Source organism: Streptomyces sp. NPDC002602 (genome assembly GCF_042889445.1).
Lineage (GTDB): Bacteria > Actinomycetota > Actinomycetes > Streptomycetales > Streptomycetaceae > Streptomyces.
Genome location: NZ_JBIAQX010000001.1, coordinates 859,027 through 914,717, shown reverse-complemented (window position 1 = coordinate 914,717; position 55,691 = coordinate 859,027). Strand labels below are relative to the sequence as shown.

The 55,691-nt window shown below is 71.9% G+C and carries 50 protein-coding genes and 1 pseudogene (2 of these 51 only partly in view); 21 read left to right on the top strand and 30 right to left on the bottom strand.

From position 1 onward, the window contains the following. Both ACFYW3_RS03680 and ACFYW3_RS03675 read left to right on the top strand, forming a co-directional pair. Positions 1 to 790, top strand: the 3' portion of a protein-coding gene (locus ACFYW3_RS03680) for an amidase (RefSeq protein WP_389385407.1). It extends 653 nt beyond the left edge of the window; only the last 790 of its 1,443 coding nucleotides appear in the window; its start codon lies beyond the left edge, outside the window; its stop codon occupies positions 788 to 790. Then, a complete protein-coding gene (locus ACFYW3_RS03675; protein WP_389385406.1) occupies positions 787 to 1,263 on the top strand; it encodes a type II toxin-antitoxin system PemK/MazF family toxin in 477 nt (158 codons plus the stop codon). The genes ACFYW3_RS03680 and ACFYW3_RS03675 overlap by 4 nt, the downstream gene beginning before the upstream one ends. Before the next feature lie 67 nt (positions 1,264 to 1,330). Here ACFYW3_RS03675 and ACFYW3_RS03670 read toward each other — a convergent pair whose 3' ends face one another. Next, entirely contained in the window at positions 1,331 to 2,191 is an 861-nt protein-coding gene (locus ACFYW3_RS03670) for a TIGR02452 family protein (RefSeq protein WP_389385405.1), read from the bottom strand. Between the two features lie 123 nt (positions 2,192 to 2,314). Between ACFYW3_RS03670 and egtA the strand changes: the two genes are divergently transcribed. From egtA to egtD, 4 genes are read left to right on the top strand one after another with little or no spacing between them, the layout of a single operon-like run. Then, positions 2,315 to 3,619: an ergothioneine biosynthesis glutamate--cysteine ligase EgtA gene (egtA, locus tag ACFYW3_RS03665; RefSeq protein WP_389385404.1), complete on the top strand. Its 1,305-nt coding sequence runs from the start codon at positions 2,315 to 2,317 to the stop codon at positions 3,617 to 3,619. Continuing rightward, positions 3,616 to 4,929, top strand: a complete 1,314-nt coding sequence (egtB, locus tag ACFYW3_RS03660) for an ergothioneine biosynthesis protein EgtB (RefSeq protein WP_389385403.1) — start codon at positions 3,616 to 3,618, stop codon at positions 4,927 to 4,929. Before egtA ends, egtB begins: the two co-directional genes overlap by 4 nt. Then, positions 4,929 to 5,687, top strand: a complete 759-nt coding sequence (gene egtC, locus ACFYW3_RS03655) for an ergothioneine biosynthesis protein EgtC (protein ID WP_351752271.1) — start codon at positions 4,929 to 4,931, stop codon at positions 5,685 to 5,687. Before egtB ends, egtC begins: the two co-directional genes overlap by 1 nt. After that, positions 5,684 to 6,658 carry an L-histidine N(alpha)-methyltransferase gene (gene egtD / locus ACFYW3_RS03650; RefSeq protein ID WP_351752273.1) on the top strand — a complete coding sequence of 325 codons (975 nt, stop codon included), beginning with the start codon at positions 5,684 to 5,686 and terminating at the stop codon, positions 6,656 to 6,658. Before egtC ends, egtD begins: the two co-directional genes overlap by 4 nt. Here the strand turns inward: egtD and ACFYW3_RS03645 are convergent. The 3 genes from ACFYW3_RS03645 to ACFYW3_RS03635 form a co-directional block, all read right to left on the bottom strand. Continuing rightward, positions 6,541 to 7,563: a lysophospholipid acyltransferase family protein gene (locus ACFYW3_RS03645; RefSeq protein ID WP_389385402.1), complete on the bottom strand. Its 1,023-nt coding sequence runs from the start codon at positions 7,561 to 7,563 to the stop codon at positions 6,541 to 6,543. The genes egtD and ACFYW3_RS03645 overlap by 118 nt on opposite strands. After that, positions 7,560 to 8,396: a GNAT family N-acetyltransferase gene (locus tag ACFYW3_RS03640; protein ID WP_389385401.1), complete on the bottom strand. Its 837-nt coding sequence runs from the start codon at positions 8,394 to 8,396 to the stop codon at positions 7,560 to 7,562. Before ACFYW3_RS03640 ends, ACFYW3_RS03645 begins: the two co-directional genes overlap by 4 nt. A 176-nt stretch (positions 8,397 to 8,572) precedes the next feature. Next, positions 8,573 to 9,835, bottom strand: coding sequence for an extracellular solute-binding protein (locus tag ACFYW3_RS03635; protein WP_389385400.1), 1,263 nt, complete (start codon positions 9,833 to 9,835; stop codon positions 8,573 to 8,575). Positions 9,836 to 9,997: 162 nt separating this feature from the next. Here ACFYW3_RS03635 and ACFYW3_RS03630 point away from each other — a divergent pair, with 162 nt between their 5' ends. After that, on the top strand, positions 9,998 to 10,213 hold the full coding sequence (locus ACFYW3_RS03630) for a dodecin (protein WP_351752279.1): 216 nt from the start codon (positions 9,998 to 10,000) through the stop codon (positions 10,211 to 10,213). Positions 10,214 to 10,286: 73 nt separating this feature from the next. Here the strand turns inward: ACFYW3_RS03630 and ACFYW3_RS03625 are convergent, their stop codons facing one another. Further along, entirely contained in the window at positions 10,287 to 10,784 is a 498-nt protein-coding gene (locus tag ACFYW3_RS03625) for a hypothetical protein (protein ID WP_389385399.1), read from the bottom strand. 151 nt (positions 10,785 to 10,935) lie between these two features. Here ACFYW3_RS03625 and ACFYW3_RS03620 point away from each other — a divergent pair, with 151 nt between their 5' ends. Then, positions 10,936 to 11,925 carry an LLM class flavin-dependent oxidoreductase gene (locus tag ACFYW3_RS03620; RefSeq protein ID WP_389385398.1) on the top strand — a complete coding sequence of 330 codons (990 nt, stop codon included), beginning with the start codon at positions 10,936 to 10,938 and terminating at the stop codon, positions 11,923 to 11,925. Between the two features lie 74 nt (positions 11,926 to 11,999). Further along, a complete protein-coding gene (locus tag ACFYW3_RS03615; RefSeq protein WP_351752283.1) occupies positions 12,000 to 14,426 on the top strand; it encodes an excinuclease ABC subunit UvrA in 2,427 nt (808 codons plus the stop codon). A 31-nt stretch (positions 14,427 to 14,457) separates the two neighbouring features. Here the strand turns inward: ACFYW3_RS03615 and ACFYW3_RS03610 are convergent, their stop codons facing one another. From ACFYW3_RS03610 to ACFYW3_RS03595, 4 genes are all read right to left on the bottom strand, one after another. After that, a complete protein-coding gene (locus tag ACFYW3_RS03610) occupies positions 14,458 to 15,105 on the bottom strand; it encodes a histidine phosphatase family protein (RefSeq protein ID WP_351752284.1) in 648 nt (215 codons plus the stop codon). Positions 15,106 to 15,276: 171 nt separating this feature from the next. Continuing rightward, positions 15,277 to 16,017: a succinate dehydrogenase/fumarate reductase iron-sulfur subunit gene (locus ACFYW3_RS03605; RefSeq protein ID WP_351752286.1), complete on the bottom strand. Its 741-nt coding sequence runs from the start codon at positions 16,015 to 16,017 to the stop codon at positions 15,277 to 15,279. After that, positions 16,014 to 17,981: a fumarate reductase/succinate dehydrogenase flavoprotein subunit gene (locus tag ACFYW3_RS03600; RefSeq protein WP_389385397.1), complete on the bottom strand. Its 1,968-nt coding sequence runs from the start codon at positions 17,979 to 17,981 to the stop codon at positions 16,014 to 16,016. Before ACFYW3_RS03600 ends, ACFYW3_RS03605 begins: the two co-directional genes overlap by 4 nt. A gap of 2 nt (positions 17,982 to 17,983) precedes the next feature. Continuing rightward, positions 17,984 to 18,688 (bottom strand): succinate dehydrogenase, encoded by a 705-nt coding sequence (locus ACFYW3_RS03595; RefSeq protein WP_351752289.1) that lies wholly within the window; start codon positions 18,686 to 18,688, stop codon positions 17,984 to 17,986. Between the two features lie 94 nt (positions 18,689 to 18,782). Here ACFYW3_RS03595 and ACFYW3_RS03590 point away from each other — a divergent pair, with 94 nt between their 5' ends. Next, complete coding sequence (locus tag ACFYW3_RS03590) at positions 18,783 to 19,664, top strand: LysR family transcriptional regulator (protein WP_351752291.1); 882 nt, start codon at positions 18,783 to 18,785, stop codon at positions 19,662 to 19,664. Between the two features lie 138 nt (positions 19,665 to 19,802). On the opposite strand, the gene ACFYW3_RS03585 is transcribed toward ACFYW3_RS03590, so the two are convergent. Next, positions 19,803 to 20,444 (bottom strand): TetR/AcrR family transcriptional regulator, encoded by a 642-nt coding sequence (locus ACFYW3_RS03585; RefSeq protein ID WP_389385396.1) that lies wholly within the window; start codon positions 20,442 to 20,444, stop codon positions 19,803 to 19,805. Between the two features lie 116 nt (positions 20,445 to 20,560). Here ACFYW3_RS03585 and ACFYW3_RS03580 point away from each other — a divergent pair, with 116 nt between their 5' ends. Further along, complete coding sequence (locus ACFYW3_RS03580) at positions 20,561 to 21,637, top strand: FAD-dependent monooxygenase (RefSeq protein ID WP_389385395.1); 1,077 nt, start codon at positions 20,561 to 20,563, stop codon at positions 21,635 to 21,637. A gap of 244 nt (positions 21,638 to 21,881) precedes the next feature. On the opposite strand, the gene ACFYW3_RS03575 is transcribed toward ACFYW3_RS03580, so the two are convergent. Both ACFYW3_RS03575 and ACFYW3_RS03570 read right to left on the bottom strand, forming a co-directional pair. Further along, positions 21,882 to 24,032, bottom strand: coding sequence for an EAL domain-containing protein (locus ACFYW3_RS03575; protein WP_351752327.1), 2,151 nt, complete (start codon positions 24,030 to 24,032; stop codon positions 21,882 to 21,884). Positions 24,033 to 24,166: 134 nt separating this feature from the next. Continuing rightward, positions 24,167 to 24,997 (bottom strand): SAM-dependent methyltransferase, encoded by an 831-nt coding sequence (locus ACFYW3_RS03570; RefSeq protein WP_351752329.1) that lies wholly within the window; start codon positions 24,995 to 24,997, stop codon positions 24,167 to 24,169. 847 nt (positions 24,998 to 25,844) lie between these two features. On the opposite strand from ACFYW3_RS03570, the gene ACFYW3_RS03565 reads away from it, so the two are divergent. From ACFYW3_RS03565 to ACFYW3_RS03555, 3 genes are all read left to right on the top strand, one after another. Continuing rightward, positions 25,845 to 26,099 (top strand): hypothetical protein, encoded by a 255-nt coding sequence (locus ACFYW3_RS03565; protein ID WP_351752296.1) that lies wholly within the window; start codon positions 25,845 to 25,847, stop codon positions 26,097 to 26,099. Between the two features lie 42 nt (positions 26,100 to 26,141). Further along, positions 26,142 to 26,912 carry a hypothetical protein gene (locus tag ACFYW3_RS03560; protein ID WP_351752298.1) on the top strand — a complete coding sequence of 257 codons (771 nt, stop codon included), beginning with the start codon at positions 26,142 to 26,144 and terminating at the stop codon, positions 26,910 to 26,912. Positions 26,913 to 27,112: 200 nt separating this feature from the next. Further along, positions 27,113 to 27,787 carry a hypothetical protein gene (locus ACFYW3_RS03555; protein ID WP_389385394.1) on the top strand — a complete coding sequence of 225 codons (675 nt, stop codon included), beginning with the start codon at positions 27,113 to 27,115 and terminating at the stop codon, positions 27,785 to 27,787. Between the two features lie 226 nt (positions 27,788 to 28,013). Here the strand turns inward: ACFYW3_RS03555 and ACFYW3_RS03550 are convergent, their stop codons facing one another. After that, complete coding sequence (locus tag ACFYW3_RS03550; protein WP_351752301.1) at positions 28,014 to 28,526, bottom strand: hypothetical protein; 513 nt, start codon at positions 28,524 to 28,526, stop codon at positions 28,014 to 28,016. 352 nt (positions 28,527 to 28,878) lie between these two features. Here ACFYW3_RS03550 and ACFYW3_RS03545 point away from each other — a divergent pair, with 352 nt between their 5' ends. Then, the gene (locus ACFYW3_RS03545) at positions 28,879 to 29,544 is read left to right on the top strand and encodes a class F sortase (RefSeq protein ID WP_351752303.1); all 666 of its coding nucleotides are present in this window, start codon (positions 28,879 to 28,881) and stop codon (positions 29,542 to 29,544) included. Positions 29,545 to 29,593: 49 nt separating this feature from the next. On the opposite strand, the gene ACFYW3_RS03540 is transcribed toward ACFYW3_RS03545, so the two are convergent. Both ACFYW3_RS03540 and lysX read right to left on the bottom strand, forming a co-directional pair. Beyond that, entirely contained in the window at positions 29,594 to 30,481 is an 888-nt protein-coding gene (locus tag ACFYW3_RS03540; RefSeq protein WP_389385393.1) for a polysaccharide deacetylase family protein, read from the bottom strand. 126 nt (positions 30,482 to 30,607) lie between these two features. Beyond that, positions 30,608 to 33,910 (bottom strand): bifunctional lysylphosphatidylglycerol synthetase/lysine--tRNA ligase LysX, encoded by a 3,303-nt coding sequence (gene lysX / locus ACFYW3_RS03535; protein WP_351752305.1) that lies wholly within the window; start codon positions 33,908 to 33,910, stop codon positions 30,608 to 30,610. Between the two features lie 60 nt (positions 33,911 to 33,970). On the opposite strand from lysX, the gene ACFYW3_RS03530 reads away from it, so the two are divergent. Continuing rightward, complete coding sequence (locus ACFYW3_RS03530; RefSeq protein ID WP_351752306.1) at positions 33,971 to 34,432, top strand: universal stress protein; 462 nt, start codon at positions 33,971 to 33,973, stop codon at positions 34,430 to 34,432. 130 nt (positions 34,433 to 34,562) lie between these two features. Here the strand turns inward: ACFYW3_RS03530 and ACFYW3_RS03525 are convergent, their stop codons facing one another. Beyond that, entirely contained in the window at positions 34,563 to 35,792 is a 1,230-nt protein-coding gene (locus tag ACFYW3_RS03525; RefSeq protein WP_351752307.1) for a CapA family protein, read from the bottom strand. A 288-nt stretch (positions 35,793 to 36,080) separates the two neighbouring features. Here ACFYW3_RS03525 and ACFYW3_RS03520 point away from each other — a divergent pair, with 288 nt between their 5' ends. After that, a complete protein-coding gene (locus ACFYW3_RS03520) occupies positions 36,081 to 36,614 on the top strand; it encodes a sigma-70 family RNA polymerase sigma factor (protein WP_351752309.1) in 534 nt (177 codons plus the stop codon). Between the two features lie 244 nt (positions 36,615 to 36,858). Continuing rightward, entirely contained in the window at positions 36,859 to 37,323 is a 465-nt protein-coding gene (locus ACFYW3_RS03515; protein WP_351752331.1) for a hypothetical protein, read from the top strand. Between the two features lie 29 nt (positions 37,324 to 37,352). Here the strand turns inward: ACFYW3_RS03515 and ACFYW3_RS03510 are convergent, their stop codons facing one another. The 4 genes from ACFYW3_RS03510 to ACFYW3_RS03495 form a co-directional block, all read right to left on the bottom strand. Continuing rightward, positions 37,353 to 37,748 (bottom strand): hypothetical protein, encoded by a 396-nt coding sequence (locus tag ACFYW3_RS03510; protein WP_389385392.1) that lies wholly within the window; start codon positions 37,746 to 37,748, stop codon positions 37,353 to 37,355. A 39-nt stretch (positions 37,749 to 37,787) separates the two neighbouring features. Beyond that, the gene (locus tag ACFYW3_RS03505) at positions 37,788 to 38,648 is read right to left on the bottom strand and encodes a DNA-formamidopyrimidine glycosylase family protein (RefSeq protein ID WP_351752313.1); all 861 of its coding nucleotides are present in this window, start codon (positions 38,646 to 38,648) and stop codon (positions 37,788 to 37,790) included. Between the two features lie 86 nt (positions 38,649 to 38,734). Then, complete coding sequence (locus tag ACFYW3_RS03500) at positions 38,735 to 40,798, bottom strand: SpoIIE family protein phosphatase (protein ID WP_351752315.1); 2,064 nt, start codon at positions 40,796 to 40,798, stop codon at positions 38,735 to 38,737. Between the two features lie 7 nt (positions 40,799 to 40,805). Then, positions 40,806 to 42,050: a DUF6777 domain-containing protein gene (locus ACFYW3_RS03495; RefSeq protein WP_389385391.1), complete on the bottom strand. Its 1,245-nt coding sequence runs from the start codon at positions 42,048 to 42,050 to the stop codon at positions 40,806 to 40,808. A gap of 174 nt (positions 42,051 to 42,224) precedes the next feature. Here ACFYW3_RS03495 and ACFYW3_RS03490 point away from each other — a divergent pair, with 174 nt between their 5' ends. After that, on the top strand, positions 42,225 to 43,664 hold the full coding sequence (locus ACFYW3_RS03490; RefSeq protein WP_389385390.1) for a lipase maturation factor family protein: 1,440 nt from the start codon (positions 42,225 to 42,227) through the stop codon (positions 43,662 to 43,664). Here the strand turns inward: ACFYW3_RS03490 and ACFYW3_RS03485 are convergent. From ACFYW3_RS03485 to ACFYW3_RS03475, 3 genes are all read right to left on the bottom strand, one after another. Further along, positions 43,650 to 44,633, bottom strand: coding sequence for an NAD-dependent epimerase/dehydratase family protein (locus ACFYW3_RS03485; RefSeq protein ID WP_389385389.1), 984 nt, complete (start codon positions 44,631 to 44,633; stop codon positions 43,650 to 43,652). The two genes, ACFYW3_RS03490 and ACFYW3_RS03485, sit on opposite strands and share 15 nt — an antisense overlap. 212 nt (positions 44,634 to 44,845) lie before the next feature. Continuing rightward, positions 44,846 to 45,022, bottom strand: coding sequence for a hypothetical protein (locus tag ACFYW3_RS03480; RefSeq protein ID WP_159041562.1), 177 nt, complete (start codon positions 45,020 to 45,022; stop codon positions 44,846 to 44,848). A gap of 718 nt (positions 45,023 to 45,740) precedes the next feature. Next, positions 45,741 to 47,204 (bottom strand): SDR family NAD(P)-dependent oxidoreductase, encoded by a 1,464-nt coding sequence (locus tag ACFYW3_RS03475; RefSeq protein ID WP_351761867.1) that lies wholly within the window; start codon positions 47,202 to 47,204, stop codon positions 45,741 to 45,743. Between ACFYW3_RS03475 and ACFYW3_RS03470 the strand changes: the two are divergent. Further along, a pseudogene (locus ACFYW3_RS03470) lies at positions 47,177 to 48,226 on the top strand (DMT family transporter); the annotation flags it as partial. The gene ACFYW3_RS03475 and the pseudogene ACFYW3_RS03470 sit on opposite strands and share 28 nt — an antisense overlap. A gap of 102 nt (positions 48,227 to 48,328) precedes the next feature. Here the strand turns inward: ACFYW3_RS03470 and ACFYW3_RS03465 are convergent. Next, entirely contained in the window at positions 48,329 to 49,630 is a 1,302-nt protein-coding gene (locus ACFYW3_RS03465; protein WP_351761869.1) for a transglycosylase family protein, read from the bottom strand. A gap of 183 nt (positions 49,631 to 49,813) precedes the next feature. On the opposite strand from ACFYW3_RS03465, the gene gndA reads away from it, so the two are divergent. Continuing rightward, entirely contained in the window at positions 49,814 to 51,259 is a 1,446-nt protein-coding gene (gene gndA / locus ACFYW3_RS03460; protein ID WP_351761871.1) for an NADP-dependent phosphogluconate dehydrogenase, read from the top strand. Between the two features lie 208 nt (positions 51,260 to 51,467). Here gndA and ACFYW3_RS03455 read toward each other — a convergent pair whose 3' ends face one another. The 6 genes from ACFYW3_RS03455 to ACFYW3_RS03430 all read right to left on the bottom strand — a co-directional run. Then, the gene (locus ACFYW3_RS03455) at positions 51,468 to 52,412 is read right to left on the bottom strand and encodes a hypothetical protein (protein WP_389385388.1); all 945 of its coding nucleotides are present in this window, start codon (positions 52,410 to 52,412) and stop codon (positions 51,468 to 51,470) included. Between the two features lie 37 nt (positions 52,413 to 52,449). Next, positions 52,450 to 52,734 carry a GNAT family N-acetyltransferase gene (locus ACFYW3_RS03450; RefSeq protein ID WP_389385387.1) on the bottom strand — a complete coding sequence of 95 codons (285 nt, stop codon included), beginning with the start codon at positions 52,732 to 52,734 and terminating at the stop codon, positions 52,450 to 52,452. A 21-nt stretch (positions 52,735 to 52,755) separates the two neighbouring features. Continuing rightward, complete coding sequence (gene panD, locus ACFYW3_RS03445) at positions 52,756 to 53,175, bottom strand: aspartate 1-decarboxylase (RefSeq protein WP_351761875.1); 420 nt, start codon at positions 53,173 to 53,175, stop codon at positions 52,756 to 52,758. A gap of 131 nt (positions 53,176 to 53,306) precedes the next feature. Further along, a complete protein-coding gene (locus tag ACFYW3_RS03440) occupies positions 53,307 to 53,630 on the bottom strand; it encodes a DUF6193 family natural product biosynthesis protein (protein WP_389385622.1) in 324 nt (107 codons plus the stop codon). Between the two features lie 74 nt (positions 53,631 to 53,704). Next, positions 53,705 to 54,622 (bottom strand): Dyp-type peroxidase, encoded by a 918-nt coding sequence (locus tag ACFYW3_RS03435; RefSeq protein ID WP_389385386.1) that lies wholly within the window; start codon positions 54,620 to 54,622, stop codon positions 53,705 to 53,707. Between the two features lie 229 nt (positions 54,623 to 54,851). Further along, a protein-coding gene (locus ACFYW3_RS03430) for an RHS repeat-associated core domain-containing protein (RefSeq protein ID WP_389385385.1) crosses the window boundary here: on the bottom strand, positions 54,852 to 55,691 show its end. The gene runs 7,419 nt beyond the window's last position; 840 of the gene's 8,259 nt are visible here — the last part of the coding sequence; its start codon lies beyond the right edge, outside the window; its stop codon occupies positions 54,852 to 54,854.

Here is a 55,691-nt window from a genome sequence, read left to right as displayed (position 1 = left end):
GCTGACGGTCAACGGCGTGTTGGCCCGTACCGTCGGCGACGCGGCGCTGCTGCTCGACGCGGCGAGCGGGCAGCACGCCGGGGACCTGCACAGTCCGGCGCCCATCTCGGCCGTCGAGGCCACGCGGCGTGCACCGCGCCGGCTGCGGATCGCCCTGTCGTTCGCCATGGCGTTCACCGCCACGGCGAAGTCCCTCGATCCCGTGGTGCGTTCGGCGGTGGAACGGCTGGCCGCACGGCTGGAGTCGCTGGGGCACGAGGTGGTCGAGGAGGATCCCCGCTACGGACCGATCGGCCTGACCTTCGCGCCCCGTGCGACCAGCGGGGTACGGGATCTGGCGGCCCGCGTACCGGACTCCTCGCTGCTGGACCCGCGCACTCACGAGGCCGTCCGTACGGGGCGCGTCCTGGGCGGTGTGCCCCTGCGCGTCTCCCGCCGGGCGGAAGCCGTGCTGCAACGCCGGGTCGGGGAGATCTTCCACCGCTTCGACGTCGTGCTCACCCCGACCACGGCCACCCCGCCGCTGCGGATCGGCGCCCTCGCGGGTCTGGGGGCGCTGGCGACGGACCGGGCGATGATCGCGGCGTGCCCGTACGCCTGGACGTGGAACGTCCTCGGTTGGCCGGGTGTCAACATCCCGGCCGGGTTCACCCCGGACGGTCTCCCCCTGGGCGCCCAACTGCTGGGTCCCGCCCACGCGGAGCCCCTGCTGCTCTCCCTGGCGGCCCAGGTCGAGGCGGCCGAGGACTGGGCCTCGAAGTGGCCGGAACCAGTAACCTCACCGGAATGACGGCACTTTCCCACCAGAACAACGACCACGGCAACGGTCACGTCGAGCAGCCCGGGCGTGACGGCGACACCGCGACCCGTGAGGCGGATCCGCGCGCCATCGGCCCGGTGCGCACCGAGTACGCGCCGGACAAGGACGGGGATCCGGATCCCGGCGAGATCGTGTGGACCTGGGTTCCGTACGAGGAGAACGACGGGCGGGGCAAGGACCGGCCGGTGTTGGTGGTCGCCCGGGAGGCTGGCGGGAGCACGCTGCTGGCCGTGCAGTTGTCCAGCAAGCGGCACGATCACGACCGGGAGTGGGTGCCGATCGGGACCGGGCCGTGGGACGGCGCGGGGCGGGAGTCCTGGGTGGCGGTGGACCGGGTGCTGAGGGTGCACGAGTCGGGGATGCGGCGCGAGGCGTGCGCGTTGGACCGTGTCCGCTTCCAGTTGGTGGTGGAGCGGCTGCGCGAGCGGTACGGCTGGCAGTAGCCGGGCGCCTGCGGGCCCCCGCCCCCGCGCCGTGGAGGCACCGGGCCCGGAGCGGGGGCCGGCCGGATCAGCGCCCGGGGTCCGGGCTTCCCGGCTCGGCGCACAGCCCGGCGAACGCGCGTTCGAATGCCTGGCGGGGTTCGGGCGTACGGTCCAGCACTCCGAAGACGACCCGTTCGAAGACGCCGTCGAAGCGGCCGGTGAGCAGTTCCCGGAAGGCCTCGGCCACGGCCGCGGGCTCGTTGCGGAAGACCCCGCACCCCCAGGCCCCCAGCACCAGTCGCCGGTGGCCGTGGAGCGCCGCCACCTCCAGGACCAGCTCGGCCCTTCGCGCCAGGGCGCCCGGGATCTCGTGGGCGCGCTCCGGTTCCTGGCGGCGGATGGTGCCCGCGTTGGGGGCCGGGGAGGTGAGGAAGGCGACCTGGAAGGGGGTCTCCAGGAGCAGGCCCCGGTCGTCGCGGAAAACGGGGACGGCGGGCGAGTGAATCACCCGGTCGGTGTAGAAGGTGCTCTTTCCCGCGCGGTGGACCTCGTAGTACTCGGGAGCCTGCAACAGGGTCTCGTACAGGGCCGAGGCGCGGCACAGGGCTTCCTCCTGGGCCTTGGCGCCGCGGACGTATCCACCCCCGGGATTGCGGGCCGAGGCGAAGTTCAGGACGGCGACCCGGACCCCCGGCGGAGCGTCTGTCGCGAGCCGGCGGGCGGCGACGGTACTGCTCTCGCCCGTGACCTCGAAGACGGTCTCCCCCTCCCTTTCGAGGGGGTCTTCATCTGGAATGAGACGGTTTGGTCCATATATTCTGGTTCCTGCCTTGGCTTCCGCCAGGGCGGCGGCCAGGGAGATCTGCCGTCCCGTCCGTGTCCGGTACGCCCCGGCCGCAAGGATCGTCGCGTTCTCCCGCGCGATTTCACGCAGTCTGCTGCTCACCCCGCAATCCTCAGGTCGAGCCCCTCGAACGGCAATGGAATTTGTGGCCCGCAGACGGGTAGGCACGGGTGACATCACGGCCGACGACAGCGCCGGCCGACGACAGGAGACGAGGATCCGGTCATGCGCCAGGACTCACCTGCTCCGCCTGTGCACCACCCCCCGCCCGAGCCCCTCACCGAGGCCTCGGCCGAGGTGCTCCTCCACGGCATCTGTTTCAAGACGGGTCCACCTCGTGTGCTCGGCGCCGAACTCGAATGGCTCGTGCTGGACGCCGAGCGGCCCGATCTCGCACTGTCCGCCGACCGGCTCGCCGCCGCGCACGAAGCGGCCGGCGCACTGCCCCTGAACTCCGGGTTCACCGTCGAACCCGGCGGCCAGTTGGAGCTCAGTTCGGCTCCGGCCGATTCCCTGACGGACTGCGTGGACGGCCTCCAGGCCGACCTCACGGCCGTCCGGGGCGTCCTGCACCGGCAGGGCCTGGTGCTGCGGGGCCTCGGGCAGGACGCCCGGCGCCCCCTGCGCCGGATGCTGGACAGCCCGCGCTATCAGGCGATGGAGACGTACTTCGACCGCACGGGTCCCGCCGGGCGGGCCATGATGCGCTCCTCCGCGTCCGTACAGGTCTGCGTGGACGCGGGCCACGAGGAGCCCGGCCCGCTCGGGTACGGACGGCGTTGGCGGCTCGCACACCTGCTGGGCGCGGTCCTGGTGGCGGCGTTCGCCAACTCCCCCGGCGTGGACGGCCCGTACGCCGGCTGGCGGTGCGCCCGCCAGGGCATCTGGAACGACATCGACTCGCGGCGCGCCCTGGCCCCGCCGCTGGACGAGGAGCCCCGCGACGCGTGGACCCGGCACGCCCTGGACACCGAGGTGATGTGCGTCCGGTCCGTCGGGGACGGGGCGCCCTGGGTGATCCCGCGCGGCCTGACCTTCCGGGACTGGCTGACGTCCGCCGCGGGCCCGCGGCCCCCCACCGCCGAGGACCTGGAGTACCACCTGACCACGCTGTTCCCGCCGATCCGACCGCGCGGCCACCTGGAACTGCGGATGATCGACGCGCAGCCCGGCGAGCACGGCTGGGTCGTGCCGGTGGCCGTGGTGCACGCGCTGTTCGACGACCCGGAGGCCGCGGAGACCGCGTACCGGGTGTCGAAGGCGCTGTCGGACGCGTACGGGACCGAGAGCGCGCCCCGCAACCCCCTGTGGCGGTCCGCCGCCCGCGCGGGGCTCGCCGATCCGGAGCTGCGGTCGGCCGCCGTCGCCTGTTTCCTGGCGGCGGGCGAGGCGCTCCCCCGGCTCGGGGCGAGCACACACGTCCGGGACGAGGTGGGCGCCTTCACCGAGCGTTACGTACTGCGCGGCCGCTGCCCCGCGGACGACGAAGAGGAACAGCGGCAGCCCGCCGGGAAGGACGCACGCCCGTGACCACCGACATACACCCCGAGATACTCCGCGAGCGAGCCGTGGCGGCCCTGACCGCCGCCCGCGCCCGTACCGCCGGGCTGACCGAGACCGTGAGCGACCGGGACCTGACCGCGCAGCACTCCCCCCTGATGTCCCCGCTGGTCTGGGACCTGGCGCACATCGGGAACATGGAGGAGCTCTGGCTGCTGCGCAACGTCGCCGGCCGCGAGTCGATGCGTCCCGAGATCGACCCGCTCTACGACGCGTTCGAGCATCCTCGGTCCGAGCGGCCGAAGTTGCCGCTCCTGGGGCCCGATGAGGCCCGCCGGTACGCGGCGGAGGTGCGCGGACGGGTCTTCGACCTGCTGGAGCGCACCCCGCTGGAGGGTACGGACCTGCTGTCCGGCGGCTATGTCTTCGGGATGATCGCCCAGCACGAACAGCAGCACGACGAGACGATGTTGATCACGCATCAGCTGAGACGGGGAGCCGCGGTGTTGACCGCCCCGGACCCGGATCCGCCGCAGGGCCCGCCTCTGTCCGCGAGAGAAGTGCTGGTGCCCGGCGGGCCGTTCACGATGGGAACCTCCGCCGAGCCCTGGTCGCTGGACAACGAGCGGCCCGCACACACCCGGGACACCGCGCCGTACTGGATCGACACGGCTCCGGTGACCAATGCCGACTACCAGGCGTTCATGGCGGACGGCGGCTACCGCGAGTCCCGCTGGTGGGCCGCCGAGGGCTGGGAACAGATCCGGGCGCACGGGATCGAGGCCCCGTTGTTCTGGCACCGGGAGGGCGAGACGTGGTCGCGCCGTCGCTTCGGCGTCACCGAGGCGGTGCCGGGCGACGAGCCCGTGCTGCACGTCAGTTGGTACGAGGCGGACGCGTACGCCCGCTGGGCCGGGCGCAGGCTGCCCACCGAGACCGAGTGGGAGAAGGCCGCCCGCCACGACCCGGGCACGGGCCGCTCCACCCGGTACCCGTGGGGCGACGCCGACCCGACCCCGGCGCACGCGAACCTGGGGCAGCGCCACCTGCGCCCGGCCCCCGCGGGCAGCTATCCGGCCGGGGCCTCCCCCCTCGGGGTGCGTCAGCTGATCGGCGACGTGTGGGAGTGGACGGCGTCCGACTTCCTCCCCTACCCGGGGTTCCGCGCGTTCCCCTACCGGGAGTACTCGGAGGTGTTCTTCGGCCCCGAGCACAAGGTGCTCCGGGGCGGGTCCTTCGCGGTGGACCAGGTGGCCTGCCGGGGCACGTTCCGCAACTGGGACCTGCCGGTGCGCCGGCAGATCTTCGCCGGGTTCCGCACCGCTCGGGATGATGCCTGATGTGTCGCCACCTCGCCTATCTCGGGCCGGTGGTGAGCCTCGGGAGGCTGCTGAGCGAACCGGAGCACTCCCTCGTACGGCAGTCCTGGGCGCCGCGCCGGCAGCGCAACGGCACGGTGAACGCCGACGGCTTCGGCATCGGCTGGTACGCGGAGGGCGACCCGGTGCCGGCCCGCTACCGGCGGGCCGGCCCGATCTGGGGCGACCTCACCTTCGCCGACCTCACCCGCGTGGTACGCAGCGGCGCCGTGTTGGCCGCCGTACGGGACGCCACGCTGGCTGGGGCGGACGGGGAGGCCGCGGCCGCGCCGTTCTCGGCCGGGCGGTGGCTCTTCAGCCACAACGGCTCGGTGCGGGACTGGCCGGAGTCGGCGGCCCCGGTCGCCGCCGGGCTGCCGGTGGAGGAGCTGCTGCAACTCGCCGCGCGCACGGACTCGGCGCTGATCTGGGCGCTGGTCCTGCACCGCCTGCGCGCCGGGGACGACCTCGGCTCCGCCCTCGCCGGTCCCGTCCGGGACCTGGCCTCGGCCGCCCCCGCCTCACGGCTCAACCTGTTGTTGACCGACGGCGCCACGATCGCCGCGACCGCCTGGGGCGATTCCCTCTGGTATCTGGCGGATCCGCGCGCCGGGCGCGTGGTCGTGGCGTCCGAGCCGCACGACGACGACCCCCGCTGGTGCGAAGTACCCGACCGGACCCTGCTGACCGCAACCCGCACGAGGGTCGATCTGACCCCGCTCAAGGAGAGCCGACCGTGAGTGATTTCCAGTTGACCCGGACCCTCGACGAGAACGCCGCGGAGAAGGCGCTGCGCACCGACGTGCGCGGCGGACTGACCGGCTCCCCCAAGAAGTTGCCGCCCAAGTGGTTCTACGACGCCCGGGGCAGTGAACTCTTCGAGGACATCACCCGGTTGCCCGAGTACTACCCGACGCGCGCCGAGCGGGAGATCCTGCTGGAGCGGGCCCGGGAGATCGCGACGGAGAGCGGCGCCCGCACGCTGGTGGAGTTGGGCTCCGGCTCCTCCGAGAAGACCCGGCACCTGATCGAGGCGATGCCCGCGCTGGAGACGTACATCCCGGTGGACGTCAGCGAGAGCGCCCTGCGGGGCGCGGCGGACACCCTGTTGGCGGAGCATCCCGGCTTGAAGGTCCACGCGTTGGTGGCGGACTTCACACGGCCGCTGCGGCTGCCGGACTCCCCCGGGCCCCGCCTGGTGGTGTTCCTCGGCGGCACGATCGGGAACCTGTTGCCGCCGGAGCGGGCCGCGTTCCTGGCGTCCGTACGGGCGATGCTGTCGCCCGGTGACGCGCTGCTGATGGGTACCGACCTCGTCAAGGACGAGGCCGTCCTGGTCGCGGCGTACGACGACGCGCAGGGGGTGACGGCGGAGTTCAACAAGAACGTACTGGCCGTGATCGACCGCGAGTTGGGCGCGGACTTCCACACCGCCGAGTTCACCCACGTGGCGGTGTGGAACAAGGAACACGAGTGGATCGAGATGCGGCTGCGGTCCCGTTCGGAGGCGGTGGTGAAGATCCGGGCCCTGGACATGGTGGTGCCCTTCAGGGCCGGTGAGGAGATCCTGACGGAGATCTCGGCGAAGTTCCGTCAGGAGGGTGTGCGCGAGGAACTGGCTTCGGCCGGACTCGAGTTGACCCAGTGGTGGACGGACGCGGCGGGCCGCTTCGCGCTGTCCCTGTCGGTGGCGGAGGGCCCGGCGGCCTGAGTGGGGACGCCCGGCAGGAGGGGTGCGGTCCGGACGGGCCGCGCCCCTCGCACGGGTTCCGCGGCGCGAACGGGCCGCGGAACCGCTACGGGTCGCGCGGCCCTCGCGTGGACAGCCTCCTGCGCCGCCGCCGCGAGGTCCCGCCGGTCCCCGTGCCGGCCCGGCGGGATCCGCGGCAACAACCACACCTCGGCCCGCACCCCCCGGGCGCGGACGATGCGCCACAGGGAGGCCGTCAACGGGTCGTCCCCGACGAAGGCGGGCGCCCCGGCGAGGCTCCCGGCAGGGCCTTCGCCTCCCGACAGCCGGTACGCGAGCCGGATCGGCTGTACGGGCACGCGCGCGTCCAACGCCGACTGGAACGCGGCCCGCCGGAACGGCCCCTGGGCCCGACCGCACCAGGTGGACCCCTCGGGGAAGACGGTGACCCGGTCCCCGGCGCGCAGCGCCCGGGTCATGGCCGCGACCGTGTCGGGCAGGGCCCTGATCCGGTCCCGTTCGATGAACAGGGTTCCGGCCCGGGCGGCGAGCGGACCCAGCACGGGCCAGGCGCCGATCTCGCTCTTGGCCAGCATCCGGCAGGGCAGCACGGCGGCCACGAGCGGGATGTCGAGCCAGGAGATGTGGTTGGCGACGATCAGCCGGCCGCCGCCCGCGCCGGGGCTTCCGTGGACGGTGATCCGTACGCCCAGGGCGGCGAGCAGCGCCGCCGACCAGCCCCGTACGAGGGCGTGTCGGGGGCGGTCCGGGAGCAGCCGTACGGGCGCGGCGGCCAGGACGGCGAGGAGGACGAGGGCCACGGCGCCGGCGAGGCGGAGCACCGCGTGCGGGACGCTCGCCGTCGGACCCTCGTGGCCGGCGCAGGCCTCGGGGGTGCAGGGCGCGGTGGGCAGCCAGGCGTTCATGCGCCCGGGGCGAGCGAGAGGAAGTGGTTGAGGTAGCGGGGGTTGGTCCGGCGCAGGGAGAGCAGTACGTACAGGTCGGCGCAGCCGAACTCGGCGTCCAGCGCGGGCTCCCCGCAGACCCAGGCGCCCAGGCGCAGGTAGCCGCGCAGCAGCGGGGGCAGCTCCTGCCGGCCGGGGACGGTGACACCCTCGGGGCTCCAGGGCAGGTGCGGGGTGACCCGGTACTCCTCGGGGGCCAGGTTGCGTCGCAGGACGGTCTCCCGGGTGGCGGCGGCCAGCACCCCGCCGTCGGCGAGCGGGACGGAGCAGCAGCCCGCGAGCCAGTTGTGGCCGGAGCGGTCCATGTAGCGGGCGAGGCCGGCCCAGATCAGGGCGATGACGGCGCCGTTGCGGTGGTCGGGGTGGACGCAGGACCGGCCGACCTCGACGAGGTCGTGGCGGATGGGGGCCAGCGCGCCGAGGTCGAACTCCGCCTCGGAGTAGAGGCGGCCCGCGACGGCGGCGCGTTCCGGAGGGAGCAGCCGGTAGGTGCCGACGACCTGCTCGCTCTCCTCGTCGACGACGAGGAGGTGGTCGCAGTAGGCGTCGAAGGCGTCGACGTCCAGCCCGGGCTCGGCCCGGTCGAGGCGGGCGCCGAGTTCCCCGGCGAAGACCTGGTGGCGCAGTCGCTGGGCGGCTCGTACCTCGTCCTCGTCGCGGGCGAGCCGGACGGCGTACCGGGGGCTCGCGGGCGCGGTGCGGTCGGCGGGGAGCGCCGGGGCGAGAGGGGCGGCGGGGGCTGCGGGGAGGGCGGGGGGCGCGAGGGGGGACGGGGACAGGGGTGCGATGGTCATGGCTGCTCCTGATCCGGGCACGGAGAGCCAGGCCGGCAGGTTGGTGGCCTGGCTCCTTTACTTCTTCCGTGACCGGCTGGATTCGACATGACCGCTCAGCGGCGGCCGGATGTGCGGACGCTGAACTCGGCGGACGCGCGGGCGGGCCGTGAGGCAGGGTCCGTGTCGGAGCCGCGTCAGTGGTCGGAGCCGAGGATCCGGCTGATGGACTCCGAGGCGGTCCTCGCGGCCCGCTTGGGGTCCTGGCCGGTGAGCGCGGCCGTCATGTACGGCTTGATGGGGTTCTCGGCCTCGACCTCGGCCCATCGCGCCGACTGCGGGGTGGCCCGTCCCTGGGCGGCGCCGACGGCCATGGTGGCGGCGCCCTCGTTGCCCTCGACCACGTGGGCGAGGGTGGTCTTGTTGGGGACGTAGCTCATGGTGGTGGCGAGTTCGGTCTGCCACTTCTCGCTGACGAGCGCCGTGATCAGGTCCACGGCGTGCTCACGACTCCCCGCCTTCTCCGGGATGATCAGGTCGGATCCGCCGGTGAAGACGGCGCCGGGCTTCTCGGCGCTCTTTCCCGGGATGGGGAAGAAGCCGAGCTTGTCCTTCAGGGCCGGGTTGGCGGCCTCTATCGCCGCCGCCTGGCTCGGCGGGCCGATGATCTGGGCGATCCGGCCGCGCGCGAAGACCTCGGATTGCGGGGGCGTCTCCTCGTCGGCGTCCTTGGGGCCGTCGCCGAGTCCCTGGAGCTGCTTGTAGAACTCCATGGCGTTCAGGGCCTTCTCGTCGTCGAGCGCGCCCGCCCACTCGCCGTTGGTCTGCACCGCGAGTTCGCCGCCCTCGTCCCAGATGAAGCCGGCGAGGACGTACCAGTTCTGGCCGGGCAGGTAGATGCCCTGCTGTTCGCCCTTGTCGAGCCGCCGGGTCGCCTGGATCCAGTCCTGACGGGTCTTCGGCGGGGTGGTGATCCCGGCGTTCGCGAAGAGTTCCTTGTTGTAGATCACCACCCGGTTGGCGGCGTACCAGGGCACTCCGTACTGGGCCCCGTCGACGCTTCCCGGGTCGGAGAGGCCCTTGAGCCAGTGCCTGCTGTCCCAGTCGCGCAGTCCGTCCATGGTGACTTCGGAGATGCCGCCGGTCTCGACGTACTGGGCCACCTGGGTGTTGCCGACCTCGATGACGTCGGCGCTGTCCTTGCTCGTGCCCTTGAGGACGGCGTTGACCTTGTCGCCGATGCCCGTCCATTCCTGGATCTTGACCTCCAGGTCGATGCCGGCGTGCTCCTTCTCGAAGTCGGCGGTGAACTTCGCGATGAAGTCGTCCGAGGCGCTGCCCTTCATCAACCAGAGCGTCACCTTCTCGGGCGCACCTTCGGATCCGGCCACCTGACTGCAGCCGGTGAGGGCGGTCGCGGCCGCGAGAACGGTGCACATGGCGAGGAAGCGCATCTTCACGAGGGTCACCTTCTGGGGATGGATCTCAGATGGCTTGAAATTGGCATAGACCAATACGTTGGTCAAGACCTTTCGCTCGGGATCGTTCACGCAAAGTTCGCGGACCCGGACTTACTGGGGCACCTTGGAACAAGGCAACAGCGACCACCATCGGGAGACCCCATGTCCAATCACACGTACCGGGTGACCGAGATCGTCGGCACCTCCTCGGAGGGCATCGATCAGGCCATCAGGAACGGAATCGCCCGCGCGGGGCAGACGGTCCGCAACCTCGACTGGTTCGAGGTCACCCAGGTGCGCGGACACATCGAGAACGGCGAGATCGGCCACTACCAGGTCGGCCTCAAGGTGGGCTTCCGCATCGACGGCGAGGAGTGACGCGAGGACCGACACCTCCCGGTCGACGGCGAGGGCCGCCGCCCCGCCCCGGACGGCACGCGGGGCCCGCCGCTCAGGTGCGGCCCTCGCCCTCCTGAGCGGACTTGAGTTCCGGTGCGTCCTGTGCCCAGTCGGCGAGCACCACCCGGAAGCCGGCCGCCCGGGCCGCCTGACAGACCAGCTCGTCGTCGTCCACCAGCATCCGCACGTCCCGACCCCGCCCGAGTCGCCGCAGCACCTCCAGCTTCGTCGTCCGGGCCGGGCGACGGTCCTGGTTGCCGCGCATCCACAGCCGCCCCTCCGGCAGACCGTGCCGGGTCAGCCACTCGACGGTGTCCGCACGACACCGCTCGGGGCGCCCGGTGAGGTACACGACCTCGCATTCGACCGCGCTCTCCACCGCGAGCGCCACCCCGCGCGCGAGCGGCGGATCGGCCGGGGCCGCGCCGAAGAATCCCGCCCAGTCCCGGGGGCGCCGCTCCAGGAAGTGCTGCCGGTGGTCGGTGTCGGCCAGGGTGTTGTCGATGTCGAAGACGGCCAGCGGGCGGCGGTTGTCGGTCTCACGCGTCATACGCCCAGCCTAGGTTCCGCCGTCGAAGTGGCGCCGGTCAGGCCCGCGCCCCGGGCGCGCGCCGACCCGCCGGCGCTCGACCCGCGGTGCAATCCCCCTCGCGCCCTCCCGGACCGGGGAATCCTCCTCGTTCCACGACGTTGACACCGGTGTGATCCGAAAAATCTCGATACTCGACCGGTCCCGGACCCGCGAGGGCCACAGTGCCCCGCAGGCGCTGCGCGACACCGTGACGCTGGCGCGCGCGGCGGAGGAACTCGGCTACCACCGCTTCTGGGTGTCGGAGCACCACAGTGTGCCCGGCGTCGCCGGTTCCGCGCCGACCGTGCTGGCCGCGGCCGTGGCCGCCTCGACCCACAGGATCCGGGTGGGCACGGGCGGGGTGATGCTGCCCAACCACCAACCGCTGGTGGTCGCCGAACAGTTCGGGGTACTGGAGTCCCTGTTCCCCGGCCGCGTCGACATGGGCCTCGGCCGCTCGGTCGGCTTCACGGACGGGATCCGGCGGGCGCTGGGACGGGACACCAAGGACGCCGACCTGTTCGAGGAGCAACTGACCGAGCTGCTGGGCTGGCTGGACGGCACCCAGCGCGCCCACCCCCAGGTACACGCCCGGCCGGCGGAGGGGCTGCCGATCGCCCCGTACGTGCTGGCCACCGGCGAGGGCGCCGGAATCGCGGCGCGGGCCGGGCTGCCGATGGTGGTCGGGGACCTGCGGGGCCGGGCGAAGGTGACCGAGGTCGTGGAGCGCTACCGCGAGGAGTTCCGGGCGTCCGCCTGGGGCGCGGAGCCGTACGTGATGGTCTCCGGGACCGTGGCGGTCGCCGATACGCAGGAGGCAGCCCGCCGGATCCTGGTCCCGGAGGCCTGGTCCCTCGCGTACTCCCGCACCCGGGGCAGCTTCCCGCCGCTCCGTCCGGCCGAGGAGATCGAGGCGCTGGAGATGACCGCGAAGGAGCGTGAGCTGTACGAGGGCGCGCTGGTCGGGCACGTCCACGGCACTCCGGAGCGGGTCGCGGCGGAGCTGGCCGAGGTCGCGCGGACGACGGAGGCGGACGAACTGCTGGTCACGACCTCCACCTACGACCGGACGGCCCTGCTGGACTCCTTCGCGGGGCTGGCCCGGCTCGCGGGGCTCTGAGCGGGCGCCGCATGCCGATGTGATCGGGGGGCGGGAGCGGGCCGCGACGGTCTCGCCGCACTAAAGTGGGGCGAATGCACCACTCCCCCGCCCCGGACCCGTACGCCCCCGACCCCCCGAACCCGAGCCACGACCCCTTCGTACGGGTCCGGGGCGCCCGGGAGCACAATCTGCGCGGGGTCGACGTGGACATCCCGCGCGACGCGCTCACCGTCTTCACCGGGGTCTCCGGCTCCGGCAAGAGCTCCCTGGCGTTCGGGACGCTCTACGCCGAGGCCCAACGCCGTTACTTCGAGTCCGTGGCCCCGTACGCCCGCCGACTGATCCACCAGATCGGCGCCCCGAAGGTGGATTCCGTCACCGGCCTGCCGCCCGCCGTCTCGTTGCAGCAGCGGCGTTCCTCACCCGGCTCGCGCTCCTCGGTGGGGACGGTGACCCTGCTGTCGAACTCCCTGCGGATGCTGTACTCGCGGGCGGGCACCTATCCCGTCGGCGCCGAACGGCTCGACTCCGACTCCTTCTCCCCCAACACGGCAGCCGGCGCCTGCCCTTCCTGCCAGGGATTGGGCCGCGTCCACCACACCAGCGAGGAACTCCTCGTACCGGATCCCGACCTGTCGATCCGTCAAGGCGCCATCGAGGCCTGGCCTGGCGCCTGGCAGGGCAAGAACCTGCGGGACGTCCTGGACGCGCTCGGGTACGACGTCGACCGTCCGTGGAAGGAGTTGGCGGCCGAGGACCGCCGGTGGATCCTGTTCACGGAGGAACAGCCCGTGGTGACCGTGCACCCGGTACGCGACGCGGACCGCATCCAACGACCGTACCAAGGCACGTACATGAGCGCGCACCGGTACGTGATGCGGACCTTCTCCGACAGCAAGAGCGCCACCCTCAGGGCCCGGGCGGAGCGGTTCCTCACCGATTCGCCCTGCCCGGTGTGCGAGGGGCGCCGGCTTCGCCCCGAGGCTCTCGCGGTGACCTTCGCGGGCCGCACGATCGCCGAGGCGGCGGCGCTCGCGCTGACGGACCTGGACGAGGTGCTGGCGTCGGCGCCCTCGGAGGGTGAGGCGGCGCGGGTCCTGATCGAGGACCTGCGTTCGCGCATCGACCCCGTCACCGAGTTGGGACTCGGCTACCTGAGCCTGGACCGCACCGCGCCGACCCTGTCGGCGGGCGAACTGCAACGGTTGCGGCTGGCCACGCAGTTGCGCTCGGGCCTGTTCGGGGTGGTGTACGTCCTGGACGAGCCGTCGGCGGGGCTGCACCCGGCGGACACCGAAGCCCTGTTGAGCGTGTTGGACCGGCTGAAGGCGGCCGGGAACACCGTGTTCGTCGTGGAACACCATCTGGACGTGGTGCGCCACGCGGACTGGCTGGTGGACGTCGGGCCGGCGGCCGGCGAGCACGGGGGGCGAGTACTGCACAGCGGACCGCCGGCCGCACTGGCCGACGTGAGCGAATCGGCGACCGCGCGCGCCCTGTTCGGCACGCAGGAGCCCCTCGCGCCCCGGCCGGCGCGCACCGCCGGCGCGACGATCCGACTCAGCGGGGTACGGCGCCACAACCTGCGCGGTGTGGACGCCGAGTTCCCGCTGCGGGTGTTCACCGCCGTCACCGGCGTGTCCGGGTCCGGGAAGTCCACGCTCGTCGGACAGGCGCTCGCCGGGGAGGTCTCCGGACGGCTCGCCGATCCGGACTTCCCCGTACGCCGCCTCGTGGAGGTGGACCAGAAGCCGATCGGCCGGACCCCTCGCTCCAACCTGGCCACGTACACGGGGCTGTTCGACGTGGTGCGCAGGCTCTTCACGGCCACCGAGGAGGCGAAGGCGCGCGGCTGGAAGGCGGGCCGGTTCTCCTTCAACGTGTCGGGCGGCCGCTGCGAGACCTGCCAGGGCGAGGGCTTCGTGTCGGTGGAGCTGCTGTTCCTGCCGAGTACGTACGCCCCGTGCCCGCAGTGCGCGGGTGCCCGCTACAACTCCGAGACCCTGGAGGTCCGTTACCGGGGTCTGAACATCGCGGAGGTGCTCGGTCTGACCGTGGAGGCCGCGGCGGGGTTCTTCGCGGAGGTCCCGGCGGCGGGGCGCAGCCTGCGGGCGCTGGAGGAGATCGGACTGGGCTACCTGCGGTTGGGCCAGCCGGCGACCGAGCTGTCGGGCGGGGAGGCGCAGCGCGTCAAACTGGCGGCGGAGCTCCAGCGTTCGCGCCGTGACCACACCCTGTACCTGTTGGACGAGCCGACCACGGGACTGCATCCGGCCGATGTGCGGGTGCTGATGCGGCAGTTGCACGGCCTGGTGGACGCCGGTCACTCGGTGGTGGTCGTGGAGCACGACATGGCGGTGGTGGCGGGCGCGGACTGGGTCCTCGACATGGGCCCGGGCGGTGGTGCGGCGGGCGGCCGCGTGATCGCGTCGGGAACCCCGCGCGAGGTGGCCCGTACGCCCGGCAGCGTCACGGCGGGCTACCTGGCGCGGGCGCTCGGCTCCGAAGGCGGGAGCTGACGTCCGCCTCCCGGGCAGGCACCGGGGCGGCTCAGGCGTCGCCCGGCAGCAGTTGCTGCGGGAGTTCGCGGAAGCTCCACTCACCCCGGCGGCGGGTGAAGACCCAGACGAGGTCGTAGCGGTCGGGCCAGATCGCGGGGACCCCGAGGACCTGGTGCGCGCCGAGGGCGCGGACCAGGCGGGGCATGCCGGCGTACTCCCAACAGACGAGTACGGGCATCCTCGCGGCCAGGGCGGCGCGGGCCAGGCCCGCTTCGGCGCCGATGCCGAACTCGGTGCGGACGGGGGTCTTCAGCGCGGTGGCCAGCGCCTCGACGGTCTGCTTGCAGCGGGCCGGGGCGGGCGGCTTGCCGCCGGTGGCGAAGACGGCCGCCGGCCGGGGCAGCACGGAGCCGCGGCTCGGTGGGAAGAGCCGGTGCAGTTCCTCGGCGCGGCGCCATCCGCGACCGGCCAGGAATCCGGGGTCCTCGTTGCCGTCCTCGTCCTCGCCGGTGTCCCCGGCGTACGGCTTCTCCCCGTGCCGGATCACCATCACGACGGCGTCCTCGGCGAGGGCCTGGGGGCCGGGCGCCGGGCGGGTGGGTTCCTCGGAGGCGCAGCCGGCCACCGCGAGCGGGGCGAGGGCGGCGGCCAACACGGTGCGGCGGCGCGGTCCGGTCCCGGCGGGGGCTTGAGGCATGGGGCTCACTGTCCCGCACGCGCCGCGTGCCGCCGGGGCGCGGCGCGACGTACGGCCCGTACGAGCGCCCGGTCGGCGGATCGGGTCAGCCGATCGGCCCAGGCCGGGGGAACCGGGACCGGCCGGCCCGGCCGTCCGGGGGCGCTCGTACGGGGGCTCGCGCGGCCCGGTTCAGCGCTTGCGGACCGCCCGCAGCCACTCCTTGTTCATCGCGGCGATCGACGGCAGCGGAATGCCCTTCGGGCAGGCCGTGGCACACTCGCCGGTCAGGGTGCAGCCGCCGAATCCCTCGTCGTCCATCCGGGCCACCATGTCGAGGACGCGGGTCTCGCGTTCGGGCGAGCCCTGGGGCAGCACGTTGAGGTGGTTGACCTTGGCGGAGGTGAACAGCATGGCCGAGCCGTTGGGGCAGGCGGCCACGCACGCACCGCATCCGATGCACTCGGCGTGCTCGAAGGCGTGATCGGCGGCCGGCTTGGGCACGGCGGTGGCGTGTGCCTCGGGGGCGGCGCCGGTGGGGGCTGTGATGTAGCCGCCGGCCTGGATGATCCGGTCGAAGGCGCTGCGGTCGACGACGAGGTCCTTCACCACCGGGAAGGCCGAGGCGCGCCAGGGCTCGACGTCGATGGTGTCCCCGTCGGCGAAGGAACGCATGTGGAGCTGGCAGGTGGTGGTGCGCTCGGGTCCGTGGGCGTCACCGTTGATGACGAGGCTGCAGGCTCCGCAGATGCCCTCGCGGCAGTCGTGGTCGAAGGCGACCGGGTCCTCACCGCGCAGGATGAGGTCTTCGTTGAGGGTGTCGAGCATCTCCAGGAACGACATGTCCCGGGAGATGCCGTCGACCTCGTAGGAGGCCATGGCGCCCGGGGTTTCGGGGTTGCGCTGGCGCCAGACGCGCAGGGTGAGCCTCATGCGTAGCTCCGCTGGGTGGGGTGGACGTACTCGAAGACGAGGTCTTCCTTGTGCAGGACGGGTGCGGCGCCGGTGCCCTGGTACTGCCAGGCGGCCACGTACCCGAACTCCTCGTCGCGGCGGGCGGCTTCGCCGTCCGGGGTCTGGGACTCCTCGCGGAAGTGCCCGCCGCAGGACTCGGCGCGGTGGAGGGCGTCGAGACACATCAGCTCGGCGAGTTCCAGGTAGTCGACGATGCGATTGGCCTTCTCCAGCGACTGGTTGAACTCGGCGCCGCTGCCCGGGACCTTGATCCGCTTCCAGAACTCCTCGCGGATCTCGGGGATGCGGGCCAGCGCCTTGCGCAGACCGGCTTCGGTGCGGGCCATGCCGCAGTACTCCCACATGAGTTCACCGATCTCCCGGTGGAAGGAGTCGGGGGTCCGGTCGCCGTCGACGGCGAGCAGCTTGGCCAGGCAGTCGCGGGTCTCGCGCAGTACGGCGGCGACCTCGGGGTGGTCGTCGTCCACGGCGTCGCCGTCGGCGGCGGCCTCGGTGTGGCGGCGGGCCAGGTAGTCGTTGATGGTGGAGGGGAGGACGAAGTAGCCGTCGCCCAGACCCTGCATCAGCGCGGAGGCGCCGAGGCGGTTGGCCCCGTGGTCGGAGAAGTTGGCCTCGCCGATCGCGAACAGCCCGGGGACGCTCGTCTGGAGGTCGTAGTCGACCCACAATCCGCCCATGGTGTAGTGCACGGCGGGGTAGATCCGCATGGGCACCTCGTACGGGTTCTCCGCGGTGATCCGCTCGTACATGTCGAAGAGGTTGCCGTACTTCTCCGCGACCTTGTCCTTGCCCATGCGGCTGATCGCGTCGGCGAAGTCGAGGTACACGCCCTGCCCGCCGGGGCCGACGCCGCGACCCTCGTCGCAGACGTTCTTCGCGGCGCGGGAGGCGATGTCGCGGGGCACGAGGTTGCCGAAGGAGGGGTAGATCCGCTCCAGGTAGTAGTCGCGCTCCTCCTCGGGGATGTCGGCGGCGGGCCGGGTGTCGCCTTCGGCCTTGGGGACCCAGATCCGGCCGTCGTTGCGCAGCGACTCGCTCATGAGGGTCAGCTTCGACTGGTGGTCGCCGGTGCGCGGGATGCAGGTGGGGTGGATCTGCGTGAAGCAGGGGTTGGCGAAGTGGGCGCCGCGTCGATGCGCCCGCCAGACGGCGGTCGCGTTGGAGTTCATGGCGTTGGTGGAGAGGTAGAAGACGTTGCCGTAGCCCCCGCTCGCCAGGACCACCGCGTCGGCGTAGTGGGCCTGGATCGTGCCGGTGATCAGGTCGCGGGCCACGATGCCCCGGGCCACTCCGTCGATCGTGATCAGGTCGAGCATCTCGGTGCGGGCGTGCATCTCGACGTTGCCGGCGGCGATCTGTCGGGACAGCGCCTGGTAGGCGCCGAGCAGCAGTTGTTGTCCGGTCTGACCCCGGGCGTAGAAGGTGCGGGAGACCTGGACTCCGCCGAAGGAGCGGGTGTCGAGGAGGCCGCCGTACTCGCGGGCGAAGGGAACGCCCTGGGCCACGCACTGGTCGATGATCTCGACGGAGATCTGGGCGAGGCGGTGGACGTTGGACTCGCGGGCGCGGAAGTCGCCGCCCTTGACGGTGTCGTAGAAGAGGCGGTGCACGGAGTCGCCGTCGTTGCGGTAGTTCTTGGCGGCGTTGATGCCGCCCTGCGCGGCGATGGAGTGGGCGCGGCGCGGGGAGTCGGAGAAGCAGAACTGGACGACGTGGTAGCCCTGCTCGGCGAGGGTGGCGCCGGCGGCCCCGCCGGCCAGACCGGTGCCGACGACGATGACGGTGTGCTTGCGGCGGTTGGCGGGGTTGACCAGTTTGGCCTCGAAGCGGCGGCGGTCCCAGCGTTCGGCGATCGGACCTTCCGGGGCCTTGGTGTCGGCGATCGGGTCGCCGAGGGTGTAGTCGGCGTAGGGGGTGCTCATGGTCAGCTCACCACTCCGGTCATGACGGCGACGGGCACGGACACGAAGCCCGCGAAGAGGACGAGGGCCAGGGCGTCGGCCAGGAACTTCAGGGCCCGGTCGCGCCGGGCGTTGCCGGCGCCGAGGGTCTGGGCGGCGCTCCAGAAGCCGTGGCGGACGTGCAGACCGAGGGCCGCCATCGCCACGATGTAGATGGTGTTGCCGTACCAGGTGGAGAAGGTGGACAGCACGTTCTCGTAGGGGTGGCCGGCCCAGGCACGGTCGTTGACGGTGAGCGTGGTGAGGTCGAGGAGGTGCCAGACGATGAACAGGGCGAGGATGATTCCGCCCCATCGCATGGTGCGGGTGGCATAGCTCGCGCGCCGCCGCTTGTGGGCGTACTTGACCGGGCGTGCCTTGATGTCGCGGCGGCTGAGCTGGTACGCGCAGACCGCGTGGGCGACGACGGCGGCGACCAGCACGAGGCGGACGATCCACAGGGCCCACTCGTGGTGCAGGAACGGGGAGCCGAGCGTGCGCAGCCAGTGGGCGTAGCCGTTGAACTCGTCCGCGCCGAAGAAGATCTTGAGGTTGCCGAGCATGTGGACGACGAGGTAGCCGAGCATGATCAGGCCGGAGACCGCCATCACGGACTTCTTGCCGACGGTGGAGTCCCAGAGCGTGCGCGGGGTGGACGGCCGTCGATCCGTCCGGGTTGCCAATGCCATGACATCGACGGTAGGGACGAAGGTCCCGAAAGGTCCAAGACATGGTGAAGCTGATGTCGATAGGGACTCTCTATACAAGGGCTACCCTGGGGCGATGCAGTTCCAGCAGCTCGTGTACTTCGTGGCCGTTGCCGAGACCCGGCATTTCACCCGCGCGGCAGAGCGTGAACACGTGGCGCAGCCTTCGCTGTCCCAGCAGATCAAAGCGCTCGAAAGGGAGCTGGGGGCGGAACTCTTCAGTCGGGCGCGCGGCAACATCGCGCTCACCGACGCGGGCGAGGCCCTGCTGCCGCTGGCCCGACGCATCCTCGCGGACGCCGACACGGCACGGCTGGAGGTACAGGAACTGGCGCAGCTACGGCGCGGGCGGGTGCGGCTCGGGGCCACGCCGAGCGTGTGCACGGGGCTGCTGCCGGGCGTACTGCGGGCCTTCCACACCGCCCACCCCGGGATCGAGCTGCTGATCGAGGAGAGCGGCTCGCTGGACCTCGTACGGGAACTGGCGCGAGGGGTCTTGGACCTGGCCCTCGTCTCGCTGCCGCTACCGCCGTCGGCACCTGCCCTGACCACTGTGGAGTTGTTGACGGAGGACCTGGTCGTGGTCTCCTCGGCCGACCTTCCGCCGCCGGCGGGAGGCGGCCCGCTGACGATCTCCGCCTTGCGGGACGAACCGATGGTGATGTTCCGACACGGCTACGACCTGCGCGACCTGACGGTGGCGGCCTGCCGGGCGGCGGGCTTCGAGCCGGTGTTCACGGTGGAGGGCGGCGAGATGGACGCGGTGCTCGGCTTCGTCCGGGCGGGTCTGGGTGTCGCGGTGGTTCCGGCCATGGTGGTCGCCCACGGCGGCCCCGGTTTGCGCGCCACACCCCTGGCGGGCTCCCCCCTGCGCCGCACGATCGCCCTGGCCCACCGCACGGACGTCGCCCCACCGCGCGCGGCCCGGGAACTGAAGCGCATACTGCTGGACGGCTGACCGGGTCGCCACCCAGGACCGCGGTGGCGGGCCCGCCGTCGGGGTCCGGGGTGGTCGGCCGCGGAGGCCCGGGGGCGGTCGGGTACGGAGGCCCGAGGGTGGTCGGCAGCGGGGCCCCGGGGCGGCGAGGCGGCCCGCTCAGGTACGTCTGGACAGGGTCGCGTCGAGCCCCTCGGCCAACATCCCGAAGGCCTGGTCGGCTTCGGTGACGGCTGTCGCGTGAGCGTCGTCCGCACTCGCGCCCGAGGAGACGCGGGCCCAGTTCGCCCGCCCCAGTCCCTGACGCACCGCCACCATGTGCGTGGCCGCCAGCCGGGCGGCGAGCGGCGCGACGGACTCCCCCTCCAGGACTTCCCCGAGCAGCTCCACCTCACGGGCCGTGTAGTGGGCCATGCGACTCTCCAGGCTCGCCGTGGAGTACAGCAGCCCCTGGAACGCGAGGACGTTCGGATGGTCGCAGAGGCCTGTGATCGGATCCCGTTCCGCGAGGGCCGCCAGGAAGTGCGCGTGCAGGGCGCCCACCGGGGTCTGACCTCTCTCCCGGTCTCGCACGATCCGGGCCGCCTCGTCCTGATGATCCGCGAAGCGGTCCAGGATCAGATCCTCCTTGCTCGGGAAGTACCGGAACAGGGTGGGCTTGGAGACCTCGGCCGCGGCGGCGACATCCGCCACCGAAACGGCGTCGAAGCCCCGCTCCAGGAAGAGTTCCAGCGCCGTGGCCGCCAGCCGGTGGCGCGTACGCAGTTTCTTGTTCTCACGTAGACCTGTCGTGTTTTCCATGTCACACACCGTACACACGAGATGTGACCGAGTCAAATATTTAACTGGGTTGCTTTTTTGCTCCGGAGCCGCTTTCCTTGAGTCATCGACGGCAAACGGCAATGAGAGGACACCCGATGACCGACGTTCTGATCGCGGGCTCCGGACCCACCGGCCTGACGCTCGCTTGCGACCTGGCGCGCCGCGGCGTCGCCGTGCGGGTCATCGACCGGCGCACGTCGCCGCACCGCGAGTCTCGCGGCAAAACCCTGAACGAGGACGGCCTCAAGGTCTTCACGGACCTCGGCGTCGCCGGGCGACTGGCGGCCGTCGGCATCTCGAACCTGACGTTCGGCAAGTACTTCGACGGCGCCCATGTCAATGACACCCCCGTCCCGGACTTCTTGTTCATGGGCCAGTGGCAGATCGAGGCGGTGTTGCGCGACCGGCTCGCCGAGTTCGGCGTGCACGTCGAGTACGGCGCCGGACTCACGGCCCTGCGCCAGGACGCCGCCGGTGTCGACGCGGAGCTGGCCGACGGCCGGGTGATCCGGGCCGGTCATCTCGCGGGGTGCGACGGCGGACGCAGCACCACCCGCTCCCTCCTCGGGGTCCCCTTCGAGGGGACGAGCGAGGAGGAGCAGGCGATGGTCATCGGGGACGTGACGGCACCGGGACTCGGGCGGGACGTCTGGCACCAGTGGTTCACCTCGGACGGCGGGGTCATGATGCTCTGCCCGATACCGGAGACAGACACCTTCCAGCTTCAGGCCTCCCGGGAGCGCGACGAGCACGGCCGGCCGCTGCCGCCCTCTCTGGAGAGCTTTCAGCGGCTGTTCGACCTGCACGCCCGGATGCCGGGGATACGCCTCGGGGAGGCCACCTGGCTGTCGACCTGGCGGGTCAACGTCCGCATGGCACCCCGGATACGCGTGGGCCGGGTCTTCCTCGCGGGGGACGCGGCCCACGTCCAACCGATCGCAGGAGGGCTGGGCATGAACACCGGAATCCAGGACGCGGCGGCCTTGGCCCGAACAGTGGCCGCGGCCCTCGCTGAAGAGGCCGAACCGGCTCGGGAGAAGGCTCTCGACGCCTACGAGGCGGAGCGACTTCCGGCGGCCGCCAAGGTCTTGACCGAGACCGTCCGACGACACCGACGGGTACTGGCAGCGGTCCGTACGCCGGGCAACGGCACGGAGACCGGCCGGGGCTGACCTCCCCCGCGATCCCCCGCTATCCGCCGGGGAACGCCCCTTCGGTCGTGTCCCGCGCAAGCCCCGCGCGGCACCCGAACCCCGACGGCAGCCACCCAACACCCGGCACCCGCACCCCGACGGCGGGCCCTCGGCGGTCCCCGCACCGCACCACCGCCGAACACCGCCGAACACCGCCGAAGCCGCCGAACACAGCCGAATGCCGCCGCCATGAGACCCGGCAAGCGGCGCGGCGGCGAGGGCGTCAGGGGGTGGGGACCGCGTCCGAGAGGGAGAGCGTGTGAATGCGGTCCGGGGCGCCGGGGCGGGCGTAGTACCAGCCCTGCGCGGTATCGCAGCCGAGGTCCCGCAGTTGGGCGGCCTGGGCCCCGGTCTCCACGCCCTCGACGGTCACGGCGAGTTCGAGGCTGTGGGCCAGGGCGACGATCCCCTCGACGATCTTGACGTCGACGGGGTTGGCCGGTTGGTGCTGCATCCCCTGGGTGAAGGAGCGGTCCAGCTTCAGGACGCTGACCGGGAGGCGGCGCAGGTTGGCCAGGTTGGAGTAGCCGGTGCCGAAGTCGTCGAGGGCGATGTCCACGCCGAGGGCCGCGAGCCGGCGCAGCGGTTCGAGGAGTTCGTCGTCGGCTCCGATCAAGGCCGACTCGGTGACCTCCAGGCACAGCGCGCCCGGGGCCAGCCCGGAGGCCTCCAGGACCCGGACGGTGTCGGCGACCAGGCCGGGGTGGTGGAGCTGGGTCGGCGACAGGTTGACGTTGATCCGCAGGGCCGCGCCACCGTACTGGCGCTGCCAGTTGCAGGCCTGTCGGACGGACTCCTCCAGGACCCAGCGGCCGAGGGGCACGATCAGTCCGGTCCGCTCGGCCAACGGGATGAAGCGGTCCGGACCGAGTACCCCGTACTGCGGGTGCGACCAGCGCACCAGGGCCTCCGCACCGTGGACGCTGCCGTCGTGCATGTGCACCAGCGGCTGGTACTCGATGAAGAACTCGCCGCGTTCCAGCGCCGCCGGGAGGGCGTTGGTCAGGCCGTGGCGGGTGATGGCACGGGCGTCGGCCTCCTCGTCGGCGAACTCGAAGCGGTTCCCACCGGCCGCCTTGGCCCGGTACATCGTGATGTCGGCGCTGCGGAGCACCTCCGCCGGGGTGCGTTCGCCCGCCGGGCCCTCGACGATGCCGATGCTCCCCCGGACAGTGAGCTCCCGCCCTTCCAACCGGATCGGGGTGGAGAGCGCGGAGAGGATGCGGACCGCGAGTTCCGTCACCTTCTCCTCGGTGTCGGACCCGGTGGTCAGCGCGACGAACTCGTCGCCGCCGAGGCGCGCGACGACCTCGCCGGGCCCGGTCGCACAGCTCTCCAGCCGGTCGGCGACCTCCACCAGCAGGCGGTCGCCCGCCGAGTGTCCGAGGCTGTCGTTGACCGCCTTGAAGCCGTCGAGGTCCAGGTAGCACAGGCCGAAGCGGCTGCCGCCGGCCCCGTTGAGGGCCTTCTCCAGACGTTCGAAGAAGAGCGTCCGGTTGGGCAGGCCGGTCAGGGCGTCGTGGGTGGCCTCGTAGCGCAGCCGCAGGTTGAGCAGCCTGCGCTCGGTGGTGTCCTCCATGAGGGCCAGTTGGTACTGCGGCCGCCCCTCGGCGTCACGCAACAGCGACACCGTCAGATTGGTCCACAACACGGTTCCGTCGTGCCGGTAGTAGGGCTTCTCCACCCGGTAGTGCTCGCGTTCCCCGCGCACCAGCTCGCCGTACATCCGCCACACGTGCGGGGTGTCGTCGGGGTGGCCCCAATCGCTGACGTTGCGGCCCCGGACGTGTCCTTCGAGGCCGCCGAACATCTGCAGCAGGGTGTCGTTGACCTCCAGCACGTTGCCCTGGAGGTCTGCGATGCCGATGCCGATCGCGGCACCCTCGAAGACGGCCCGGAAGCGTGCCTCGCTGGCGTGCAGGGCCTTCTGGGCGTCGATGCGGGCGGTCAGGGCGGAGCGGGCGATGGCCTCCTGCTCCTTGAGGGTGCGTTCGCGCAGCGCCCGGGCGTATCCGGCCGCGATGCCGTGTTGGAGCCTGGCGCAGCGGGCCCGGTACTCCTCGGTGCCCTCGACTCCGGCGCCGTCCGGGCCGCAGTACAGGACGAGGTACGACTCGACCACGCCGAGGGTCCCGGCCAGGGCCTCCGGGTCGGTGCAGTGCACGGCGACGAGTTCGGCGCCGACCCGCTGGGCGATGGCCGCGTCGAAGGGGCGCGCGTGCAGTGCCTCGGTGAGGGTACGGGTGAGTGGGACGAGGTGTCGTTCGAACTCCGGCCGCGTCAGCGACGTGGCGGTGACCGGGAAGATGGCGCGTCCCCAGATCGTCGCGAAGCGCGCGATCCGGTCCTCCAGCCCGCTCCGCAGTTCTCCCACGGGCGCCCGGCCCGCGCGCGGACCGGGCGGCGGCTTGTCCTCGCTCGGGGGTTCCTTCGGGTGCTTCCCGGTCCCGGCACCCGACTGGATGGTCGGGGCCGGGGTGGCGGAGTGCGGGGTCGGGGCCGGGAGTCTCACGCCTTGCGTCCCACGCCGCCGAAGCCCGAGAAGGCGTACGGGTCCTCCGGCGTGTCGCCGTCGGCCGACGAGTCGGCGCGGTCGGGGCGCCAGTCCGGCATGGAGACCAGGCCGGGCTCGACCCATTCGAAGCCGTCGAAGAAGCGGCTGATCTCCTGGTGGTCGCGCATCACGAGCGGGTTGCGGATGTCCCGGTAGACGCCGACCGCCCCGCCCGCGACCTCCTGCGACAGCGGAATGCCCTCGTACGAGGCGTGGGTGAGGATCAGCAGGCTGCCCGGGGCCAGCGCGTCGCGCAGTTGCGCGACGGCGGCGTACGGGTCGTCCGAGTCCTCGAGGAAGTGCAGGACGGCGACGAGCAGCAGCGCGACCGGGCGTTCGAAGTCGATCAGTCGGCCGACCTCGGGGGCGGCGAGGATCTCCTGCGGCTTGCGCAGGTCGGCGGCGACGACTCCGGTGAGTTCGTCCCCGGCCAGGACGGCCTGGCTGTGCGCGACGGCCACCGGGTCGTGGTCGACGTAGACGACGCGCGCGTCGGGGCTGGCGGCCCGGGCGATCTCGTGGACGTTGCCGAAGGTCGGGATACCGGAGCCGATGTCGAGGAACTGGGTGACGCCCTCGGAGACGGCGTGGCGGACGGCGCGCCGCATGAATGCCCGGTTGGCCTGCATGATCTTGGGGAGGCCCGGCAGGAATTCCATGGCACGCCGGGCGGCCTGGCGGTCGACCTCGAAATTGTGCGAGCCGCCCAGGTAGTAATCGTAGATGCGGGACACGCTGGGCACCGATATGTCGATGCCTGGCGGGGCCCAGGCGGGGCGCTCCATCGGGGTCTCCAAGCGGTAGTCGTGCCGTGGTCCGTCGAGGGTCCGCCCGAGGGTCGGACTCCTGTCCGAGCCGAATGTACTGATCATTGCCCAACGGAGCGAGCAAAAGCGGAAATTGGCGATCCGTTCTTGGTCACACACCAAAGCCAGGAACGGGTCCCTCCGAGGGCTTTGAGCGAAACCGACAAATACCTTTTGGGAATTGACCGCTCAGTAACCTGACACGACCGAAGACTGGCTCAAACCTCTATGGTCTGAACTCCGCCCGTTCAGGCGAACCCGAGCCGACCTTCACGCGCGCGGGCGCACGCGGGCCCATGCTCCCGGGGTGAACAGAGCCTGTGCCCGGCGCCTGCTGGCGGTCCCGGTCCTGCTGTGGGCGGCCTTGTCCGCCACGCCGGCCGTGGCTGATAGCCGCGCCTACGCGACGATCGACACCGGGGACGACACGACCGCCGTCAGGGTGTTCGCGGCCGCCGGCAAGGGCGGGGGCGGAGCCGGTCGAGGTGGCGTACATCACGAAAACAGCCACGCCGCCGGCCGGGGAAACGACCGGGGGAACAGCGAGGGATCCGACCGCGGAAGCGATCCCGGAAACAACCACGGAAACGATCGCGGAAACGGCCGCGGCCATGGTCAGGGCGGCCACCACGGCGGAGGCCATCACGGTGGGCACCACTGCCCGCCCCCGCCTCCCCCGCCCTGCCCGCCGAAGCCGACGCCCAGCCCCACGCCCACACCGACACCGCCGAAGCCCACCCCGCCACCGAAGCCCAAGCCCACCCCACCGCCTCCCACGCCGCCCAAGCCGGCCCCCAAGCCGCCGCCGAAGCCCGCCCCCAAGCCCGTGCCCAAGCCGGCGGCACCCGCGCCTCCGGTCCTCGTGGTCCACAAGCCGGCGGCCCCGCCGCCGGAGCCCGCACCGGAGCCGGCGCCCACCCCCGTGGTGACCCCGCCGCCCGCGCCGCCCAAGGTCGTGGCCCGGCCGAGCTACCACGCGATGGCCCGCAAGCCGGTCGAGCACCACATCTCGCCGGTCACCTTCACCCTCATGACCGCGGCTCCCGCGGTGCTCGCGATCGTCGCGCTGCGCCCGCGCTGACCCGCTCTCGACCCTTTCCCTACCCCTTGTCTTGGAGTCATCTTGTCGGAATGGCTCGTCCTGTCCCTCGCGATGGCAGCGGCATGCGCCGTGGTGCTGTCCATCGCCTTCTTCAATCACCGGCGGATCGGCGACGACGACGATCCGAACGAGACCCCGGACGTCATCGAGTACATGACGATGATGATCGGGGTGATCTACGCGATCGTCCTGGGCCTGGCGATCGCGGGCGTCTGGGAGGGCCGCGGGGCCGCCCAGGAATACGTGCGCCAGGAATCACAGGCCCTGCACGAGATCAGTGTCCGATCCGAGGTCTATCCGGCGGACGTCCGCAAGAAGATCCGCTCCGATGTCGACGCGTATGTGACGCACGTGGTCGACACGGAGTGGACGCGAATGGCGGAGAAGGGTGAACTCACCGACCAGAGCGCTCAGTTGCTGGAACGCATCCGCCGGGACGTGACCGACTACGAGCCGCGGACCGACCACGAGGGACAGGCCTACCAGCCGCTGGTCGACCAGGTCGCGCTCGTGGACGACGCCCGCAACGCCCGCGGCCAGAGCGCCGGGGCCACCATGCCCGGTGTGGTGTGGTTCGGGCTGATCGCCGGCGCACTGGTGACAGTCGGGCTGATCTTCACCCTCCAGATCCGGCGCTCGTTCCGCGAGATGCTGCTGGCGGGGCTCTTCAGCGCCCTGATCGCCTTCCTGCTCTTCCTGATCTGGGACTTCGACGCACCGTTCGGGCGGGGCATCGCGGCGACCGCGGAACCGTTCCTCGCCCAGTTCCCGCATCTGGGCCTGGAGAACTGACGGGGCACCGCACCCCGGCGCCCGTCGGCAAACCGGGGACGGGCCTCCCGTCCCCGGTTCGGCCTACCGGCATGCCCCATTCGCCCGTTCCTGATCGCGGGTCACCGCACCCGCACCTAGCGTGGCGAGCATCGAGGCGCACGACCCCCCACGTGCGGAAACCGTTCCGCGGCTGCTCCTCGGGGATCCGGAGAAACTCCATGGGTGCGATACGCAGCTCCGCCACTGCCCTGCTGAGCGCCGGTGCCACGGGTGCCGCTCTCGCGCTCGGCTCCTTGGGCGCGCCCGCCGCTTCCGCGGCCGAGGCCGCGCCCATCACCTCGTTCGGCTTCACCCTCACCCCCTCGACCGTCGCGCCCGGCGGTCAGACGGTGCTCTCCGTCAGCGGCTGCGATTCGGCGTTCGCCACCGCCTCCTCCGGGGTCTTCGACACCGTCAGCATCGCGCGCGGCCAGACCGCACGGGTCACCGTGGACCGGGACGCGCGGGTCGGGGCCCTGTACTCCGTCTCCTTCACCTGCAACGGGGAGACCGGGTCCGCCGACCTGACGATCGCCGGTGGCACGGCCCGGCCGACCACCAGTTCCACCGTGGGCGTCCGCCGCACGCCGGCCCCGATCCCGCCCCCGCCGCCCGCCGTCGCTCCCACCCGGACACCCACCCGGACAGCGACCCGGACGGCCGGCGTCACGCCCACCCGATCCGTGTCCCGCCCCGCCTCCAGCGCCCCCGGACTCGGTGTCCGCGGCGGCCTCGGCGGCAGTGTGGCCGGCATGGATCCCGTGGAGTTGGGCCTGGGTGCCGCGCTGGTGCTCGCCGGCGCGGCCGGTACGACGTACGCCCTGCGCCGTCGCCGCTCGGCCCGCGGCCACTGATCCGCTCGCACGGCCGTACCCCACCCACCCTGTACACACCACCGGTACTGCCCGCCCCGTACGCACCACCAGTACCGGTTACCCGGCCCGTACGCACCACCAGTACCGGCCACCCGGCCCGTACACACCACTCGTACCGCCCGCCCGACAACCGCCGGTCGCCCCGAGTCCTGTTCAGGACTTCGGGGCGACCGGCGGTTCCGGGACGACCGGGGAGGTCGGCCGGTCAGACCCGGCCGGCGAGGGGACGGCGACGGCGCAGCACGTGGACGCCGGCCCCGAGGGCGGCGACGCTGATCAGCCCCGCGCCGATGGCGGTCTCGGTGGCGGACGGGCCGAAGGAGCCGCCCAGGCCGCCTTGCGCACCGCGCCCGTCGAGGATCGTGAAGCGGTGCGTGGCCACGAGGCTGTTGTCGTGGCACTTGACGGACAGCGTCTGGTGGCCGGGGGACGCGTGGTTGAAGATGCGGACGGTCGCGAACCCGATGGAACCGGCCGACAGGTTCGTCTGCGGAAAGTTGCCGTGCGACCAGACCGTGCCACCGTGGCCGCAGCCGGCCGCGCTGACCTGCATCGTGGCGCCCTGGTGAACGGAGTACGGATTGACCGTGACATTGCTTGGGCCGCTGCCGCCGCCTGATGGCGGCCCGCCTGCCGGGTTCGCCGAAGCGAACGGAATCCCGAGGCCGACGACGGCGAACGCCGCGGCGGTCACGGCAAGAGCGCGAGAAGCACGCATGGTGGAACCTCCAGCGGGAAGCGCCCCGGAGCGGTCGCCCGGGAAGATCGACGAGAACGCCTCCCATCACGAACCCTCGGGTCGGCTCGCAACCAGCGCATTTCCGGCTTTGGGCCGCCCGGTTGAGCGACACGCCGAAGCGCGGGCATCTCATCTGACGGATCCGCAGGTCACGACCCGTCAGGCATTTATGTGACGATTACCTGGATGGCCGCACCCCGTCCGGCGGCACCACCCGTTCGCCCTTCCCCGATCGCCGTCTCGCGCATGCACCCTTAGCGTGCGTGAAGTAGGGCGTACCGGGGAGGGACTGGAACGCGGGTCGGGACCCCCGCGTCGGGAAGGGAGAGCCATGACCGAGGACGAAAGTGAGCAGCGACCGAGGAGGTACTCCCCCTGGGGTGCGCTCGCGCTGGTCCTGCTCACCGGCCTCGCCATGATGCGCAACGGCGTGGACTTCGAGGACGGGCCGCCACAGCCCGCCGCCGCCGCGGCGGTCGGGGCGCATACCGACCGGCTGCCGGCAGCACCGCCCGCGCCGCCCGCGGACATGGAGGTGTTGGAGCACTCGTCGGTCCAGCGCATCCGGATCCCCGGGATCAGCGTGGACGCGCCGGTGATGACGGTCGGGCTGGACGCGACGGGCTGGATCGACGCCCCGCCGCCGGCGGATCCGAACCTCGCCGGCTGGTACCTCAACGGGATCTCGCCGGGCCAGCGCGGGTCCGCCGTGATCGTGGGTCACGTGGACAACGCGCAGGGTCCGGCCGTTTTCTACGGTCTGGGGTCGGTCCGCAAGGGCAGCCGCATCGAGGTGGAGCGGTACGACGGGCGGACGGCCGTGTTCGAGGTGTACGGCGTGGAGGTGTTCTCCAAGGACGCCTTCCCCGGAGCCCGGGTGTACGGGGACACCGGGCACGCGGAACTCCGGGTGATCACCTGTGGCGGCGGCTACTCGAAGGCCCAGGGCTACGACGGCAACGTGGTCGTCTTCGCCCGGATGGTGGAGGCCCGCTGAGCGGTCGATCGACGTCGGTACGTCGCCGCCGCGCCGAGGGAGGGCATCCTCAGCGAGGTGGCGACGCGGGCAGGGTCGGCAGGGTCATCCGGTAGCCGCGCGAGAGGAGTTGGGGCAGGTAGGTGGCGAGGGCCTGGACGCTCTGCGCCCGGTCGCCGCCCGCGTCGTGGTTCAGCACGATCACCCCGGATCCGGCGCCCTTGAGGACGCGGGAGACGATGGTCGTGGTGCCGGGCTCCGTCCAGTCCAGGGAGTCCACGGTCCAGGCCAGCGGCTCCATGCCCAGTTCGGCGCCGATCTCGAAGGCGGCCCGGTTCCACGCCCCGTACGGCGCCCGGAACCACTGGGGCGCCTCACCCACCGCCTGTTGCACGACGTCGCTCGTGCGGCCGATCTCGGAGGCGAGGGCGGGGCGGGTGAGTTGGGGGATCAGGGGGTGGGTCCAGGTGTGGTTGCCGATGACGTGCCCCTCGGCGACCATGCGGCGCAGCAGGTCGCGGTTGTCGGTGGCCATCTCCCCACAGACGAAGAACATGGCGCGGACCCGGTACCGGGCGAGGGTGTCGAGGATCCCCGGGGTGTAGCGGGGGTCGGGGCCGTCGTCGAACGTGAGCACCATGGCGCCGGCCGTGCTCGGGTCGGCCGGCAGCCCTTCGATGGGGCGGGTTCGGACGGCGGGCTTCGCGACGGCCGGACGCACGGGTGACTCGGAGGTCATCGGGGCCAGCCGGTACGAGGTGGGGGGCGGGCCCTGGGGCAGGCGGGCGGGTGGGCCTCCGGCGGGTCCGGGGCCGGCGGCCGGGGCCGGGCCGGCGGTTCTCGGGGCCTGTGTGTCGGTCTCGCCCCCGGTCAGCAGCCCGGAGGCGGCGGCGACTCCGAGGAAGACGGCGCTGCGCAGGAGCACGCGTCGCCCTACTGTCGGTTCGTCATTTTTCATTCTTACTACGTATCAACGACCTCGTCGAAGATGTCGAGAGGCGCGGGAGCGCCTACTCCCCCTCACCCGCACGGACCAGCCGGGGCCGCACGGACCGGCCCAAGCCGCACCGGTCAGCCGCGGCGGTCAGCCGCGGCGCACCAGCGGGAACGGGAGCGTCTCGCGGATCGTCAGACCCGTGAGGAACATGACGAGTCGGTCGACGCCGATGCCCAGGCCCCCGGTCGGCGGCATGGCGTACTCCAGCGCGTCCAGGAAGTCGTTGTCGAGTTCCATCGCCTCCGGGTCGCCGCCCGCCGCCAACAGCGACTGCGCGGTGAGTCGGCGCCGCTGTTCCACGGGGTCGGTGAGTTCCGAGTAGGCGGTGCCCAGTTCGGTGCCGAAGGCCACCAGGTCCCAGCGCTCGGCGAGCCTGGGGTCCTTGCGGTGCTGTCGGGTCAGCGGGGATACGTCGGTGGGGAAGTCCTTGTAGAAGGTGGGGAGCTTGGTCCGCTCCTCCACCAGCCGCTCGTACATCTCCAGCACCACGTCGCCGCGGGTGTTCTCGGGGGTGTGCGGGACCGACGCGCGATCGCACAGCCGGCGCAGGACGTGCTCCTCGGTGTCGGCGTCGACCTCTTCGCCCAGCGCCTCGCTGATCGCCCCGTACATCGTCTTGACCGGCCAGGTACCGGAGATGTCGTGGACGACGAGCTTGCCGTCGGCGTCCGCCTTGTGGGCGATGGGCGATCCGTAGGCGGCGGTGGCGGCGCCCTGGATGAGTTCGCGGGTGAGATCGAGCATCACGTCGTAGTCGGCGAACGCCTGGTACGCCTCCAGCATCGTGAACTCGGGGTTGTGCTTGTAGGAGACGCCCTCGTTGCGGAAGGTGCGGCCCATCTCGAAGACCTTCTCCATGCCGCCGACGCAGAGCCGCTTCAGGTACAGCTCGGGTGCGATGCGCAGGTACAGGTCGAGGTCGTAGGCGTTGATGTGGGTGCGGAACGGCCGGGCGTTCGCCCCGCCGTGGATCTGCTGGAGCATCGGGGTCTCGACCTCCAGGTAGCCGCGGTCCAGCAGCCCCTGGCGCAGGGCCTGGACCGCGCTGGAGCGGGCGCGTACGACGTCCCGTGCCTCCGGGCCGGCGATCAGGTCGAGGTAGCGACGGCGCACGCGCGCCTCGGGGTCGGCGAGGCCCTTGCGCTTGTCGGGGAGCGGGCGCAGGCATTTGCCGGTGAGCTGCCAGGAGGTGACCACGACGGACAGCTCACCGGTCCTGCTCGTGCCGACCTCACCGGAGACCACGACCTGATCGCCGAAGTCGACCTGGGAGGTGAAGGAGTCCAGTACCTCCGCGCCGGCCTCGTCCCGCGTGAACATCACCTGGGTGTCGCCGGTCCAGTCGCGCAGCACGGCGAAGACCACGCCGCCGAGGTCGCGTACGACCATGAGGCGGCCGGCGAGGGTCACCTCTTCACCGGTCCGGGCTCCGGGCGGGTAGCCGGGGTGGGCGGCCTTCAGTTGCGCGACGGTGTGGGTGCGCTGTCGGATGCCGACCGGATAGGGGTCGGTGCCGGCGGCCCGGATCCGTTCCAGCTTGGCGTGACGGACCCGCACCTGCTCCGGCAGTCGTTCGACCGGGGCGCCCTGGCCGGGCTCCCCCACCGATTCCAGTCCGAGGGAGTCGATGGAGGGCAGGCCCGCGGTGCTGGACGGGGCGGTGAGGCCCTTGGGGTGGCCGTTGCCCCACAGGGTGCGCATGCGCGGTACGGAGACGAAGCCCTCGGCGATGCCGGAGGCGAGGCTGACCCGGGCGAGCGAGCCGGCGTCCTGGTAGCAGAGGAACCGGGGGTACCAGTCGGGGCCGTACTTGACGTTCGAGCGGTACAGGGCCTCCAACTGCCACCAGCGGGAGAAGAACAGCAGCAGTTTGCGCCACAGCCGCAGGATCGGGCCGGCGCCGATCCGGCCACCCTCCTCGAAGGCGGATCGGAAGACGGCGAAGTTCAGGGAGACGCGGCGCACTCCCAGGCCGGGCGCGGCGGCGCACAGTTGGGCGACCATGAACTCCATGACCCCGTTGGGCGCGGAGCGGTCGCGGCGCATCAGGTCGAGGGAGATGCCGTCCTTGCCCCAGGGGACGAAGGAGAGCAGGGCGATCAGCTCGCCCCTGTCGTCGAAGGCCTCGACCAGCAGGCAATCCCCGTCGGCGGCGTCCCCGAGCCGGTCCAGGGCCATCGAGAAGCCACGTTCGGTCTCGGTGTCGCGCCACGTGTCGGCCCGGTCGACGATCATCTGCATCTCGTCCTCGGAGAGGGCGGAGTGGCGGCGGATCACCGTGGTGGCGCCCGCGCGCCGGACCCGGTTGACGGCCTGCCGGGTGACGCGCATGTCGCGGCCGTCGAGGTCGAAGTGGGCCACGTGCAGGATGGCCTCGTCGCCGAGTTGCAGGGCGCCGAGCCCGGAGCGGGCGTACGCGGTCGCCCCGTCCTCGGAGGCGCCCATGACGGCGGGCTGCCAGCCGTAGCGGCCGGCGACCGCCAGCCAGGCGTTGATGGCCGGGGTCCAGGCCGCGGGGTCGCCGACCGGGTCGCCGCTGGCGAGGCAGACGCCCGCCTCCACGCGGTAGGTCACGGCGGCCTTGCCGCTGGGGGCGAACACGACGGCCTTGTCCCGGCGGGTGGCGAAGTAGCCGAGGGAGTCGGCGCGTCCGTACGCGCCGAGGAGGGCGCGGATGCGGGACTCCTCGTCCCCGTGGAGGGCTGCGGTCAGTCGCTGGGAGCGGAAGAGCGTGGCGGCCGCGTTCAGCAGGGCGAGGGCGCCGAACAGGCCGAGCAGGAAGTAGAGGGGGCGGGGCGGGCGACCGTCGAACTGGCGGGCCGAGAAGAGGCCGCCGAACACCTGCTTGGCGGCCCAGTCGAGCCACTGCCCCTTGGGCAGGGTGCCGGGGAACAGCGCGACCAGGCCCCAGCCGAGAAGGACGGCGGCGAGCAGTCCGAGGCCCAGCACGAGCAGGGCCCGCCACAGGGCGCCGGGGCGGGAGGCGGCGTAGAACTCGTTGCGGGCGGCGATCAGGACGACGAGGGCCGCGACGGAGACGCCCATCGAGATGCCGCCGACCCAGTAGCCCCCGTCCGCGATGATCAGGACGTCGACGAGGATCAACAGGCCCAGATAGGTGACGACGATCCACCACGCGACCCGCTTGCGCATGCCGAGGGCGGCGGCCAGCAGGAAGAGGAAGACGGCGTAGGCGAGGTTCTCGCTGACGGGCACCACGTACTCGTCGAGGAAGCGCACGATGGGCCGCAGGAGTCTGCGCAGCGTCGGGGAGAGCGCCAGCAGGGCGCAGAACAGCCCGAGCGCCCCGAAGAACGCTCCGAACGCGTCGGGAACCCGGTTGAGGAAGCGGTTCCGGGTTCCGCGCGTCTCCTCCACGGTGGCACTCATGGTTCGCACTGTAGGGAGGCCCGTGCCGGTCCGCGCGGCGAGGCGGTTAGCCTCGGAGGCGTGACAGAGCACGTGAACACGGGATTCGAGCGCGGTACGGACGGCCCGAAGGTGATCCTGGCCGGGGTCGACGGGTCGGAGTCCTCGCTCCGGGCGGCGGCTTACGCGGCGGGGCTGGCCCGGCGGCAGAACGCGCTGCTGGCGTTGGTGTACGTCCAGCCGGTGATGCGGGCCGGTGCCTCGTTGGGCGCCCCGGTGGCGGATGCGACCGGGGAGATCGCCGAGGGCATCGTCGCGGAGATCCGCGCCTCGGCGGAACGGCTCAAGGGCATCTTCGAGGTGCGCTGGCAGTTCCACACGTTCCGCGGGGACCCGTACGCGGGGCTGGTGAGCGCGGCGGAGGAGCTGACGGCGGACGCGGTGGTGGTCGGCGCCTCCGAGCAGGCCGGTCACCGGATCATCGGCTCGGTGGCGGTCCGGCTGGTCAAGGCGGGCCGCTGGCCCGTCACCGTCGTTCCGTAGCCCGACCGCTTCGACTCCGCCCGGTCCGGGTCACCGGGTCGGCCGCGTCACCTGGCCACTGCGCCACTGGTCCGCTGCGTCATCAGGTCGGCTGCGCCACCTGGTCCGCTGCCCCACCTGGTCCGCTGCGTCATCGGGTCGGCCGGGTCACGGCTTTCAGGCCGTCCTTGGCGGCGCCGCGGCTGAGGACGGCCTCGGTGATGGCCTCGTGCGCGGTGCGGTGGTCGTCGCGGTCCGACTGTCCGGCCAGGGCGTCGACGAGGTTGACGACCCTGCCCTCGTCGTTGTCCATGAGCTGCGGGATGAACTCGGCCTTCGTGACCTGCCAGCGCTGTCCGGCCGCGGCCGGCGGGGCGAAGGTGAAGCGGCCGATGGAGCTGTAGCTGCCGCGCAGGTCGCGGTCTCCCTCGTGGTTGTACATCTCGCCCGCCACCTGGTCGCCCATGCCGTAGACGATCCAGGTCCCGTTGACCTTCTCGTAGGCCTGGGGGATGTGCGCGTGCGTCCCGAGGACCAGGTCGATGTCCGGCCGTCCGGCCGTCCGCGACGCCGTGAGTTCCCTGCCCAGCGACAACTGCTTCTCGTCGGGCTCGGTCTGCCATTCGGTGCCCCAGTGCGTGCTGACCAGCACCACGTCCGCGCCCGCCTTCCGGGCCGCCCGCGCGTCCGCGACGATCTTCTTGGATTCGAGCAGGTTGACCGCCCACGGCTTGCCCTCGGGCATCGGGTAGCCGTTGGTGTCGAAGGTGTACGCCAGATGGGCGACCTTGGCGGTGCCCGCGGTGTACAGCCTGGTCCTGGCGGCCTCGGCGGCCGTGCGGGCCGACCCGGCGTGTCCCAGACCGACCTTGTCGAAGCGGTCGAGGGTGCGTTCCAGCCCCTCCTCCCCGTCGTCCAGGGTGTGGTTCGACGCGGTGGAGCAGCCGTCGTAGCCCGCGTCCTTCAGCGCGTCGGCGATCTCGGGGGGCGACTTGAAGGCGGGATAGCCGCTGAAGGGGCCGCCCTCCTCGCCGTAGATCGTCTCCATGTGGCAGAGGGCCAGGTCGGCCGCCGAGACGACCGGTTTGACGCCCGCGAACAACGGCTTGAAATCGTGCCCGTCGCCGCCCGCGTCCACCGCCCCCTGCCGGATGACGCTGGTGTGGGGCAGTACGTCGCCGGTCGCCACCAGGGTGAACCCCTTCGCGGCGGCTCCGGTCGCGGCCGCGGGGGCGCCGGCCGCCTTGGACGGTGGTGTGGGGCTCTGGGACGGCGCGAGTCGGGCGCGGGCGGATCGCTCGGAGGTGGAGCAGCCCGCGACGGCGGCCGACAGCAGGACCGCGGACAGCAGCGCGAGGGCCCGGCGGGTGCGCGTGGTCATCTGCCCCAACTCTCATTAGTAGGACTATCCGATGATCTGAATTCATAGAAGAAGGGGCTCCCTGTCAAGGAGCGGCGCCGACCGTCGACCGCCGACTCACCCCGATGGCCGTTCGCCGCGCCGTTCGACCGTTCACCGTCCGGTGCGGCCGCCCACCGGACGACCCGGGTGCTTGGGCGCAACAGCGGCGCAGGACGGTTCCGGGGCGGCTCCGCGCAGGTCAGGGTGAACGCGTCGGACCCGAGCGGGCTCCCCAGCGGACGCCGGCAAACCTCGGAAGGAGCCCTCGTGCCAACCTCCCCCACCCTGCGGCGCACGGATCCCGAGGCGCTGGCCGAACTCCAGCGCGACCACGGGCGAGCCTTGTTCGGTTTCCTGCTCGGCCTCACGGCAGGGGACGCGCAACGCGCCGAGGACCTCGTGCAGGAGACCCTCGTACGGGTCTGGCAGCACCCCGAGGTGCTGGCGAGCAGCCACGACTCCATGCGGCCCTGGCTCTTCACCGTCGCCCGGCGACTGGCGATCGACGCGCGCCGGGCCCGGCTGTCCCGGCCGCAGGAAGTGGAGCCGGACGGCCTGGAGCAGGCGCCGGTACCCGTGGACGCGGTGGCCGGATCGGTCACGGCGATCGACGTGCGGCGCGCTGTCGGCACCCTCGGGCCGGAGCACCGCGAGGTCTTGATGCAGGTCTACTTCCAGGACCGGTCGGTGGCCGAGGCCGCGGCGGAACTCGGGATTCCGGCTGGCACCGTCAAATCCCGCACGTACTACGCCCTGCGCGCCCTGAGGAAGGGACTCCAGGGGTACGGACTCGGCGCCTGAGCTGCCCCGGCCGGGTGGAGAGCCGTCCCGAACCGCTCAACCAATGTCTCGAATGCGCACGGATCGGACATCAAGCGCATCGAAATCGGCATCAGAGCGTTCAAGTTGAGTAAACATCCCCCGCTCCGCGAGTCGCTCGGTGAAGGCTCGGGGCTGACGACGGGACGCTCGACACGCGAGAGAGGGTGGAACGGTGCAGCCCGAGGGTTTGAACGGCACCAGTGGCGGTGGGCTGGCGGTGCCCATGGCATGGCTCTACGCGGAGTACATCGCGGACGAGCTGCTGCGCACGGGCCGGCTGATCCCGGCCGGAACGCAGGAGTTCCGCGCGGGACGCGACACGCTCGCGCTGACCATCTACCTCTCGGACGCCGCCGGCGAGCTATCCGGGATCCGCGTGGTCTCCCAACTCGACGAGTGGATGTCACTGACGGCGTACGGACACCCTTGGCGCGACTGGGTGGAGACCCGCTTCCTGCAACTCGGCGAGGACGACCGGGCGCGCGACGACGGCGCGAACGCCGACCTGGAGCTGGCCCGCGCCGCCTGGCGGTGGCTGGACCGCACCGAGTTGTTCGCCACCAACCTCGAACCCGACCGGCACGAGCCCGAGGAGATGCCTCCGGTGCTGGACGAGAACGCCCGCATCTGGACCCCGGCCTGGCAACTGGGCCTGCCGCTGGGCCACCTGGCGATGCACCTGTTCTGAGGTGCGGCGGGGACGGCTCGCCAGGGGAACTACTGCGGGCGGCGTGGCCCCGGGGCCTCCGCGGGATCCGTGACCAGCCCGGTGAAGTCGGCCTCGTTCCGCTCGGCCCGCGTCACGTACCACCGGGCGATCAGCCACATCACCGGATACACGAGCAGACCGAGCACCACCCAGACCAGCGGCCCCGAGCCCACGCGCGGCAGCAGGAACAGCAGCGGCAGTGTTGCCACCAGCAGCAGGAGAGCGGCCAACGCACCCAGCCCGGCGCGTAGTTGACTGCGCATCAGGGCTCGCACGTAGGTGGCCCCGAGGGTGGTCTGCTCCGAGATCTCGGAGCGGGCCGGCGTGTGCGGCGGCCTGCGGCGGGCGCCGCGCGGCACCCCCGTGACGATCTCCCGCCGGGGCGGCGGCTGGTGCTCGGCCATGGTGGCGGATTCTACGCGGCCGGTCGCGGCGGGAGGCGGCTATTTCAGGAGCCGGGACAGCCTCCGGTCCGCGAGTGGCTTGCCGCCCGTCTGGCAGGTGGGGCAGTACTGGAGCGAGGAATCGGCGAAGGACACCGAGCGCACCGTGTCGCCGCACACCGGACAGGGCTCCCCGGTCCGGCCGTGCACGCGCAGGCCGCTCTTCTTCTCGGCCTTCAGCCGCCCGGCGGCCACCCCGTGGGCCCGGGCCACCGCCTCGCGCAAGGTGCTCCGGACGGCCTCGTACAGGGAGGTCACCTGCGCCTCGTCGAAGGAGGCGGCCGGCTTGAACGGCGAGACGCGGGCCGCGTGGAGGATCTCGTCGCTGTACGCGTTTCCGATCCCGGCGATGACGCCCTGGTCGCGCAGCATCCCCTTGATCTGCCGCCGCTCCCCCGCCAGCAGCGCGGCGAAGGCGTCCCGATCGAAGTCCTCGGCCAGCGGGTCCGGCCCGAGCCGGGCGATGCCGGGAACCTCCTGCGGATCGCGGACCACGTACACCGCGAGCCGCTTCTGCGTGCCCGCCTCCGTGAGGTCGAAGCCGCCGCCGCCCTCCAGCAGGAGGCGCAGGGCGAGCGGGCCTTTCCCGGGACGCGGAGGCTGCTCGGGCATGGCGTCCTGCCAGCGGAGCCAGCCGGCCCGGGCCAGATGGGTGACGAGGTGGAGTCCGCCGACGCTCAGGGCCAGGAACTTCCCGTACCGCGCGGTGGGCCCGATCGGGCGGCCTTCGAGGGCGGTGAGCGGCGGGTCGTACGTCTTGAGCACGCTGACGGCGAGCGGCAGGACGCGTTCGACGACCCGTCCGGTGAGGTGCTCGTCGAGGAACTCCCGCAGAGCCTCGACCTCGGGCAGTTCAGGCATCCTCCCAGCCTGCCGCCGGCTCCCCGCCCGCGCGACTCGACCGGCCGGGCCGACCGGCAGGCCCGGCAGGATCCGGAAGAGACGGCCTAGCCCATGACGAACTCGCACCACACGCACTTGCCGCTCCCCCGCGGCTCCACGCCCCACACGTCCGCGAGTCGGTCCACCAGCATCAGGCCGCGCCCCGACACCCCCGAGTCGCCCGCCTCGCGACGCCTCGGCAGCGCGCTGGAGCGGTCCTCGACCTCCACCCGCAGGCGTCGTTGCGAACCGGCCAGGATCCGCAGCGTCACGATGGCCGGTCCGTCCGTGTGCATCAGGGCGTTGACGATCAGCTCGTCCGCGACCAGTTCGATCTCGTCGGACCGGCCCCGGGCTCCCCAGGACCGCACCGCCGCGCCGATCATGTGGCGGGCGGCGACCAGCGCCTCGGGGTCGCCGGGGGCCACGTGCTGCTGGAGGCGGCCTCCGGCCTGTGGGGTCTCGTCCGGTTGGCGTCGCAGCAACAGCAGGGCCATGTCGTCGTTGCCACCCCGTTCGTCGACGACCTCGCAGAGCCGGTCGGCGAGCTCCCCCAGGTCGGCCGGCCCCTTGCGGATCAGGGTGGTCAGGAGTCGGATGCCGTCGTCGAGGTCGGCGCCGGGTTGTTCGACGAGCCCGTCGGTGCAGAGCAGAAGCGTTTCCCCGGGATCGAGTTCCACCGTGGTGACGCCGTACTCCAGCCTGCCGAACTCCGCCGACAGCCCGAGCGGCATCCCGCCCTCCACCGGCAGCCGCAGACAGTCCCCGTCCCGGGTGCGCAGCAGGGGGTCGATGTGGCCGGCCCGGACCAGTTGGAGCACGCCCGTGGCCAGATCGACCTCGACGTACAGGCAGGTGGCGAACCGGTCGGTGTCCAGTTCGTGGAGGAAGACGGACGCTCGGGCCATCACCGTGGCCGGCGAGTGCCCCTCGGCCGCGTACGCGCGCAGGACGATCCGCAGTTGGCCCATGACGGCCGCCGCGTGCGTGTCGTGGCCCTGTACGTCCCCGATGACCGCCCCCACCTTGCCGCCGGGCAGCGGGATGACGTCGTACCAGTCGCCGCCGATGTCCTGGCCCATCCGGGCGGAGCGGTAGCGGACCTCGATGTCGACGCCGGGGACGGACGGGATGCGGCGCGGCAGCATCGCCTGCTGGAGCCCCTCCGCCAGATCGTGTTCCTGTTCCAGCAGCATGGCCCGCTGGAGGCTCTGCGCGATGCTGCTGCCCAGGGCGACGAGCAGGTTGCGTTCGTCCTGGGTGAAGCCGTCCTTGTCCTGGTACAGGAGTCCGATGGCGCCGATCGGGCGGGCCTGGGCGATCAGCGGCAGGTACGCGGCGGCCGAGATGTCCATGTACGAGATCTTGGCCCAGAGTTCCGGATAGCCCTCGGCGAATTCCTCCGCGGAGTCGAGGAAGCGCGGTTCGAGCGAGCGGACGACCTCGCTCATCGGGTACGCATCGTCGATGCGGGTGTAGCGGGTGCCCGGCACGAAACTGCCCACGGGCCCTTCGGCCACCAGGTGGATGCGGCCGGCCTCGACGAGGCCCATCACCATGCCCATCGAGCCGAGCCGCTCCAGGCCGTGGGCGTCGCCGATGACGTCGATGACGTCCCGAACGGTGCGCGCGTGGGCGAGGGCGGCCGTGGTGCTCTCGACGACGGAGGTCTGGCGGCGGCGTTCCTCGTCCAGACCGAGGCGCTCGGCCGAGTGGCTGAGCTCCTCGGTCGCGTCGCGGACGATGCCGATGATCCGGTGCGGCTGCCCGTCCGCGCCGCGCATGACCCGGCCCTGGGTGTGTGTCCAGCGCAGTCGGCCGTCGCGGCAGCGGATGCGGAAATAGGCGCCGTAGCTGTCCACCCCGCTCTTGAGGGCGCCGGAGACGAGGGCGTCGAGCCGAGTCGCCTCCGCGGCCGGAACGCGTGGCGACAGGGACGCGGGGCGTCCGTCGTACGCGGCGGGGTCCGTGTCGAAGACGTCGAGAGCCGCTGCGTCCAGATGCAGGAGCCCGGTGACCAGGTCCCAGTCGAAACTGCCCATGCGGTTCAGCGAGAGCGACCGGTCCGGGTGTGCGGGCCAGTCGTCCGGCAGCGATACGGTGGTCGGCACCGATCCACCATGACACACCGCCGGGTCAGGCGCTCTCCAGTTGCCCACCCGGGTCCGAGGGCTGCTTCCCGACGTCGGGGACGGTGCCCGGGCCGTACGGGTCCCCCTGGTCCGGCACCGCGTCCGGTCCGGTCGGCAACCCCGGGTCACCGTTCGGCAACCCCGGGTCGACGGGCATGGGCTCCGTGAAGAGGTCCGGGGGGATGTCCGAGGGCTGACCGGGCGGTACGTCGAACGGGACCTCGGAGGGCACCCCGGCCGCCGGGCCGGACGGGACCTCCTGCGGCTGCCCGCTCGGGACGCCCGGGGGAAGACCGCCGGGAACGTCCGCGGGCGGGCCGGAGGGTCCGTCGGACGGCGCCCCGGAGGGTGCCGACTGTCCGGGGGACGGCTCGGTGGAAGTGACGGGACCGTCCGGGATGCCGTCCGCCGGATCGTACGGGGGCATCACCCGCGGGGTCCTGTCCTGGGCTCCGTCGTCACCGCTCGTCCGCTCGATCCAGGTGTTGTTGGCGATGTTGACGATGGTGAGCCTGCCCAGCACCTGGACGGTGGGCTCGATGACGATCACCTGGTTCGCCTGGTAGCCGTTCCACGCGTCGCCCTTGAGCACCGGGCTCCCCTTGGGGGCGCGCGGCGCGCCCAGGGGATTGCCGCAGGCGCAGCGCACCCGGGGCATGCCGTGGTTGTCCACGAGGACGGCCGTGCCGGCCTGGAGCACGGACTGGAAGCTCTTCTCGCGGCCGTCGAGCAGGCCGTGGCTGGTCACGCGGGCGTCGGCGCGCAGCACCACGGGGGTGAGGCCGCGCAGGTACTCGGGGAGCCTCGCCTGTTCGATGCCGGAGGCCCGGGCGAAGGCGCCGGCCTTGGCGTCGTCCCCCGTGAGGAAGCCGACCTGCTGTTCGACGTCGCAACTGCCGAGCCGCTGGGTTCCGCCGTACAGGCCCGGGGTGGCGGCGTTGACGGTGCGGATGCCCTGGCCGGACGCGTTGGGGAGCGGCGGCTGGACGGGGGCTGATTCGGCGGTGGCGGACGAGTTGGTGAACGGGTCGGGGCCGGCCGTCCCGACCGGCTGGAGGTGGACCTCCTGGCTCTCGGGGCCGGCCGCCGCGGCCCGGGGTTCCTCGGTCGTGCCGCAGGCCGTGGCGAGCAGCCCGAGCAGGCCGACGAGCGCGAAGAGGGGCGCTCTGGCGGGTGTGTGACGGCGTGGTGTCTGACGGTTCGGATTCTGACGGTGTGTCGGTGCGTGCACGTCGGGCCCGTCGCTCACGTGTTTCTTCCTTTCGCCCCGGTTGCTCCTCCTTGTCTGCCGCATCTCCCCCGGGGCCGCATCTTGAACGCGTTCAGGGAAACCCTCCGGCCGCGGCCCCGCCGAGCACCCGTTCAGGCCCCCGGGACCGGCACTGATCGGCACGGTCCGGCGTGGCGCCGGATACTGGAGACGATGGACTGGTTCACGGCGCCCGACTACTGGCCGGCCCGGCTGGTCTTCCAGCGGGCCCTGGCAGGGGTGTACCTCCTGGCCTTCGTCGGGGCCGCCCTGCAGTTCCGGGCGCTGATCGGGACGCACGGCATGCTGCCCGTGCCGCGCCACGTACGGCACGTGCCCTTCCGGCGCGCCCCGAGCCTGTTCCAACTGCGCTACTCCGACGGCCTGTTCGCCGGATGCGCGTGGACCGGGGCGGCGTTCGCGGCCGCGCTCGCCGCCGGCGTCGGGGACCTGGTGCCGCTGGGGGCGGCGATGGCCATGTGGGCCGTTCCCTGGCTGCTGTACCTGTCGATCGTGAACGTGGGACAGACCTGGTACGCCTTCGGCTGGGAGTCGCTGCTGCTGGAGGTGGGCTTCCTCGCGGTCTTCCTCGGAAACGCCCGGGTCGGGCCGCCGGTGCTGGTGCTGTGGCTGCTGAGGTGGGTCCTCTTCCGAGTGGAGTTCGGGGCGGGGCTGATCAAGATGCGGGGCGACCCCTGCTGGCGCAAGCTCACCTGTCTCTACCACCACCACGAGACGCAGCCGATGCCCGGGCCGCTGAGCTGGTTCTTCCACCACCTGCCGAAGCCGCTGCACCGAGTGGAGTGCGCGGCGAACCACGTGACCCAGCTCGTGGTCCCGGTGCTGCTCTTCACTCCGCAGCCGGTGGCCTCGTACGCCGCCGCGATCGTCGTGGCCACTCAGGCGTGGTTGGTCCTGTCGGGCAATTTCGCGTGGCTGAACTGGATCACGATCACGATCGCGCTGTCGGCGATCGACTTCACGGGGCTCGCGGGCCCGCCGCCGCAGACCGCCTCGCGCGGGGCGCCACTGTGGTTCGTGGTGCTGGTGTGCGCGGTGAGCGCCCTGGTGCTCTGGCTCAGCCGGCACCCGGTGGCCAACATGGCCTCCCGCCGCCAGACGATGAACCGCTCCTTCGACTCCCTGCACCTGGTCAACACGTACGGGGCGTTCGGCACGGTGGGGCGCGTCCGGGACGAGGTGGTGGTGGAGGGGAGCGCGGACCGGGTGCCGCGGGAGGACGGCGACTGGCGCGCCTACGAGTTCAGGGGCAAGCCGGGCGCGCCGGGCCGGATGCCCCGCCAGTTCGCCCCCTACCACCTGCGCCTGGACTGGCTGATGTGGTTCGCGGCGCTCTCCCCCGGCTACGCGCGGGACTGGTTCGGGCCGTTCGTCGAGCGCCTGCTGGCCGGTGACCGGGACACGCTGCGGCTGCTGCGGCACAACCCTTTCCCGGACGCCCCTCCGACGCATGTGCGGGCCAGGCTCTACCGCTACCGGTTCACGACCTGGCGGGAACTCCGGGAGACGGGCGCGTGGTGGCACCGCACCCTGCTGCGCGAGTACCTGCCGCCCACCCGCCTCGCGGAGACCTCCCGGTCAGAGCCCGAGTAGCGTCGCCTCCTGTTCCGGGGAGATCCCCTTGGTCGAGCGGTCGGGGCGCTGCGGGGCGTCACCGTCGAGGGACCGGAGCCAGGCCCAGGTGTCGGTGACGGTCTCGGCGACGGGACGGCACACGAGGCCCGTCTCCACCGCCCTGCTCACGTCGCTGCTCATGTGCGCGTGCAGTTCGCTGCCGTCGGGAAGCCAGATCGGCAGGTCGGTCCACGGCTGGACGCCCGCCGCCTCGATCGCGGCCGGGTCGATCCAGCGCAGCTCGGCGTTCCCGCCGGTGGCGGAGAGGCACGCTTCCAGGAGCTCCTCCATCGTGGCGTGACCGACCGGGGAGACCAGGTTGTAGGGGCCGCCGCGCCCGGCCTCGGCGGCGTCCAGGGTCCAGGCCGCGAGGTCGCGTACATCGATGTACTGGAGCCGGTGCCCACGCGGTCCGGGGGCCACCATCGGACCACCGCGGGCGGCGCGGTTGAGCCACCAGGGCAGCCGGCCGACGTTCTCGTACGGGCCGATGATCAGGCCGGCGCGCACCAGCAGGGCGCGGTCGCCGAAGGCGTCGAGGGCGGCGAGTTCGCCGCCGCGCTTGTCCTCGGCGTAGGCGACGGATTCGGCGTCGGCCGAGCCCTCGACCAGCGGGCCGTCCTCGTCGAGGCCGGCCGGGGCCGGGTAGGCGTACACCGAGCGGCTGGATATGTACACGTACCGCCCGACGCGGTCGGCCAGCAGGCGGGCGATGTCGCGCACGGCGGTGGGCGCGCCGCTCCACGTGTCGACGACGAGGTCCCACTCACCGTCGGCGAGGCCGGCCAGGCCCTCGACGGAGGTGCGGTCCCCGTGCACGGCGCGGACCCCGGGCGGGGGTGCGTGGTGCCCGCGGTGGAAGACGGTCACCTCCCAGCCCCGGGCGAGGGCGTCCTCGGTGATCGCGCGTCCGACGAATTCGGTACCACCCAGCATCAGCAGTTTCATGGGATGAGCCTGCCCGGCGGGTGGCCCGCGCGGAACCCGTGATCGCTCTCGGCGATGACGCCCAGGGCGTACGCGAATCGGGAACTCCGGTCGCACGGACCGGTGTCGGTGTCGCGGCGGGGCTCCGTCGGGGCCGAGGGGCGCATGCCTCGCCCCCGTCGCCATGGTGGCGCGGGGGCGCAGGTCGGGGGCCCACAGGGGGGCCGGCGGTTCTAGTCGATGCCGGGGAGGATGTGCGGTTCGGCCAGGTCGTCCTCGTAACCCGCGAGCCGGATGGGGGCGGAACGCGCCCACACTTCGAGGCTTCCCAGTTCGTCGGACCGGGTCTTCCCCTTCACCGCTCGGACGGTTCGCTCCAGCGATGGGTCGGGCTTGGTCATTTCAGTCACCGCGAACTCCCTTGTGTCGCGTAACCCAGCGGGCTGATCGCGCGCCGGAGATAGGGAAATAAAGGTTTTCCGGACGCGGTGGCGCCTTGGTGGAGCGGGGCCCGGGTGAGGCCTCCATGCCGATCAGAGTACACATATGAGCGGGGTCCCGCTCGATGGAACGGTAAAATCCACTCCGGATCACTTGTTTTCGCCCCGAGTTCAGTACATCGGACGCCGGCGGTTCACCGGAATGGGCTGTCGGTCGTACGGGAAGGCGCGGAGCGGGGGTTTCAGTTGGGACTGCCGGGGTGCCCGGGGCAATCCCGACGGTAGCGGCGACCCGGTCCACCCGCGCGAGTTCCACCACCGACCCGACGGCCGTGTTCCGGCCGAACGGGACGGGCCGCGCAAGCCGCGCGGGGCGGGACGGGACGCGCCGGGGGCGTGAGGGGCCATGCCGGGCGTTGGGCCGGGCGGGTGACGGGCCGGGCGGCGTACGCGTCGTCGGAACGGGCTCCGACACGGCAGCCGGGGCGCCCTTGCCGCAGGCGGTCACCGCGCGCTCGCGACCTCACCCGAAAGGGGGACACGGGGACTCCCCGCCCACTCGCGCCCCGACACTCCGGGGCCGCGCCGCGCGCGGGAAACGCCGCTCGCCCGTGCCGACGTCGGCACGGGCGAGCGGGTGGGGGCAAGGCGACCAGTCGGCGGGGGCGGGCCGGTCGAGGGGCAAGGCCTACCAGTTGGCGGGCGCGTAGTCCTTGAGGAATACGCCGAACAGGTCCTCGCCCGCCTCGCCGCGCACGATCGGGTCGTACACCCGGGCCGCGCCGTCCACCAGGTCGAGCGGGGCGTGGAAGCCCTCCTCGGCGAGCCGGACCTTGTCCGGGTGGGGCCGCTCGTCGGTGATCCAGCCGGTGTCCACCGCGGTCATCAGGATCTGGTCCTTCTGGAACATCTCCTGCGCGCTGGTCCGCGTCAGCATGTTCAGCGCGGCCTTGGCCATGTTGGTGTGCGGGTGGCCGGCGCCCTTGTAGCCGCGGCTGAACACGCCCTCCATCGCGGAGACGTTGACGACGTACCTGCGACCGGCCCCGGCCGCGGCCATCGCCGGCCGGAGCTTGCTGATCAGGATGAAAGGCGCGGTGGAATTGCACAGTTGCACTTCGAGCAGCTCGATCGGGTCCACCTCGGACACCGTCTGGATCCAGCTGTTGGTGTCGTGCAGGTCGGGGACCAGGCCGCCGGCGTCGATGGCCGTGCCGGCGGCGATCCGCTCCAGGGAGGCGGAGCCGGAGACCAGCGCCAGCTCGGTGACGTCCTGCGCGCTCAGCTTCTCGCCCTTGCCGGTGGGCAGGGCGGCGACCCGGTCCACGGTGCCGCTGCCGAAGGTGCCGATGACCTCGGCGGCGGGCAGCTCGCCGGCCGGCAGCGGGGCGGTCTCGGCGGCGACGAGTTCGCTGTAGGCGCCCGGGGAGCGGCGCACGGTCTGCGCGGCGTTGTTGATCAGGATGTCGAGGGGGCCCTCGGCGGCGACCGAGTCGGCGAGCGCGACGACCTGGGCCGGGTCGCGCAGGTCGATGCCGACGATCTTCAGGCGGTGCAGCCACTCGGAGCTGTCGGGCATGGCCTTGAAGCGGCGGATCGCGTCGTTGGGGAAGCGGGTGGTGATGGTGGTGTGCGCGCCGTCGCGCAGCAGCCGCAACGCGATGTACATGCCGATCTTGGCGCGGCCGCCGGTGAGCAGGGCGCGGCGGCCGGTCAGGTCGGTGCGGGCGTCGCGGCGGGCGCGGTTGAAGGCGGCGCAGTCCTGGCAGAGCTGGTGGTAGAACGCGTCGACCTCGACGTAGCGGGTCTTGCAGATGTAGCAGGAGCGCGGACGCTGGAGTATTCCGGCGATCGGGCCCTTGGTGGCGGCGGTCAGGGCGTTGCCCTGGGTCTCGTCGTCGATGCGCTCGGCGGAGCCGGTCGCGGTCGCCTCGGTGACGGCCTTGTCGTTGGCGGTCTTGGCGGCGCGGCGGTCCTGGCGGCGACGCTGCTTGACCGTGCGGTAGAGGCCGGCGGTGGCACGGCGTACGGTGATGGCGTCGGGGTGGTCGACGTCGAGCTTGTCGAGCTCACCGAGCACGTTGAGGACGAGGGCCAGCCGCTCGGGGTCGATGCCCGGCCCGTATGCGTGGTTGTCTTCGGTCACCGTCATGGCCGCTGCCGTTCCTTGATCACTCGTCCGCGTCCGCCTGCTGCGGAGGTCCCAAAAGGGCCACTGTACGGAGGCGACGCGCCCGGGGCCAAACCCGTGCCCGGGCACCTCACGCACCGCGAGGGGGCCGTCACGGTGGGGATGGGCGCGACGTTGATCGACGGCGTGGCCGGGAACCGTCTGTCCAACCGTTCCGTAGTCCCACCGGAGTATGCCGAGAGGATGACTCGAAGCCCTTCGGAGGCTCCTCTGGGGGGAGGAATAGGGCGCCTGGGTCGGGCATTGTGGAATTCATGAGTGCCTTCGCGGTGTCCGTTCTGCTCTGCCTGGTGTCCGCCCTCGCGTACGCGGGGGGCGCCATCCTCCAGGAGCAGGTGGCGGCGGGCTCGCCGAACCGGTCCTATGTGCGCCGGGTCGGTTGGTGGTTCGCGGTCGGACTGAACGCGCTCGGCGCGCTGTTGCACGTGGTGGCCTTGGCGTACGGACCGCTGAGCCTGGTGCAGCCGCTCGGCGCCCTGACCATCGTCTTCGCGCTCCCGATGGCGGCGTTCTTCGTCCATCGCCGCGCGGGCGCCGCGGCCTGGCGCGGGGCGGTGGCGGCCACGGTCGGCCTGGCGGGGCTGTTGGCCCTGACCGGCGGCGAGGGCCGGGCGGAGCAGGCGTTGACACACGACGGTCGGACCCTGCTGCTGGTGGTCGCGGGAGCGACGGTGACGGTGCTGTTCCTGGCGGCGCACCGCACGCGTCGGGCCGTGCGGCGCGCTGTGCTGCTGGCCGCGGCGGCCGGTACGGCCTTCGGCATGGCCTCGGTGTTCACGAAGTCGGTGGCGGAGGGCTTCTCCCTGGACGCGCCGACCGCGATGTGGCCCGATCTGGCGGCCATCGCCACGCTGGCGGCGGGCGGGCTGCTGCTGTCACAGGCCGCCTACCGGGGGGCGGGACTGACGGCGCCGCTGGCGACGGTGACCGTGGTCAACCCGGTGGTCGCGGCGGCCGTGGGGATCTCGGTGTTCGACGAGGGCTTCCGCTACGGGTCGCTGGGCGCGCTGGCGGCGGCGGTGAGCGCCGCGGTGGCGGCGGCCGGCCTGGTCCTGCTCATGGCCGTGCCGCCGCACGTGCGCGGGTCAGATGCCGACGCCGTGCCCGCGGAGGTACCGCAGCGGGTCGATGTCGGAGCCGTAGCCGGGTCCGGTGCGCATCTCGAAGTGCAGGTGGGGACCGCTGCTGTTGCCGGTCGAACCGGAGCGGCCGATCCGCTGGCCGCCGGAGACCTGCTGTCCGTCCCTGACCGCGAGCGCCGACAGGTGGGCGTACTGGGAGTACCGGCCGTCGGCGTGCCGGATGACGATCTCGTACCCGTAGGCCCCGGACCAGCCGGCCGAGACCACGGTGCCGGAGCCGACCGCCTTGACGCTGGTGCCGGTGGGCACCGGGAAGTCGACGCCCGTGTGGTAGCCGCTGGACCAGGAGGAGCCCGCGACGCGGTAGGCGGTGCCGAGTCCGGCGTCGACGGGCGCGAAGAAGCCCCCCGAGGACGTCTGCTGCTTCGCTGAGGCCGCCTCGGTCTTCGGCTTCGCCTTCGGAGCGGGCTTGCTCTGCTCCGGCGTGGGCTTCGGGGCGGGCTTGCTCTGCTCGGGCTTCGGCGCGGCCGGCGCCACCGGCTTGACCGGCTTCGCGGTGCGCGGTGGCTTCTCCGGGTTCTGCGCCGGCGGTGCGGCCGTGATCCGCAGGGTGAGGCGCTGGCCGGGCAGGATCAGGTTCGGGTCGGCGCCGACGGTGGCCCGGTTGGTCTCGTACAGCGCCTGCCAGCCGCCCTCGACGCGCTGCTCGGTGGCGATGGCCGACAGGGAGTCCCCGGGGGCGACGACGTACGGGTTCGGGAGCACGGAGGTGCCCGTCGGACGCGGCGCGGTCTTCGGCGTCGCGGCCCCGTCCTGCGGGAGCTTCGCGGTGACCTGCACCTTCACGGGCTGGGGCGCGGGGGTCCGGGCCTTGGCCGGCTGCGGCTTCGTGGACTGCGGGTGCGGGGTGACGGCGGGCGCCGGGCCGCTGCGGCTGAGTCCGGCGGCGGGGCCGCACGAGGGCCAGGCCTGCGGGCCCTGCCCCTTGAGGACCTTCTCCGCGACCGCGATCTGCTGGGCCTTGGTGGCCAGGTCGGCCCGGGGGGCGTAGGCGGTGCCGCCGAAGGCCCGCCACGTGCTCTGGCTGAACTGGAGCCCGCCGTAGTAGCCGTTGCCGGTGTTGATCTGCCAGTTGTTGGTCGATTCGCAGGTGGCGACCTTGTTCCAGGTCTCCACCGAGGCCGCATGGGCGGACCCGGCTCCGACAAGAGGGAGCGCGATCCCGGCGCCACCGGCGGTGACGACGAGCGAGGCCCGGTTGATGCTGCTCGGCTGGTACCGGCGGTGCCGGCCCCGTACGCCCATGGGAGCCCCCTTGACGACATCAGGAAGGGCACAAGGTAGCGGCGACACGAGTCGCCCGGCAAGTAGCACAACCAGCCCGCCTCAAGGCGAAGTTGAGAATCAGTGCACAACGGACGAGCTCTCACATCCCGGTCGATGTAGCGTCGGGGGTCCCCGCACATCGAGGCACGCAGGAGCGCACGCATGAGCAGCAGCACCGCCCAGATCGGTGTCACCGGGCTCGCGGTGATGGGCAGCAACCTGGCCCGGAACTTCGCCCGCAACGGATTCACCGTCGCCGTCCACAACCGCACCGCCGCGAAGACCCATGCCCTGGTGGAGGAGTTCGGCCACGAGGGCTCCTTCGTCGCGGCCGAGTCCGCGAAGGAGTTCGTCGACGCGCTGGAACGACCCCGCCGCCTGATCGTCATGGTGAAGGCCGGCGAGCCCACCGATGCCGTGATCCGCGAGTTCGCCGAGCTCCTGGAAGAGGGCGACGTCATCATCGACGGCGGCAACGCCCACTTCGAGGACACGCGCCGCCGCGAACGCGAGCTGCGCGAGCAGGGGATCCACTTCGTGGGCGCCGGCATCTCGGGCGGCGAGGAGGGGGCGCTGCGCGGCCCGAGCATCATGCCGGGCGGGCCGGCCGAGTCGTACACCTCCCTCGGCCCGCTGCTGGAGAAGATCTCGGCGAAGGCCGCCGACGGCACCCCGTGCGTCTCGCACATCGGCCCCGACGGCGCCGGGCACTTCGTGAAGATGGTGCACAACGGCATCGAGTACGCCGACATGCAGCTCATCGCCGAGGCCTACCACCTGCTGCGCGAGGTCGCCGGCTACTCCCCCGCGAAGATCGCGGAGACCTTCCGGACCTGGAACACGGGCCGGTTGGACTCGTACCTCATCGAGATCACGGCGGAGGTCCTCGCGCACACGGACGCCGCGACCGGCCGGCCGTTCGTCGACGTCGTGGCCGACGCCGCCGAGCAGAAGGGCACGGGGCGCTGGACCGTGCAGATCGCCCTCGACCTGGGTGTGCCGGTCTCGGGGATCGCCGAGGCGGTCTTCGCCCGCGCCGTGTCCGGTCACGGTGACCTGCGCACGGCCGCGCGCGATCTGGCGGGACCGTCGGCGACGCCACTCTCCGGGGCCGCGGCCGACGCCTTCGCTGCCCAGGTCGAGCAGGCCCTGTACGCCTCGAAGATCGTCTCGTACACGCAGGGCTTCCACCAGATCCAGGCGGGCAGCGCCGAGTACGACTGGAACGTGGACCTGGGCGCGGTCGCCTCGCTGTGGCGCGGCGGCTGCATCATCCGGGCGGCGTTCCTGGACCGGATCCTCGCCGCGTACGACGCCGAGCCCACGCTGCCGAGCCTGCTCGCGAACCCGGAGTTCGCCCAGGAGATCGGCGCGGCGCAGGACGACTGGCGGGAGGTGCTGGTGGCGGCGGTCCGCCAGGGCATCCCGGCGCCGGCGTTCGCGGCCTCGCTGGCGTACTACGACGCCCTGCGCGCGGAGCGGCTGCCCGCGGCCCTGACCCAGGGCCAGCGGGACTTCTTCGGGGCGCACACCTACCGGCGCACCGACCGGGAGGGCTCGTTCCACACCCTCTGGAGCGGCGACCGCTCCGAGGTCCGCACGGACTGACGCTCCGCGGACGGACCGACGCGCGTGCCTCGGGCCCCCGACCGGGGCCCGACCCGACCCGGGCCACGAGCGGGCGGCCCGGGTCCGGTGCCTCGGCCGGCGAACGGCGTGTCGAGCGCCTCCCGTCGGATCCCGTCGGACGAACGGCGCCTGGCCCGGGCCCCGGTCGAGCGACCTCGACCGGGCCGGGTTCGGGCGGGTTCGGGCCTCAGGCCCGGATCGAGCCGAGCGGGCCGGGCTGCGGCACGGGGGCCGGTCCGGGCGGCGCCGGGATCGGGTCGGGCTCGGGCACCGGTCCGGGTACGGGCGGCGCCGGCCTCGGCGTGGGCGGCTCGGGGTCCGGGAACGGGCGGGGCCCCGGCGTCGGATCGGGTCCCGGCACCGGGGGCTGCGGGTCGGGGCCGGGGACCGGAGGCTGGGTCTGCTCTTCGATTCGCACCATGTGTCCCACCTTCCCCGGAACCCCGGCCGTACGCCCTCCGGAGAGCGGCCGACCGGCGGACCCGCGGACCGGCTGACGGCCCAGCGCGGCGGCCAGGCCGCGTGCGGGACCCGTCAGGACGGGGATCCGGGTCGTGGCCGACGCCGCGGCGCCGGCCATCGAGCCCTGGGCGAGGAGGATGACGTCCGTGTCCGTGACGGCGTCGATCGCCTCGGCCACGAGGGCGAGGGAGCCGGCTCCGTCACCCGCCTCGAACCGGTCCCAGGCCCCGGCGACCACCCGCGTCCGAACGGACACCTCGCGCGTACCCGCCTCCTCGGCCAGCAGGCCCGCGGTCGGGGCCAGAGTGGACTCCAGCGAGGCCAGTACGGTGATCCGGCCGCCGATCCGGACCGCCTCGGCGGCCATCGGCCGGTCCACCCGGAACAACGACAGTCCCAGCGGGCCGGCCTGCGCCTCCACGACCGCACCGATCGTCGAACAGGTGACCAGAACGCGCCCGGAGCACCCGCCGAGCAGCTCCCGTACGGCCGGCGCCACCGCCTCCGGGCCCTCCACGCGGGCCCGGTCCAGCAACTCCGGGACCACCAGGTGCCGCAGGACGGCGCCCGGGTGCTCCCGGTCGCGCAGGGCGTCGAAGACCGGAACGTGCACCGCGGACGTGTGGAGCAGCGTCAGGGACACCTCCGAGACAACAGAGGCGTTCGTCATCGCGGACGGGTTCGTCACCACAGGGCGGACGCGTTCGTCACCACAGGCCGGAGTCCGAGGCGAGCTGCGCCCTGGCCGCCGCCACCAACTCCGCCGTGGCCGCGGGCGCCAGGTCGGGGTGTTGGGCGGCCCAACTCGCGGCATACGGGCAGAGCGGCACCACCGACAGCCCCTCGGCCGAGGCGATCGCGTAGAAGGCCTCCACCAGACGTCCCGCGAGGGCGAAGTAGGCGATGAAGCCGACCGGGAGCCCCTCCTCGACGGCGCGCAGCCGCCCGGCCTCACGGTCGTCCTCGAACACGATCGTCCGCTCGTCCGCCATGGCTCCCGACTCCCGACCCCGTCAGACGGCAACCGCGTGGGGGCTGCGCTCCTGATCCGTTCCCGGTACCGGCGCGGAGGGATCCGCACCCAGCTCGATGATGCGGTTGCCCGCGTCCACGTGCACGACGCGGGGCTTCAGCTCCCGGGCCTCGGCATCCTCGACCTGCGCGTAGCTGATGAGGATGACCAGGTCCCCGGGGTGGACGAGGTGGGCGGCGGCGCCGTTGATCCCGATGACACCCGACCCGCGCTCGCCTTCGATGACGTACGTCTCCAACCGCGCGCCGTTGGTGATGTCCACGATGTGGACCAACTCCCCGGGCAGCAGGTCGGCCGCGTCCAACAGGTCGGCGTCGACGGTGACCGACCCGACGTAGTGCAGGTCGGCCTGGGTCACGGTGGCCCGGTGGATCTTGGACTTGAACATGGTGCGAAGCATGAAATAACTCCCGATTCGTCTGCTCCCTGCCCGCTTTTCGCAGGTCAAGGGCCGTCTCCGGAGACTACAACGATTCGCATGTCCAGTCAGCCTTACGCAGCCCCTTCAGGCCCCACGCCGCGTCGCCACGTTTACGCGCCCTCCCCCTCGCCCAAGACACGGCGGATCCGTTCCGCCGCGAACGCGACGGCCTCCTCCGGATCCTCCGTTTCAAGCAGAACGATGCCGGATGTCACAGGGTGCGCCACGACGGTGTAGCGGCCCGATTCGGCAGCGATGGACGGGAACGGCTCGTAGCGATCCCTCATGTCATCGAAGGCCGACGGATAGAGCTGATTCAGTGAACGCCAGGGAAACATCGACCGAAACAGCCGGTTCCGTGAAGCGGCCTGAAGCAGCGGCCAGAACGCCGCATCCCAATCGTTGGCATGCGGCGGCGAACCGGCGTCCAGCATCTCCACCCACGCCTCATCCTCACTTCGCCCCATGACCGTCCTCCGGGTAGCACGGCTCGCCCGGGACAAAATCGTCAAGCATTCTGTGCGATCGCCTCGATCCAGCTGTTGCCTGGAGGCGGAATGAAGAAATATCCGCCCCCTGTTGTCAGTATGTACTTGCTCATCGATTCACCTTCCAGCCGCTTCTGGATGGCCTCGAATCCGTTGGCGAGGTCCCGCTGGAAGCACGTGAAGACCAGTCCCCTGTCGCCGCCACCCAGGTCGTAGCTGTAGCTGCGACGAACAATTTCCGGATGATTTCGCGGGTCCGGGGCGGCTCGCCGTACGTGAGCATCCAGAGGGGTGACACTGCCCTGAGGATCTGCCGAGAAGTTCGCGCGTTCGTCGGCCGGCGTTCCATCCAACCATCGCCCGTTCCTGCGCCGGCCGATGATCCGCTCCTGCTCGTCGATGGGGTCCTTGTCCCAGAGTTCGGTCGCGAATCGGATGATTCTGACCACTTGGTAGCTACCGCCGACAGCCCAATCGGGCTCCTGTTGCCCGGCCCGGACAATCGCTCGATCCGATGCTTCACCATCCGCCACCGGGTTTCCGAATCCTTCGGTGAAACGGAAGGGATTATCGGCCAGGGCTCGCCCACCCGACTTTCGGTTCCCCCACCGAAAACCGCTACTTTGCCATCGAAGGCGCCAGTGTCGGGATCCGGAGAGGATCTCTTCGGCCGGCCTCACCACATGCGCGAGTGAGGCACCGCCAAACTGTAGGAGCACATCTCCGTGCACCTGCCGGGGATCCAACACATCACCGGCGAAAGAGGGCATCTCGGTGAGATGCCGAGGGCGGACTCGGCTCTGCTTGAACACGCTTGCACCGAGAGCCATAACACACTCCCCAACGCCATGGGCCACCCTCTCGACCTCTGCGGAAAGCTCCTGCAGCAGGGCCACTTGATCCCGTCCAGAAAACACATCGAGATCCAGAGAGACCATGACCTGATACGGGTGAGGTGAATTCCAGACAGGCATCCCCCACTGCCCCGAGGCTCCCTCCGACTTGGATACAGGCCGGGATGCGAGAGCGACACCGGCCGCGGCAGCCGATACCGCCAGACCGCCCCCCGCCAGCACTACCCTTCTACTGATGTCCACAAAGCTCTCCGCGTTACGTTGACCCGTGGTCGGCTGGTCGGCCGACAGGGAGTGACCGGATCGACCTCGGTCAGCAGGGAGCCGGACCGTTGAAGAAGGTCGTAACCCTCAACGCTGCCGCGTTGCCGCAAATGTATCTCAGCTCCATCGCCGTAACACTGTTCCCGGCGAAGGTGCCGGCCCCTGAGACCATTTCATCGACTTTCTGAATTCCTCGCATGTTGAAGGACATGTATCCCCCTCGACTGACGACAGCGTCGATCATTTGCGCCACCATGTCGGAATTCATCGCAGCACCGGGTCGGATGCCGAACATCTTGTGGGTGTACGTGACCGCCCCCAGCCGTTCGGCGAAGTTGGCCAGGACATTGCGTTCGCCACCTCGAATGTGGAGGATTCCGAGCGCCAGGTGGGGTCCGCATCCAGGCGTGCTGTTGTGGACCAGTACATCGGCCCCACGGACGCCCACGTAGTAGGAGTGCAGTCCATCGACGGTCAAGTTGTAGACCGTCACCTGCTGTGTCCGGTGGCTTACGGCAGTGATCTGTACTCGGGTTCCCGCCCCGGTGAGGAGCCATTGCCCGGCGCCCAGCTCCCCGGCCGGCACCCACCGCTTGAGGTCGGGCACCCAGAACGGGTGGCCTTCGGTGGCAGTGAGTGGATCCGCGGCTCCCGCGACGGCTATGTCGACCAGTTGTTTGTCACCACTGCCTTGGATCAGCGCGGTGACCCGTCGCGGTCCCGATTCCCGCGTTGTGGGGTCGCCGGCCAGGACCTGGTCGCCGATCCTCACGTTCTTGATCGGCTTGCGGGTCCCGTCCGCCATGGCGACCGGGGTTTCGGCCGTAAAGCTGTTGCCGCTCGGGCAGCCCGCCCGGGCAGCCCATTTCAGGGTGCCGAGGGAACCGAG

What these genes read in the sequence shown, in the direction of transcription:
- ACFYW3_RS03675 (WP_389385406.1), top strand. Translation starts at nt 787, where the DNA reads ATGACGGCACTTTCCCACCAGAACAACGACCACGGCAACGGTCACGTC.
- egtA (WP_389385404.1), top strand. Translation starts at nt 2,315, where the DNA reads ATGCGCCAGGACTCACCTGCTCCGCCTGTGCACCACCCCCCGCCCGAG.
- egtC (WP_351752271.1), top strand. Translation starts at nt 4,929, where the DNA reads ATGTGTCGCCACCTCGCCTATCTCGGGCCGGTGGTGAGCCTCGGGAGG.
- ACFYW3_RS03645 (WP_389385402.1), bottom strand. Translation starts at nt 7,563, where the DNA reads ATGAACGCCTGGCTGCCCACCGCGCCCTGCACCCCCGAGGCCTGCGCC.
- ACFYW3_RS03640 (WP_389385401.1), bottom strand. Translation starts at nt 8,396, where the DNA reads ATGACCATCGCACCCCTGTCCCCGTCCCCCCTCGCGCCCCCCGCCCTC.
- ACFYW3_RS03630 (WP_351752279.1), top strand. Translation starts at nt 9,998, where the DNA reads ATGTCCAATCACACGTACCGGGTGACCGAGATCGTCGGCACCTCCTCG.
- ACFYW3_RS03625 (WP_389385399.1), bottom strand. Translation starts at nt 10,784, where the DNA reads ATGACGCGTGAGACCGACAACCGCCGCCCGCTGGCCGTCTTCGACATC.
- ACFYW3_RS03615 (WP_351752283.1), top strand. Translation starts at nt 12,000, where the DNA reads ATGCACCACTCCCCCGCCCCGGACCCGTACGCCCCCGACCCCCCGAAC.
- ACFYW3_RS03610 (WP_351752284.1), bottom strand. Translation starts at nt 15,105, where the DNA reads ATGCCTCAAGCCCCCGCCGGGACCGGACCGCGCCGCCGCACCGTGTTG.
- ACFYW3_RS03605 (WP_351752286.1), bottom strand. Translation starts at nt 16,017, where the DNA reads ATGAGGCTCACCCTGCGCGTCTGGCGCCAGCGCAACCCCGAAACCCCG.
- ACFYW3_RS03600 (WP_389385397.1), bottom strand. Translation starts at nt 17,981, where the DNA reads ATGAGCACCCCCTACGCCGACTACACCCTCGGCGACCCGATCGCCGAC.
- ACFYW3_RS03595 (WP_351752289.1), bottom strand. Translation starts at nt 18,688, where the DNA reads ATGGCATTGGCAACCCGGACGGATCGACGGCCGTCCACCCCGCGCACG.
- ACFYW3_RS03590 (WP_351752291.1), top strand. Translation starts at nt 18,783, where the DNA reads ATGCAGTTCCAGCAGCTCGTGTACTTCGTGGCCGTTGCCGAGACCCGG.
- ACFYW3_RS03585 (WP_389385396.1), bottom strand. Translation starts at nt 20,444, where the DNA reads ATGGAAAACACGACAGGTCTACGTGAGAACAAGAAACTGCGTACGCGC.
- ACFYW3_RS03580 (WP_389385395.1), top strand. Translation starts at nt 20,561, where the DNA reads ATGACCGACGTTCTGATCGCGGGCTCCGGACCCACCGGCCTGACGCTC.
- ACFYW3_RS03570 (WP_351752329.1), bottom strand. Translation starts at nt 24,997, where the DNA reads ATGGAGCGCCCCGCCTGGGCCCCGCCAGGCATCGACATATCGGTGCCC.
- ACFYW3_RS03555 (WP_389385394.1), top strand. Translation starts at nt 27,113, where the DNA reads ATGGGTGCGATACGCAGCTCCGCCACTGCCCTGCTGAGCGCCGGTGCC.
- ACFYW3_RS03550 (WP_351752301.1), bottom strand. Translation starts at nt 28,526, where the DNA reads ATGCGTGCTTCTCGCGCTCTTGCCGTGACCGCCGCGGCGTTCGCCGTC.
- ACFYW3_RS03545 (WP_351752303.1), top strand. Translation starts at nt 28,879, where the DNA reads ATGACCGAGGACGAAAGTGAGCAGCGACCGAGGAGGTACTCCCCCTGG.
- ACFYW3_RS03540 (WP_389385393.1), bottom strand. Translation starts at nt 30,481, where the DNA reads ATGAAAAATGACGAACCGACAGTAGGGCGACGCGTGCTCCTGCGCAGC.
- lysX (WP_351752305.1), bottom strand. Translation starts at nt 33,910, where the DNA reads ATGAGTGCCACCGTGGAGGAGACGCGCGGAACCCGGAACCGCTTCCTC.
- ACFYW3_RS03525 (WP_351752307.1), bottom strand. Translation starts at nt 35,792, where the DNA reads ATGACCACGCGCACCCGCCGGGCCCTCGCGCTGCTGTCCGCGGTCCTG.
- ACFYW3_RS03515 (WP_351752331.1), top strand. Translation starts at nt 36,859, where the DNA reads ATGGCATGGCTCTACGCGGAGTACATCGCGGACGAGCTGCTGCGCACG.
- ACFYW3_RS03510 (WP_389385392.1), bottom strand. Translation starts at nt 37,748, where the DNA reads ATGGCCGAGCACCAGCCGCCGCCCCGGCGGGAGATCGTCACGGGGGTG.
- ACFYW3_RS03505 (WP_351752313.1), bottom strand. Translation starts at nt 38,648, where the DNA reads ATGCCTGAACTGCCCGAGGTCGAGGCTCTGCGGGAGTTCCTCGACGAG.
- ACFYW3_RS03490 (WP_389385390.1), top strand. Translation starts at nt 42,225, where the DNA reads ATGGACTGGTTCACGGCGCCCGACTACTGGCCGGCCCGGCTGGTCTTC.
- ACFYW3_RS03485 (WP_389385389.1), bottom strand. Translation starts at nt 44,633, where the DNA reads ATGAAACTGCTGATGCTGGGTGGTACCGAATTCGTCGGACGCGCGATC.
- ACFYW3_RS03475 (WP_351761867.1), bottom strand. Translation starts at nt 47,204, where the DNA reads ATGACGGTGACCGAAGACAACCACGCATACGGGCCGGGCATCGACCCC.
- ACFYW3_RS03465 (WP_351761869.1), bottom strand. Translation starts at nt 49,630, where the DNA reads ATGGGCGTACGGGGCCGGCACCGCCGGTACCAGCCGAGCAGCATCAAC.
- gndA (WP_351761871.1), top strand. Translation starts at nt 49,814, where the DNA reads ATGAGCAGCAGCACCGCCCAGATCGGTGTCACCGGGCTCGCGGTGATG.
- ACFYW3_RS03455 (WP_389385388.1), bottom strand. Translation starts at nt 52,412, where the DNA reads ATGACGAACGCCTCTGTTGTCTCGGAGGTGTCCCTGACGCTGCTCCAC.
- ACFYW3_RS03450 (WP_389385387.1), bottom strand. Translation starts at nt 52,734, where the DNA reads ATGGCGGACGAGCGGACGATCGTGTTCGAGGACGACCGTGAGGCCGGG.
- panD (WP_351761875.1), bottom strand. Translation starts at nt 53,175, where the DNA reads ATGCTTCGCACCATGTTCAAGTCCAAGATCCACCGGGCCACCGTGACC.
- ACFYW3_RS03440 (WP_389385622.1), bottom strand. Translation starts at nt 53,630, where the DNA reads ATGCTGGACGCCGGTTCGCCGCCGCATGCCAACGATTGGGATGCGGCG.
- ACFYW3_RS03435 (WP_389385386.1), bottom strand. Translation starts at nt 54,622, where the DNA reads ATGGTCTCTCTGGATCTCGATGTGTTTTCTGGACGGGATCAAGTGGCC.